The following is a 55,371-nucleotide window of genomic DNA, read 5'->3' as shown; positions in this document are numbered from 1 at the left end:
AAGCTGGCAACGAAAGGAATTCACTTGAGACGGTTTTGCGTCCTATCCGGACGGTCTGGAATTCTCAATAACCTTTTCCGGCGAAACGCTCAGGACGGGTTGCCGGAGTAGGGGCCACGCTCGCCGTGATAGCGCGGTTCGTCGCGCTCGCAATCAAAATTCCGCGCGATTTCGTCGGCGACCCGGCGGGCGATTTCGTTGGCTTGCCCGTTCGCCCGCGCATCCACATAGCCGACGACGCAGGCCTCCTCCGGCTCTCTCTGCGCGACCCTCGAAACCACGAGAATCTCGCCGCCCTGGCTATCTTCCGGCGTGCCGGTGTTCGGATCGACGTTTTCGATGAACCACCTCAGGATCGTCGCGAAGGGGCGTCCATCTTCAAGCCGCCACTCGATCGTGTCATTGACAGAGTTCCATTCCACGAAACTCTGCCAGTAATCTCGCCTCGGCCCGACGCCGGCGTGGCCAAACGTTACGGATTGCCGCAAGTCGCCTTCCGCGAAATGAACGACATAGGAGCCATATCCGGGGCATGTCATGGCTACAGACATGCCGTCAGATGAATTTCTGGCAGGACCGCAGGAATTTTCGAAATCGAGCGTCGTATATGAACTTGAAATATCCTGAGACGTTGCTTGAACATCCAGGAAGAACATTAAAAATAATGAACAAATTACTTTAATCACAACCTTCGGAGCAACGGATTTTTCTGCCATTTTCATTCTAGACTCTTCGTCAGAAGTGACGTTTCGACATTTCATTTGCAGGTTGACGAAGCGTTCGGCTGTAACGCTCAAAGGACAATCAGGATGACGCCCGCCGCCGCCAGGGCAACGGTCCACAGGAGATCGAGATTGATCCAGCCGCGCCGAAGGAAGGCAAGGCCGAGCCACTGATAGACGCTGAGCGCGATAACGCCCGTAACCGCAAGCATGGAAACCGTGTGGACCCCGACGGCGGCAAGCGAGATGCCGATCGATCCGGCCGCCGTCAGTTCCTGCGCGGGCGTTCCGGAAAGGCAAAGCGGGATCAGCACCGGCACCAGCATCAGCCCCGCACCGTGGGCGCTCGCCATGAGAAACGACCAGATGCCAAGACCTGCCATGCTCGTCTGCATGCCGAAGCGCACCTTGTGGAGGTGGCCGTAGACCTGGTGATAGACCGCCCAGGAGATCAGGACCAGGCCGCCTCCGACGCGGATCAGATCCGCATCGACAACGACGCCGAGCCCGACGACGAGCGCGACAACGACGATGATTGCCACGGAATGTCCGGCCGCGATCGGGATCAGGGACAGGACCACCACCCGCCGGCTTTTCCTGTGTTGGCCGAGGGCAACGGCGAAAAGCCAGCCCATGGCGGGGTTGAGCCCGTGAAAGGCACCCAGCCCCGCAAGGGTCAGCCAGGGCCAGAGCTGCGTCACCGCGCTGTCTCAGCCGCCGTCACCCCGCCTGCCTCACGGGTAGCAATAGGAATCCGACGAGCAGTCGCCGCCTTCCAGGCGCACCTGATGCGGGCGATGCCCCTTGGGCCACTCCACGAAAAACTTCGGATCGAATTCGATCCCGCCGTTTTCGCCGGCATCGAGCTTCACCATCCAGCCGTCAATGCCGTCCGGATAGAACTGCGGATCGATCGCGCCATAAAGCGAGTTCGTGAAATAGACCCGCCGCCCGTCGCGGCTGATCTCGACCATCTGGGGCCCGCCCGAAAGCGCCCCGTTGGAAGCGCCGGGATGGGCAGCCTTGGAGACGATGCCGCCGATGCGCACCTTCCCGGTCAGCTTCGGGTTGAAGGGATCGCTCACGTCATACTGGTGCATGTCGCCGGTGCCCCAGCAGGAGACGTAAAGGAACCGGTCATCCATCGAAAGGTCGATGTCGGTGACAAGCGGCGGCACCGCCTTGAAGCCTTTCAGGAGCGGGGGTAGCTGATCGGGGTCGGCCGGTTCGGCCGGAATGTCGATCACTTTCTTGATCGCCCATTTGTCGCCATCCCTGTACCAGGTCCAGATGGACGAGGAGAGGTCTTCAAGGCTTATGACCACGCCGACGAACCCGTAGGCCTTCGTCGGGTCGTGCGCCGGGCGCAGCTCGAAAACGAGCTGATACTTGTCGCCAAGGTCTATTTCCTGCAGGTGCTTGCGCTTGTGCAGGTCCCAGAAGTGCAGCCGGCGACCGTATTTCGCGCCGAGAAGCACTTCCGGGATCAGCCCCTCCTCAAAGGTTTTGGGCGTTCCCCATTCGCTGGTGACCATCGTGTCGTAGCCCAGGTGCCACCAGAAATCATAGGCAAGCTCCTGAGACCCGCGCTCGACCTCCCATCGCCCGCGCACCTCGAAAGTTTCATGATCCACGAGAAAGATGCCGCCGGGCGCTTCGCCTTGCGCGTTGCCCAGCGCGTTCACATAAATGCCCTCCGGCCCGCAATGGATCGTATGAAGGCGCGAATAGCCGGCCTTTTCGGCAATCTCTTCAGGCTCGATCACCTTGACGATCTTCGGATGTTTCGGATCGGGCTTGGTATCGAGAATATGCAAGCGCGACGAGCGAAGGCCCGGCACCACCAGATAGCGCCTTTCGGAATGCGGATGCGGCGCATTCGGACAAAGGCAGGAGCTGCAGGCGTTCCAACCGAAGTGATGCAACTCGTCGCCCACGCCCGGCATGTCCGTCTGCCCGACGATGCTGCCGTAGCTGCCCGAAGCGGGGTCGACATCGACGACCGCGATCGCATCGGGTTTCTTACGGTCAGGATCGAAGGCCGCCACATAGGCAAGCTTTTCCTGCGGCGCTTTCATGGCCATGCGGGGCGATGGATAGAAACTTGGATCAGGTGTCCACGTCGCCATTGTCTGCCTCCCTTGAGACGTTAGAGCGACCAAATTTGCGAAAGGCGTTTTCGGATTGATTTCGCCTCTTTTTCTTACGCAACGGAATATTATCACATGCCGACGCCCGTGTATCGGGTTGAAGGTTCTGCTTTTCCGCCGTTTGGCGAACGTTCAGCGCATCGCGCGCTCAAAGGTCGACCGTGGAGCTGCTTTTCTCTCCGCCCGGGGCGGCCGCCGCGCCGGGCAGGGCTTCCAAAGCGTATATTTCAGCGGGCTGGGAGAGGCCCTTCAGGGGAACGTCGCCAAGGGCGCGCGCCTCCGCGCAGTGTTCGATTTCCGCGAAAGTCCGCCGGCTTACGAGAATTTCACCGTCCTGGGCGTGATCGCTGAGGCGGGCTGCGAGGTTCACCGCATTACCGATCGGCGTGTAATCGTACCTGCCTTCCACGCCGATGATGCCCATCGTCGCATATCCGCTCGCCACGCCGATCCCGATCCCGAATTCCATGCCGAGTTTGGCCCATCTTTCAGACAGTCCCGCAAAGGCGGACTTGATGTCGAAAGCCATGTGAACCGCCCGCCCGTCCGGATCCTCGCAAGGGATCGGATCGTTGAAGAAAATCATGACGCCGTCGCCTGCGCGAAATCCGATGGTTCCGCCGTGCTTTACGGCGAGCCTCCCGACCTCCTCATGAAAGGAGCGCAGCACATCCATCAGGTCTTCGGGCTCCATGCTCTCCGTCATGGCGGAGAACCGGCGGATATCGCAAAAGACGCAGGCGATGTACCTGCGGTGGCTCTCCAGCATGCTTTCCTTGCCTTCCGCAAGCACGAGATCGGCAACTTCGGAGGGAAGAAACCGCTTGAGCCTCGCGAGCTTTTCGATCTGCCGGACCTGGCTGGAAACCCGGCTTTCGAGCGCCATGTTGACTTCCGCAAGTTCCTTTGCCTGAGCCTCGACCTTGCGCTTGAGAAAAATCAGCATCTGGTTGCGGTTCAGGAATGCGGCGGCAAGCAAGAGGACATACCCCGACGCAAGAATTGCCGGATCGTAATACGTGTAGAGCGTGCCGAGGATGACGATGAACGCCAGTATGCCCAACACGGACGGAAGTAGGATACCGTGGCGTTTTTTGTCCAACAGGAGCCCGGCGACGGCAGCCGCCGAAAAAAACCACATGAAGACCGCCTGAACATGCGGGTTGATGCCTATAACGGACAAGCCGAGAAGGGGTGCCGCAGTCTGGATGACTGCCGACCAGAAGCAGAACATCAGGGAAATCGCAGCTCCGCCATAAGCAAGAAGGCCGAAGCTGGCGGCATCTTTTTGCAGAGCATCCGCATTCGTCATGGTCACGGCAAACCTCCATGGACGAAGCAAGCGCAAAGGGTCGCGCAATTCATCATATCTGACAAGTTTCTTCGGGCCAAAACCCGACCTCATACGGCGGAACTACTTGGCGAATTCGCTTGACGGACGATCGACCTTTTACCATCGCATCGCGGCGACCTGCCGGAGCAGGCAGGCATGCGCCATGTGGCAAAGTCTCTCACGCCTTTGCCGCCCCCTTGGAACGATCTGAACCGCGGCACCGGTTCGACATACGCATGATCGCGGAAGGCACGAAATGCCAGAGGTAGAGGAGAAGCGATATGGCGAGGTTCGGGGTGGAAAGCGGCGCCAGGAAAGCAACTCCCTCCCCCTCATGGTAGCGCGGGTTGATCGCCAGAAAGTACCTCACATCCTCATGCGGGCTTTTGCGCCAGGCTGCGGCATCCTCTCCGCTTTCGCGGGTGATCCAGCGGTCGCGCAGGATCAGAGGCTCGCCCGGGTCGACGGGTTCGTCATCACTGGTGCGGGCAAGAAAAATGAGAAGCTTGCGCCAGCGCAGCGGTATCCTTCGCCCCGGATAGGGATAGCAACGCCAGAAATACCGGCTCATCATGTGAAAGCTCGACGGATGAACGGCGATGGTGAAAAGAACGACCGTCCTGAAGGGATGGCGCATCTTGTACCGGAAGGCCTCTTTCGCGCCGAACCACAATGTCATTCCCGATCCGCGATAGACGGGAAGCAACCCCGCCTCGGCACGTAAAACGGCGATGGTGCGCCTCATGAAGCGGCGTTCAAGCACATGCACGGCGCAATACCCGACGATATGCCCGCGCTCGTTCCGATAAAGCTGGATGCGGCTTCTCCTGGCATCTTCACGCACAAGCGCCGCGATGAATTCCTTCCGGTCGACACCGGAAAAGATCTCTTCGTGCACCAGGAACAACTGGTCGAACAACGCGTGCCGCTCCGCGGGCGGCAGGGTTTCAGGGTCGACGACCTCGGCTTCGATCAGCCTAAGCGGTCGCTGTTTTCGCGGCACCTGAAAGGTCGGCATAGAGCTTCCCGATTTCCTTCTCGTAGCGCTTGTCGACCACATGTCGTTTTACCTTCAGCGTTGGCGTCAAAATGCCGTCTTCGACCGTCCAGGGGGAAAGAACGAGATGGACGCCTCGCACTTTCGCATAGGCCGGCAGGTGAACCGTCAGGTCATCGATCTTGCCCAGGACGGCACGCCGCGCCGTCACATCGTCCGGGTTCTTCGGGTCGAGCCCGTTTTCCCGGCAAAACGCTGCCCATGCATCGGCGTTCAAGGTCGCCACCGCGGCAAGGCAGGGGCGGCGGTCACCGACGACGCAGACCTGCTCGAACAACGGATCGGCCCGGATCGTCGCCTCAATCTCCCCCGGCCCCACGTTCTTCCCGGTCGAAAGTACGATGAGATCCTTCAACCGCCCGACAATGTATACGCGGCCGTCGCGGATTTCGGCGACATCGCCCGTCTTCAACCAACCATCTGCCGTGATCGTTTCGCGCGTCGCATCCGGCGCCTTCCAGTATCCCTTCATGAGCGAAGGCGAGCGCACGAGAAGCTCGCCGCCCTCCCCGATCCTTACCTCAAGACCATCGAGCGGCCTGCCGACCGACCCGGGCAGATTGTCTTCCAACGTCGTAGCGGTGACCACGGGCGAGGCTTCCGTAAGGCCGTAGCCTTCCACGAGAGGCAGCCCCAGTCCGATGAGAAAATGACTGACGTCCTCCGTCAAAGGCGCACCGCCACTGACGGCGACCCGCAAGCGCCTTCCGAAAGCTTCAAGCACAGGCGCGGCAACGAGGCGGCGAAGCAAGGGCCACAACACGAACCGTTCAAAAACGCCCGGACGAGCCCCCCTTCCGTGACGCGCCTCGAACAGCCGCCAGCCGATATCCGCCGCGCGCGCCATGAACATTTTCTTCAGACCGCCCGGCGCCTTTTTGAGGATCCCGTCATGGATCCTTTCATAGAGCCTTGGTACCGCGATCAGGATCGTCGGACGAATGACGCGCAAATCTTCCCGCAAGGTCTCGATCGACCGCGCGTATGCCACCGTGGCCCCGCACATCACGGCCAGGTAATAGCCCATCGTCCGCTCGAACGTATGGGCAAGAGGCAGGAGCGACAGAAAGATATCGCTCCTGAGCGGGGGAATGAATTTCGTCACTGCTTCGGCGTTCCACAAAAGCGCCTCGTGCGTCAGCATCACGCCCTTGGGCCGGCCGGTGGTACCGGAGGTGTAGACAATCGTTGCGACATCGCCGCTTCCGCACGCCGGTGCGCCTTCGCTCGCAGGCACGTCGTCGCCCGCCTCGGCATACGCAACAACCTGCGGCCCGGAAGCTTGCTTTTTCCGGCCGGCATGCGCGCCGTCGCGAAGCCAGACGTGCTCGAGCGTATCGCAATGCTCAAGATGCGGCGCAATCGCAGCCCAGCGCTCTTCATTGTCCGTGAAAAGGAGCCGTGCGCCGGAATCCTTCAGAATGAAAGCGACCGCTTGCGGGCTGTCATGCGCATAGAGAGGCACTGTGATCAGGCCGCTTGTCATTGCCGCGATGTCGAAGACGACCCAGTCGGTGCCATTCGCCAACAGGACGGCCGCACGATCGCCACGCTTGAACCCGAGACGCTCGAGATGCGCGCGGAACCGGCCGACCCGCGCGGCCATTTCGGACCAGCTGAACTCCGTCCACCGCCCTCCCCGAAACTCGCGATAGGCGCAAGCTTGTGGACTTCGGCCCGCCCGCCGATGAAAAAGACCCGGAAGCGTGCCGGCGTCCCCGGCCCCAATGATATCGATCGTGTCCGTGGATTCCTGAGCCATCGCCGAAGTATGCGGCAAGCCCGCGCCGCGTCCTTGATCGAGCGCAACCGCCGGCTTGCCCGCCGCCTATTCGGTCCTGCCGGCGAGACTTTCCAAAAGTCCGGGATTGAGATTCAAATGCTTGCGCGCCTCCGCCAGCACGCTTTCGTCGAGCATCGGCGGATCAAGGTCGATGTCCTTGCCGAAGCACCTGACGATTTCCTTCATCGCGGCGATCCGCGCGTATTTCTTGTTGTTGGCCGGAATGAGATGCCAGGGCGCGACAACGGTCGACGTTTTCTCGAACATGTCGTCAATCGCCTCGGCATAATCGCTCCAGCGGCTCCGGTTCCTGAAATCCTCATAGGAGAGTTTCCAGCGCTTGAGCGGGTTCTTCACGCGTTCTTCCAGGCGGGCGAGTTGCTCCTCCGGCGTGATATGGAAGAAGAGCTTGACGACGCGGGTTCCGTAATCGACGAGCATCCGCTCGAAGTCATTGATTTCCCGATAGGCCGCCTTCCAGCGCTCCCTGGGCGTCAATTCCTCGACACGTTCCACAAGCACCCGCCCGTACCACGATCGGTCGAAGGCGGTGATCGCGCCAGAAGGCGGCAACCGTTCCATGAAACGCAGCAGATAGTGGCGTTCCAGGTAATAGCGGCGTGGCGCGCCGATTGGCCAGACCTTGAAGCTGCGCGGGTCAAGCGCCGCCGAAATCCTGCGGATCGTGCCACCTTTCCCGCCAGCATCCCACCCTTCCAGAACGATCACGCCGGACCGGCCGGAAAAGAGATAAGCCTGCTGGATCTGCGCAAGCCTGCGCTGCAGCTCGACAAGCTCCTTTTCGTAAGCGTCCTTGTCGAGGCGCAGGTTCATATCCGCGTCTTTCAGTCTTGGCGCCCTCTGCGAAGCTCGTTTTGTCATCCGCCAGCGTTCCGCTTCACCATGAACATGGCAAAAGACTACCTTGCAAAACAGCGTTTCAGCACCTCGTAGTTCTACTGCGGTGTACGCGTTTCCTGGCGCTATCCGGAAATGATCAAGGCTATGCCGCAAACCACGAGCAAGGCCCCGGCCCAGGCCTCGACACGCGGGCTTGCGCCGCTTATCAGCCATATCATCGGCAGGATCAGCACCGGCGAAAGCGAACCGAGCACGGCGGCGATGCCGGTATTGAAATTAGCCAGTGCATAAAGCAGTAGGCTGACGGCCACGACGTAACCCATCACGCCGGGCAGGATCGTCCATGCCACAAGCCTTGCATCCGGCTTCAGCAGGGGCTCAAAGGATTTCGCGGGCCAGAGCGCGATCAGCGATATCGCGAAGGCACCGCCGCCGGTGCGAAGGGCGGAAACGGCGAGCGGATCTGTGCCGGAACGCAAAACGGGTTTGAGTGCAATCAGGCCGATCGCGTGAAACGCCGCCGCCGCAAGGCCGAAAAGGATAACACCCGCCAGTGTTCCCTCCACGGGTTCCAGCTTCCTTTTGTCGGACCGTCCGTAAAGGATCGCCAGGCAAAGGCCGGCGAACGCGAGCCCGGCTCCCAGCAGAGCGGAAAGAGACAGCGTTTCGCCCAGGAGCCAGTATCCGAGGATTGCGGAAATCGGCGCATTCATCGCCATCAAAAGCTGGGTTCGCCTCGGGCCCCCGCGCCGCAGGCATGCCGCCATCGCCAGATTGCTCAAAAGCACGCCAAAGAGGACGCTGCCCGCAAAACCTGGCCAATGGCCCCAGTCGACCGTGGCCCATCCCCCCGCCACCGTGACGAGCGCGATCAGGATTGCCGAGGAACTGATGAGTTGAATGCGCGTGAACTCGAAGGAGCCGAGCCGCAAGGCCGGTACATGCGCGATAAGCCCGGCAGCCGCCCAGGTGAGAGAAGCGCCGAGTGCCGCGGAAAGAGCAAGGATCGCCATTTGCGTGTCGCCTCGTCGATGCTATCAATTGCGTAGCAGAAGCGATTACACTAGGCGAACGGATATTGCTACCGAATGCGTAGCAAAAGGAGTCACATGATCGCGATCCCCCTTCCCGGCCAGCCCGTGCGCGGCTCGAAATCGGGCGAGCCGATAATGGCCGTCTTCGACCTTCTGGGGCGGAACTGGGCCATGGGCATTCTCTGGACGCTCAACAAATACGGGCCGGACACCTTCCGCGGTCTGCAGGAACGCTGCGGCTCGGTTTCGCCGACCGTTCTCAACAAGCGGCTGAAGGAACTGCGCGAAGCCGGCCTCGTCGAACGCTCTGACGACGGCTACCGGGCAACGGCGATGGGAGAGGAGCTTTACGGGATGCTCTTGCCCTTGGGTGCATGGTCGCAGAAATGGGCGGAAGTGCTGGAGCGGAGGTGAGAGCGTGTTCGCCGCAGATACAACCGCCGCACGACAAAAGATTTCGCGCGAATATTGAAGCAGGCACAACACTGCCCAAAGCGCCGAGAGCCAGCCAACACCCGCATAAATATTATTTATGAACCTTCTTTATTCCAATATTATCTTGATATAGTAAGAATTTTTACTATAATTATGCTCGTTTTTAAGAAGGTATATACCCATGACTATTCGCATCTACGGTGACGTCGCTATCGACAATTACGAGTATGAATTCACAGAGGATTTCTCAAGTGAATATTGGAATAACTTAAAAACTGACAATGAAGGTTTCCCGTATCCGGCGCTAATCAACCGTACGCCGAACAGGTTCGTGGCTCGCCATTTCGGCGGCGCGTACTTGCTCGAACGCGGTATAGCAATGGCACTAACGGTGTGGGGTAAAGACTTCGAAAAAGACAAAAATCAGATAATTACGAACCTGAAACCATGGAAAACACATTTTAACAGCCTAAAAGGAATTCGCGAAAGACTTACAAAAGAACCAGGAAATTTCTTTAATTTTTTAAATATTTACTACCGTTTGACAAAAAATGAAGATGGATCTTATCGCATTAAAAATAATGGTTATTCCGGTTTTACATTGCCAAATTCCCGCAATATCAACTGCCAATTTATAAAACATTTAGATTATAAAGAAGAAATAAATATCTGCGACGGTATTTTACCTCATAATATTTTCTTATTTAACGATTGCGCCACAGAATTACGGAACCAAAATATTGATTCAATCAATAAACTCATCGGTAACGATGAAAATAATAATTCATGGATAATTATTAAAACGAATGACCTTCCTGTCGCGCATGCAAAGAATTTAGAAACAAGCAGTTCAGAATTACCGTTCTACAATACGATTTTTGCTCTTGAAACTGATAGAAAAATCTTCATTATCGACGCTCAGGATTTACGCCGGGCAGGCTTGCCAATCACACGCTCACTGTCCTGGGGACGACCGATTAAGGATATCGTTCAACATATCGAGAACAAGAAGATTAAATATCTTCCAAATTATTTTATAATAACATTTGACTATGACGCTTCTGCATTATTCCACTTAGATAATTCAGGAGATAACATTACTGTTAAAGAAGTTTCGTTACTATTCTCAGTAAATCGCAGCGAAGGTGAATTCCAGGCGGGTTTTGAAGGTTCCATGCCGGGTGCCCAGTCAATCTTCACAAGCGCCTTAACGGCTAGTATCTACCAAATCTTACAAGAAAATCAAAGCTTGAAACTCGATTCCGAGGAGGCCGAGTTTTTGCTTACATATTCTCTAATCGCGAAACAACGTGTTCTTAAATGTGGGTTTAGCCCAGTGAATACGAAAAACATGTTCGAAGCGATATCTCAAGAAAACGACATTAAAAGCCAATTTACCAATCTAACCTTTCATGAATCCGTTTTCGCCCTTCCAGCCCAAAAAAATACAAACAACGAGAAAAAAGAAGAGGAGAGATTAGCTGATTCAATTATGCCCCCAGACAAGCAGCCGGATGTATTTGATAACCCATACGTTCGCGGATATGGGGAAAACAAAAGATCTCAGTTACGGAAGGACCAAGAACGATATGGACTAACGTTCCTGAAATTCAAAAAGAATTGGCTCCAGGATCCGGAAAAGGAGCTATTCGATGTATTGTCGGCCGACTTTGAGAATGCAGACAAAGCTTATATCGATTATGTAAGGAGCGGAAAAATTAAGGACTCCTCGTTGCCACTTTGTAACATTGGCAAGATCAAAACGATTTCCCGAAAGGAAATAGAAAGCCTTAGAGCGATACGTCGGCTGATAAAATCCTATGTAGCTGACGGCCGTCGTGGTCCAACGCCCATAGGACTGGCGGTTTTCGGACCGCCAGGTGCCGGAAAAGGCTTCACGGTCAAAAGCGTTTTCGCAACATTTCAAGGCCGTGCGAAAGAGCTTACAACTGACAGCTCAATCGAATGCAACCTTGCCGGGCTGAGCAACCCTGAAGACATAACGCCGTTTTTTCACCAAGCGCGCGATTTCGGGTTAAGGGGAAAGGTTCCTGTGCTTTTCTTTGATGAATTCGATTGCTCCGTCGGTAATGAAAAACTGTTTTGGCTGAAACGCTTTTTAGCTCCTCTGCAAGATGGCGCATTTTCTTCCGGACACATGACGCATCCAATAGGCAAATCCATTTTTATATTCGCGGGCGGAACCACGCATTCGTTTGAAAAATTCAAGGAAGCAGCTGAAAGCGATCCTGCAACGAAGGGGACGGACTTCCTGAGCAGGCTTCAAGCCCATATCGATGTACAGGGCCTCGCCCCGCCGGAAGAAGAACACTTCAAGAATTGGGAACTGTTTAAAAAACCGGAAGCCCGGAAGTTTGCGATGAAGCGCGCTATCGTGCTCCGCGACCTGCTTTATCTGAGGGCGAAACATTTATTCAGCGGCGAGGAACAGGACGGTAAAGCCAACATCGACGAAAACGTAGCGGCCGCATTCATTCACGAGCAAGGCTATGTTCACGGCGTTCGCTCGATGGAAGCCGTCATCCGAATGAGCGCACTTGATGACACCGACAGGTTCTCCGCCGAATGCCTGCCGACCGCGCAACAACTCAAAATGCATGTGTCGGAAGATTTTCATGCGCACGCATTTGGAAAACCAATTCGTAGGGGAATCCTCGAGCGCTTCTGGTAGGCCAAAGCCCAAAATAATAGGCGGCGGCGCCGTCCCGGGAAACGGCCCGCCGCCCGTTCAATCAGATGGGCGAAGACGTTTGGATTTTGTCTGCCCGCTCTATATCCGATTGATTTCCACCGGCAACTTCCGTCACCGGATCAGTACATTTCCAGATTGTAAGAAGCTTTTATTCTCGCTTCTACTTGGTATTTTCTGCCTTTCCATGGCTTACGTCAATAGGCACCGCATCCAGGGGCACACGGTATTTACACCGGTCAGTCAACACGCTGCCAAAAAAGGTAAGGATACTGAATTCGCCCTCGTGGTGACGGGTGTGACAGCTCGAATGCATGGCCATGATCATCCTCCGGCCTTTGCCGAAGATGCTGGTCGCAAAGCGCTCACGCCGCCGGGCGTCATGCCACGGCAAGCCAACGATCCGCCACGAAGGCAAACGCCGTCATGTTCTGAAATCGAAAAGTCCTTTTTCCAAGGTGCCTTTGCGCGAGCGCCTTGCAAAATGGTTCAACCCGGGCATACCGCCTGAAATTTACTAATCAAGCAACTACGGAATATCAAATTGTCTTTAAATAAATATAAATCTATTCATTAATTTACAGAGAATAGAATGGTTGATATATTGTTAATTTACCACTGCCTCTTGGGCATATGCCTGAAGGGACAAGAATGTATCGAGTAAGTGGGAAGGGGTCATCCAATGTATCGCGTAAGATCGAATACCCTTGAGTGCTCTCGAAAAATTCCGAAAAACCAGAAGGCTGACGCTCCGAAGTCCGCGGCGAAGACAGCGGTGCGGAAGACCGGTCTGCTCGCATCTGCCGCTGGCCTCACTTTCGCAGTGACCTCTTTTGCCGCCCTTCCGGGTGCGGATGCGCAAACCTTCTTCCAGCGCATGAGCGCCGAGCGCTACGGCGTACCGGCCGAATGCTTCGACAGTTTCGGCTTCTTCCGGCTCACGGTCGAGAATGCGGAAATCTGCACCGATTTCGCCACCGCGGCAACAGCGGGAAGCCTGCCTTTGGCGGACGAGAGTGAATCGCGGGATATAAACGGGCGCGTCGTTTCCAACAACACGGGCGGAGGCTCCAGCGGAGGCTCCGGGGGCAGCAACGGTGGCTCCGGGGGTGGAAGCACCGGCGGGGGTGGCGGAAGCACCGGCGGAGGTGGAGGCGGTACTGGCGGCAGCGGTACAGGCGGCAGCGGTACGGACGGCAGCGGCACGGGCGGTGGAGATGGCGGCAACGGTGCCGGTACCGGAGGCGGAAGCGGCACCGGGTCGGGAGGCGGTTCGACCGGCGGCACCGGCGGGTCTGGCAGCACGTCTGGCACCGGCGGTGGTGATGGCGGGGGCGGTGACGGCGGACCCGGCGGTTCGGGCACGGGCGCCGGCGGTGGCGCAGGTGGCGGTGCGGGTGGCGCCTCAGGCGGGACAGGGGGCAACTAATCCGGCCTGCCCTGCGGCTGCGAGTGGAGCAGAACGGGCCTCGAAAAAAGCGGAAGGCGCCCGTTCAAGACGCCTCCCGTTTGACTTGGTCCGTTCTGTCAGCTGCGTAATCTGCGCGATCAGCGCAGGGCGGCCACGCTCGAGCCTGTTTCGGCGCCGGCCTTGCCCGCCAACGGCCCGCTCAACACCAGGCCCCAGGACGATTTGCGCCGCGGGTTCTGCATCTTCACCACCGTATAGCCTGATCGTTCCCAGGTTCTGAGCGATCCCCGGAGATTGTCGAGGAAATAGTCGCCCTCGCCCGTGCGCAGAACCAGTACGACATGATGTTCGGCACGGTCGGTCAAAACGGTGGCAAGCATCAGGTCGCGCGACGGCACGCCTGCCTCTATCAGCCGTTTCATCTTGAGAAGCGAGTAATCCTCGCAATCGCCCTGCCCCTTGCTCGGTAGCGTCCAGTATTCCTCGCGCCCGTAGAGTGCGGCATCCGTTGCCGAGCGCACGCTGCGATTTACGCTTGAGTTGATCTTGCGGGCAAGCTCGAGCTTCCTCGCGTCGCTGACCTGGCCGCCCCGGCTGGAGCAGGCCCAGCGATAGCGCCCGCATACAGCCGCGAAGCCCCTGGGCGCCTTGGCCGATTTCTGGATCTTGAGCACCTGCGCCGCATGTGCGGGCGCAGCGACAAGCTTTATTTCCTGAGGCGCCAGGACGCAAAAACCATAAATTGCCGCAGCGGCCACTGGGAGGCGGCCGAACCTTGCAGGAAAGCGCATTGGATAACTCCCCGATTTCGACAGGAGCGGGATAGCCACGCCTCAAGCCGAGAATCGGGCACAAAGGTAAAATCGGATTTTACAGGACGTTGTGAGGACGCTTCTTTTCGCAACGTGGCGAAATAGCCACAAATAATGCTCGAGTTGTTACGCATTCACTTCTTCACCTCAACTTCTGCGATAAAGCCTTTGCGCGTGAGGCCGGGTTAAAATTGCTTCTCCGGCCGTCTTGGGCGGCGGAATGCCTCAATTTCAACGAAATGCTTGCCGTAATTCCATATATGAGACATTCTCTCGTTTATGGAAAATCAATCGAGCTCGACAATCGACCTGCGTATTGCCGAACGTCTCAAGGCATTGCGCGGCGAGCGGGGTTGGTCACTGGATGAGTTGGCAAAGCGCGCCAACGTCAGCCGCGCCACGCTTTCGCGGCTTGAAAACGCCGAAGTGAGCGCAACGGCGAACGTTTTGGGAAAGCTTTGTGCGGCCTATGGGCTGCCGATGTCGCGGCTGATCCGCATGGTGGAAGAAGGTTTCGAGCCTCTGATGCGACGGAACGCCCAGCCTTTCTGGTCCGACCCGCAAACAGGCTTCGCAAGGCTCAGCGTTTCCCCGCCCGCCGCCTCGCTTGCGGGTGAAGTTCTGGCCTGCGCACTGCCCGCCGGCGTGCGTCTTGACTATGACGCGCCACCGCGATCCGGCCTTGAGCATCATCTCCTGCTCACCGAGGGCTGCCTTTCGGTGAGCATAGAAGACACGAGCTACGATCTCTCCTCGGGAGATTGCCTGCGGTATCGCCTTTCGGGGGCGAGCAGTTTTTCGACGCCGAAGGATCAGGGCGCGAAATACAACCTCTTCATCGTGTGAGGCATCATGCCGGAAAGACTTGCCGCCGAAATCTCCATATTGCAGGCGGACGGTGTTGAAGCCCGTCTTGGCGAACTCGCCGGTTTGATGCGCGACTGCGTTCATGCCGGTGCGAGCATAAATTTCGTCCTGCCGTTCTCGATGGCCGAAAGCCAGGCCTTCTGGCAATCAAGGGTCCTGCCGGAAGTGCGCGCAGGCACGCGTGCCGTGTTCGTCGCCGAGGTGGACGGAAGGATAGCCGGCACGGTTCAGCTCGACTGCGGCACCCCGCCGAACCAGCCCCACCGCGCCGAAGTCGCCAAGTTGATGGTTCATCCCGATTTCAGGGGGCAAGGGTTTGCGCGCGGCCTGATGGGCGCGCTCGAAGCCCACGCGCGTGATCTCGGCCGCTTTCTCATCACGCTCGACACGCGCAGCGGCGATGCGGCGGAGCCGCTTTACGCCTCGCTCGGTTATGAGACGGCCGGCATTATTCCCGATTTCTGCCGGGATACGGTGGAGGATCGTCTCGACCCCACGACGATCATGTACAAGCGGCTTTGAACCACCGCCCCTAACGCGAGGCGATCGCGGTTGCGGCACCCGCCATCATTCCCGCGCTGCAGCGGTTGGCGATGCGCATTGCGGCCGGACTTTTCAGGAGAAGGCGCAAGCGAGCTGCGAAGAACACCCAGGCCAGATCGATCGCAATCAGCACGACCACCATCGTCGCCGTCAGTTCCGCCCACCCCGTTACGGTCAGCGTAGCGACATCGATGATCGTCGGTAAAAGCGCCATGTAGAACACCATGATCTTCGGGTTGCCGAGCGTCACGGCAAGCCCCGCCGCGAACATTCTGGCCGCGCCGCGTTTCGCCGGGGTGTTGGATGCATCGACATCGGCCCGCGCGTTCCACATTCTCCAGGCAAGGTAAAGCAGATAGGCAACGCCTGCCCATTTGATCGCGACAAAGACCAGTTGGAACGACTGTGCAAGCGCTGAAAGCCCCCAGACCGCGAGCGAAAGCCAGATAGCTTCACCGATCCACATGGCGGTAAGGAACGGCAACACATTGCGCGCGCCGCGTGTCAGGACGCGGGCGACAAGGGCTGCGATGCTGGGACCGGGAGATCCGGCCGCGACAATCAGTGTCCCGGCGAAGATCAGCAGTGCCGCGATGTCCATGAACGTATCCAGACGCTAACGCCGGTCCGCATGAGCCGGCGCGCGGCACTATCCGGCAAGCCGGGAACGCGGTCAACGCCGAGATCCACCGATCAGGCGTCCGACGGCGGGCCAAGTTTGGCAATAGCGTTTTCGATGTCGCGGATGAGAGTTTCCGGATCCCAGGAGGGGGTATGTTCCTCGCCCCGTGCCGCGATGCGCGCATCCTGAGTCCATTTGTTCAACACGGCGCGTTTTTGCGCTTCGGACAATGTCGGATCGCGCAGCACTTCGTCCGGGTGGGCGTAAGGTGTCGTTTTTTCATCGGGTACCGGCGTTTGGCCGGGAACCTGAGGGAGCCTGTCGATCATATCGGAGTCTCCTTTTCTTTCGTTGCGTTTCAGCGCGCGATGGCCCGTCCGGATGGTCCGAACAGAAACCACAGTATGACGCCCAGCAGCGGCAGGACCAGAATCACGAGTATCCAGATCACCTTCGCGCCTGTCCCTGCGCCCGAGCCCAGCGTTTTGACGATCGCATAGATATCGACCGCCAGAACGAGCAGTCCCAGCAGACCGCTGACTTCAATGCCCATCGCGCGCCTTCTCCCTTTTTTCGCCAATGTAGTTGGGCGCGGGATTACTACGTGGATCGGCCTGGTCGCCCGCGCCGGAATGGCCAACACGTCCGAGGATCGACGCCTTTTCCCGTTCCATCTTCTTCACGGCGTAGTTGGAAAGCTTGATATCGCCGATCATCCTGTCCGACATGGGTTCCTCCTGTTATTTCGGTCTTCTCGAGCATAATACCCCAAACATGCAGAGAAATTAAATATACATTACATATAAATAAAAAACCAATCATCATAACCTGGAATATCGCATGGGCTTATTAAGCTAATTTAAGAGAGCACAAATTTCTATCTATTTCTAAAACTTTTCTCACCCATTATATATTCACATCTCTTTGCGTAATTTTGTGAGAATTACGCTAAATTCAATATTTTCCCGATAATTATACCATCCTGAGCTTCCGCTGCGGATATTGACTTCGCCGGCGAGCCGGGCTCCCATCCGCGCCGCATGCCTTGACAAGGTGAGGGAACGGAGCGAGCGGACCAGCCATGACGATCGAAACCTGGCTTCTTTTCATTGTCGTCACCATCGTACCGGTGATGAGCCCTGGCCCGTCGGCCATGCTGGCGCTCGGCAATTCCCTGCGGTTCGGTCATGCGGCGGCGCTATTTTCGGCCCTGGGCAATTCCATGGGGATGATGGTCGTCGGCGTGGTCGTCTCGTTCGGTCTGGCTGCGGTGGTCGCGGCATCCGCAACGGCATTTTTCGTTTTGAAACTGGTGGGCGGGGCCTATCTCTGTTACCTCGGATTGCGGCTCTGGCTCGGGAAGTCACCGCTTGCCGCCAGCGCGTCGGGTCCGGATCCCTCGCCCTCGCGACTGCGCCTCGTATCGGAGGCCTTCCTTGTTGCCGTGACAAACCCGAAGGCCATCTTCCTCATCTCCGCGCTCTTTCCTCCCTTTCTCTCCACCAAGTCGGCATTCCTGCCGCAGGTGGCCGCCCTTTCGCTCACCTATGGCGGCATCGTCTTCGCTAAGCACATGCTCATTTCCTTTGCCAGCGGTTGGCTGCGCCGTTACCTGCGGGATGCGCGCGCGATCAGGATCGTGCGCCGCGTCATCGGCTCGGTCATGATCGCATTCGGCGGCTCGCTGGCATTGTCCTCCCGCTGAATTCAGCGCCAACCATCGCTTCAAGGCCTAAACCGGGCTCGGTCTTCCAGCTCCCCTGCCCTTTGAAGCTCGAACGCGCGCAGCTTGAACGCCCGGATCCGGTTTTTGACAGTCCGCCCGCAGGCGACCGCGCACACCGCCTTACCCCCAGCCGCCTCTATGGCGTCCGCCGCCGCAAGCAGCGTGTTGCCGGTCGTGACGATGTCATCGACAAGGATCACCTTACGACCCCGAACTTCTCCCGTGACATCCAGCGCGTTGAAAATAAGAGACCTTTCCCTTGCGCCTGTTCCGGAAACCGGAGGCAGGTCGTAACCGAAGCGCAAGGCGGGGGCAATCAAATCACGATCTTCTAACGTTACGGCATCTTCAAGCAGTTCCAGCGTGCGGAATTTCGCCTTTCTGAGTGAATCCCGCGACGGCACGGGAACGAGCAGTGGCGTGCCGGACCGATGTTTTTCATAGACCTTGAGGATGGCGACCCCAAAGAGCTTTCGGGCCAAAATAACATTGGAAGCATTTATTCGCACAGCGCCCGCGGTCAATGGAAAGTCGCAATAACCGTTGATTTTCCGATGCTTAACCGCTCGGCAAAAATGAAACGCCGCCCAGAGCTCCGGCGTTCTGGGCGCAACTTTCAAATGCGCGAACTGTGAGTAATAGGCGCAAAGATAGTGTACCGTGAGCGTGGACCGAGCAAAGTCGGCCGGCGCCCGCCTGCTTGCCTCGATGGGCATCAATTCTTCTTGTCCTGAAGGAATGTGGTGGAAGTAAAATCGTTGAAAGCGCGTTATTTTTCCGTAATTGGCCTGTTAGACCGGCGTGAAGGCCGAACAAACCTGGATTCGTCTTCCCCGGACACTTTAACGCTACGATAACGGGCCAAGCGATATTTACTTCCAAAACCCGATGCGTCTTCGATGTCTCGATCGGTCGACGCATTTTTACCGGGCATGTTCTCACCCTCATTTCCAACCCCCAATTCGCGATTTGGCCTTGCCACGCGCATGAGGTTCGAGTATCCATTCTCGTACGTACCGTACGGTACAGTTCGCACTCGTTCCATAGCAGGCGAGTAATCGGGAGCGGCGTAATTGCTGGACCAGTCGACGAAATCACGCAAGACGGGGGAGATGAAGACGCATGGCGCCTTCACGCCGCGCCAGCGTGAGGTTCTGGCGGTTGCCCTCAAGCTTCTGGTGGAAGGCGGCGACAAGGCGCTGACGACGGCGGGTCTCGCACGTGCGGCGAATTGCTCCAAGGAAAGCCTTTACAAGTGGTTCGGCGACCGGGACGGCCTGCTCGCCGGCGTCGTCGCCTATCAGGCAAGCAAGGTGCGCATCGCCGACGATCTCGCCGCACAGGGCGCCGATGCCTTTCGCGGGCAGCTCGAAACCTTCGCCGAGGATCTTCTGACGGTTCTTGCCGGAGAAACTTCGCTTGCGCTCAACCGTCTGGCGATATCGCACGCCGGGCGCGACGGCGCGCCGCTCGGGCGATTGCTGCTTGAACGCGGCCGCCTACCGATCGGCCAGCGCGCGCGTGCCCTTCTCGAATTCGGCCACAGGCACCGCTATCTTGCGTTCGACGATGTGGAAGCCGCCTATCAGGCGCTTTACGGCCTCATCGTCGGCGATCTTCACGGCCGTCTCCTGCTCGGTGATCGATTGAGCGACGAGGAGACCGATTTTCCCGCCCGCGCCAGAGAGGCGGTGGGCCAGTTCTACCGGCTCTTCGGGGCCGGCGCGTAAACCAGCGACAACCAAGGAAGGAATGATCCGATGCGTGTTTATTACGATCGCGATGCCGATCTCAATCTGATCAAGTCGAAGAAGGTCGCCGTCATCGGCTATGGCTCCCAGGGCCGCGCCCATGCGCTGAACCTCAAGGATTCCGGCGTGCAGAACGTCGCCATCGCGCTGCGTCCCGGCTCCACGACGGCGCTGAAGGCTGAAGCCGACGGCTTTGAGGTCAAGACGGTTGCCGAAGCGGCCGCCTGGGCGGACGTCATGATGATGGCAACCCCCGACGAGCTGCAGGCCGACATCTACCGCGATCATATCGCCGACAATATCCGCGACGGCGCGGCGATCGCCTTCGCCCACGGCCTCAACGTTCACTTCGCGCTGATCGAGCCGAAGTCGACCGTCGACGTCATCATGATCGCGCCGAAGGGTCCGGGCCACACCGTGCGCGGCGAGTTCGAGCGTGGCGGCGGCGTGCCCTGCCTTGTCGCCGTTCATCAGGATGCTTCGGGCAATGCGCTCGACGTCGCTCTCGCCTATGCCTCCGGTGTCGGCGGCGGACGCTCCGGCATCATCGAGACCACCTTCCAGGAAGAGTGCGAGACCGACCTTTTCGGCGAGCAGGCCGTGCTTTGCGGCGGCCTCGTCGAGCTTATCCGCGCCGGTTTCGAAACGCTGGTGGAAGCCGGCTACGCGCCGGAAATGGCCTATTTCGAGTGCCTGCACGAAGTGAAGCTGATCGTCGATCTCATCTACGAGGGCGGCATCGCCAACATGAACTACTCCATCTCCAACACGGCGGAATGGGGTGAGTACATGTCCGGCCCGCGCGTGGTCACGTCCGAGACGAAGGCGGAGATGAAGCGCATCCTCACCGACATCCAGTCCGGCAAGTTCACCTCCGAGTGGATGCAGGAATGCAAGGCCGGCCAGGCCCGCTTCAAGGCGACCCGCCGTCTCAACGACGCTCACCAGATCGAGGAAGTCGGCGAGAAGCTGCGCGGCATGATGCCCTGGATCAAGAAGGGCGCACTGGTCGACAAGTCCAGGAACTGAGGCGCAGATGCCCTTCTTGATCCAGGGTTCTCCTTTTGCGCCTGCCCTGGGCAGGACGCGGGGGATCAAGAAGGGCGCGCTGGTCGACAAGTCCCGGAACTGATCCGGTCCATTGTTCTTGAATTTACCGAAACGGACGGCCCGCCCTTGGCGGGTCGTTTGCCATTCGAAACATCACTGTCCGGAAACGCTTGACCGGCAACAGCCCCTCGGTCCGGATCAGAAATTTTCCTCGATAAGCTGCGCGACCCGACGGTCGCGCGCGCCCTCGCTCTCCCCACCCATGACGACGACGATGACGCTCTTTCCCCCGCGCCGGGCGGAAGCGGCAAGGTTGAAGCCCGACAGGCGGATATAGCCCGTCTTCAAGCCGTCGACGCCGGCCACGCGGCCAAGCAGATTGTTGGTCGCCTTGAACGTCTTCCCGCCGTAGTTGAAAGAACGCGCACGGAAATAGCTCGCGTATTGGGGAAAGCGGCTTTTGAGCGCCCGCGCCAGCGTTGCCATGTCGCGCGCGGTCGTCACCTGCGCGGTATCCGGCAGGCCCGATGCATTGACGAAGCGCGTGCGTCGCATGCCTAGCGCCCGGGCCTTTTCCGTCATCTTGCGCGCGAACGCCCGTTCCGAGCCTGAGATATTCTCCGCGATCACCACGGCAACGTCATTGCCGGATTTGACGGCGATCGCCTGCGCGGCATCCTTCACGCTGATGGTCGAGCCCGCTTTCACGCCGATCTTTGCCGGAGGTTGCGAGGCGGCGTTGGCCGATACCCTGAGCGGGCTGTCGAGCGTCAGCTTGCCGGACGCAACCTCCTCGAACAGGAGATAGAGCGTCATCATCTTGGTAAGCGAAGCCGGGTAGCGCGGCGCATCGGCATCCACTTCATGCAGCACCTTGCCGGAGCGCGCATCGATGACGATTTCCGCGCGCGCCCGCGCCTCTGCCCTTGCCGGGACTGGGCTGAGCGAGAGCGTGTTGACGGCCGCCACCGCCGGGACTGTCGTGGCGGAAGACGGGACGCTCGCCGCTCCTTGCGGCGCCACACTCTGGCAGGCGGCAAGCGCGCCCAGGAACAGAGCGGTGACGAGACCCTTCAATTGTCTGCGGACGCTCAGCCGGCGCATGTGCAATTCCCCGCGGAACTCAAGACCGTTCCTTGCAGCCTACAGAAACCGCTTCGCGGCGCAATTACGGTTTCAGCCGGTAGCCGGTCCTGAAGATCCACCAGACGACGGCAAGGCAGATGACAAGGAAAACGAAGGTCATCGACAGGCTCACCGTTATGGCGACATCCGCCTGCCCGTAGAAGCTCCAGCGGAATCCGGAGATCAGATAGACGACGGGGTTGAACAGCGTCACCGTCTGCCAGAACTCGGGCAGCATCTTGATCGAATAGAAGCTGCCTCCCAGAAAGGCGAGCGGCGTCACCACCAGCAGAGGCACCAGTTGCAGTTTCTCGAAATTGTCGGCCCAGATGCCGATAATGAAACCGAGCAGCGAGAATGTGACGCTCGTCAGAATCAGGAATGCCAGCATCCAGACCGGATGGCGTATTTCGATGTCTACGAAGAAATGCGCCGTCGCCAGGATGATCAGCCCTATGATCAGCGATTTCGTGGCGGCTGCGCCCACGTATCCGATCACAATCTCCATGGCGGAAATCGGCGCAGACAGGATTTCGTAGACCGTGCCGACGAAGCGCGGGAAATAAATGCCGAAGGCCGCGTTGGAAACGCTTTGCATCAAAAGCGTCATCATCATCAGCCCCGGCACGATGAAGGCGCCGTAGGCCACGCCGTCGATCTCTTCGATGCGCGAACCGATCGCAGAGCCGAAAACGATGAAATAAAGCGCTGTCGAAAGGACGGGCGAAATCACGCTCTGGGCAACCGTGCGCCGCATGCGGTCCATTTCGAACAGGTAGATGGTCTGAATCGCGCGCAGGTTCATTTGCGTTCCCTGACAAGGCTTACGAAAATCTCTTCAAGCGAGCTTTGCTTCGTCTGAAGGTCGCGGAAGCGTATGCCGGCATCACCCAAGTCCTGCAGAAGCGAGGTGATGCCGGTCCGCTCCCCTTGCGTGTCGTAGTGGTAGACGATCTCGTATCCCTCCCCGCCAAGCTCCAGATCGTGGCCGTTCAGCGAGGCGGGAAGGCTGTCGAGCGGCTCGTGCAGATGCAGCGTCAGCTCCTTGCGGCCGAGCTTGCGCATCAGTTCCGCCTTCTCCTCCACCAGAATGATCTCGCCCTTGGAAATGACGCCCACCCGGTCGGCCATTTCCTCGGCTTCCTCAATGTAATGGGTGGTGAGGATGATGGTGACGCCCGTTTGCTGAAGAACGCGCACCACCTCCCACATGTCGCGGCGCAGCTCCACGTCGACGCCGGCCGTCGGCTCGTCGAGGAACAGGATCTGCGGCTCGTGCGCCAGCGCCTTGGCGATCAGGACACGCCGCTTCATGCCGCCCGAAAGCGTCATGATCATCGCGTCCTTCTTGTCCCAGAGGCTCAGATCCTTCAGCACCTTTTCCAGGTATTCCGGGTTCTTGCGCTTGCCGAAGAGCCCGCGCGAGAAGGAGATCGTCTGCCAGACGGTGACGAAGGCATCCGTCGTCAGTTCCTGCGGCACAAGGCCGATCAGCCCGCGCGCCGCGCGGTAATCCTTCAGGATGTCGTGCCCATCCACGCTCACGCTGCCCGCGCTCGGGTTCACGAGGCCGCAGATAATGCTGATCAAGGTCGTCTTGCCCGCCCCGTTCGGGCCAAGCAGAGCGAAAACCTCGCCCTTGTTGATCGCAAGATCCACCTGCTTCAGCGCCTGAAAGCCGCTGTCATAGGTCTTGGACAGGCCGGAAACGTTCAGAATTGGCTGCATGGGGCGCAATTGGATACTCGCACGGGCAGGAATTTCGGAAACACGGAAAAGGGCTGCAGCGGCTGAAAAACCTGAAGAGCCACGCCAATGAACCGCATCGGAACGAAGGCTCGCGGACATTGCCAGAACAGGGCCGCGATGAAAAGGGCGGATAACAGGATTGACGATGTGCGACACATGTCGCAATATCGCGACATCGGTTCCGAGAAATAGACTAACCGCGCCATGAAACCTTCCCCAAGCGAACTGCTTCTTCTCAAGTCCTTGTGGCGGGAAAAGGAACTGAGCGCACGCGAACTGCATGAGATGGTAGCCGGTGAACTCGGCTGGTCGGCATCCTCGACGCGCAAGACGCTCGATCGCATGGTCGCCAAGGGCCTCGTTTCCCGGCGGGATCTTCACGGCATCAACGTATATCGCGCCAAGGCCGAAAAGGTTCCGACCCTTGCAGCACTCACGCGCGACTTCATCAGCAATGTCCTCGGGCTGAAATCCCCCCCTCCCGTCTCGACGTTTTCCGGCAGCAACCTCCTGAGCGAGGAAGAACTTCGGGAACTGGAAGAGCTTCTGGCAAGGGATGACGACGCATGACAATGTTCGCCGCCTCACTGGCGTTCAGCCTGCTCTGGGGCGGCGTTCTTTGGGCAGTTGCCGCAGCACTGACGAAAGCCGTCCCGTCGATAAGGGCGAGCACGTCCTTCCATTTGGCTTTGATCGTCTCGCTGGTTGCGCCCGTCATTCTGATGGTTGCGGGCATTCGGCTGGAACTGCCCATCCTGACGGCGTTTGCGCCTTCGGCCGATATCCCGGACCTGCGGGGAAGCTTCGCTCCTTACGCGCCTGCCGAATTGCTTGCTGGTCCGGCAAAGCCGCGACCATCCTTTCAATGGCAACCCCTTGGCGCCGGCATTACCCTTGCGCTCTACCTTATCGGCACAGCGGTCCATTTGCTCCGTCTCGCCCGCACATGGCGGTGGCTTTCCGCAATCGCCGCGAACGCCATGCCTGATCCCGCGCTGCCTCGCAGCGTCTGGCCCTTGCGCATCACGGAAGCTCCGGTTCCCGCATTCGCCATTGCGGGCCAGCGACGCTCGATCGTCATCCCTGAAACGCTGGTTCACAGTACGTCACCGCAACAGCTTGCGATGGTCGTCGCCCATGAGGAGGCGCACCTGAAGGCGCGCGACCCCGAAGTGGCGGCGGCTCTTTCCCTCGTCGTGGCGATCTTCTGGTTCAATCCGTTTGTGCGCGGCCTCGCGGCGCGGTGGCGTCTGGCGGCGGAGCTTCGCGCCGATGCCGCAGCGCTGGCTGACGCGCCAAAAGACATGCGCATGGCCTATGCAAGAACCTTGCTTTCGGCCCTGCGCATACCGGCGGATCGGACACTGCCATGCCCGCCCGCCACTTTCTCAACTCTCCAATTCAGGACCGAAAAGATGAGAATGACAAGTATACTGGAGGGCCGGTTCCCTGCCCGCAAGAGCCGATATTCCGTTGCCTTTGCCGCTGTTCTTTCGCTCGCGCTGACCGGCGTCGGCGCCGCGTTTGCCACTTCTTCCCTGGCCGGCCCCGGCGCGGCCAGGATCGTGGAGGGCCGTCTGGCGGTGCCCTTCGGCATCATCCGAAAGGATGGAACATTCCACAAGGGCATCGATATCGCGGCACCCGCCGGCACGGCGATCCATGCTCCGGAAGATATGGTGGTGGTCGAGGCGAGCGACGTTTTCCGTGGCGAGCCGCGCTACGGCAAGGGCGTGGAACTGCGCTCCGTCGACGGGACGCGCCGCGCGTTCTTCACCCATCTTGCCGCCTATTCGGTGACACCCGGAGACCGCTTGAAAAAAGGCGATACCTTCGCCGCCGTCGGCATGAGCGGATCGACACAGAAGCATGCCCACCTTCATCTTGAGGCATTCGAGGGCAGCAGACGTGTCGACCCCGTCAGCCTCTGGCCGCAATTGCGCAACTGATGAGCGCCGGAAATGGTATCGTTCGCGGCCGGTGAACATACCGTTCCCCCCGCCCACCTGTATTTGGGACCATTCACGCCCTACATTGGCGTCAAGCGTAAACAAAGGGTCCAGATCCATGTCCATCCGCCCCGTCAAGCAGTTGAGCAGCGCCCAGCCCACGCTGGAGGGCGCCGGCGTTCATCTTCACCGCGCCTTCGGTTTCGGCGATCCCGATCTTGCCGATCCCTTCCTGCTGTTCGACGATTTTCGCAACGAACGCCCGCAGGACTACAAGGCGGGCTTCCCCTGGCATCCGCATCGCGGCATCGAGACGATCACCTATGTGCTCGCCGGCACTGTCGACCATGGCGACAGCCTCGGCAACGCCGGTTCGCTGGGTGCGGGCGACGTGCAGTGGATGACGGCCGGGCGCGGCATTCTTCACCAGGAGATGCCGAAGGGTGACGACAGGGGGCGCATGCACGGCTTCCAGCTCTGGGCGAACCTGCCTTCCTCGCTCAAGATGACCGAGCCGCGCTATCAGGACGTCAAGGGCGCCGATATTCCGGTCATCGTCGACGATGACGGCACGACGGTGCGTGTCGTCTGCGGCGACTTCTGGGGAAAGCGCGGGCCGGTCGACGGCATCGCCGCCGAGCCGCAATATCTCGACATCTTCGTGCCGGCCGGCAGGCGCAAGGCCTTTCCGGTCGACACCTATCGAAAGGCCTTCGCCTATATTTTCGAAGGGTCCGGCACCTTCCGCGATGCGTCGAAACCCTTCGGCGTGCTGACGGAAAAGGAGTTCGGGGGCGAGGAGCTGAACATCCGCGATGAAAGCGGCAACCGCACGCTCGTCGTATTCGACACGGGCGACGAGGTCGTCGTTCAGGCGGGCGACCATGGCATCCGCTTCCTGCTCGTCTCCGGCGCGCCGATCCGCGAACCGGTCGCCTGGCACGGGCCGATCGTCATGAACACGCGCGAGGAACTGATGCAGGCCTTCAACGAACTGAGGGCCGGCACGTTCATTCGCTAAACTGCCCGTAATGAAAGCAAAAAGCCCCAGAATTTCCGGGGCCTTTTTCATGGCTTGCTATCTATGCAAATCCCGCCTCAAACGGCGCGGAGCTCCTGATGCCCCGGCCGGTTCTGGCGGGCGAGCAGCTTGTTCAGCGCGGAAACATAGGCCCGCGCGGATGCGACGAGCGTGTCCGTATCGGCCCCCTTGCCGGTGGCCATGCGCCCGTCGGCCTCAAGGCGCACGGAGACTTCCGCCTGCGCGTCCGTGCCTTCCGTTACCGCGTGCACCTGGTAGAGTGATAACGTCGCGTCATGCGGCACGATATCCTTGATGGCATTGAAGGTCGCGTCCACCGGGCCGTCGCCGGTCGCCTCGCGGGTTTCGTGGCGTCCGTCGATATCCATCGTCAGGATCGCCTTTTGCGGCCCGCCCGTGCCGGCGATCACGGTCAGCGCGATCACCTTGATCTGCTCGCCCTGCGTCGCGATCTCGGTTTCGATCAGCGCCTCGATGTCCTCGTCGTAGACGTGCTTCTTGCGGTCGGCCAGTTCCTTGAAGCGGCGGAAAGCGTCCTGGAAGGCGTTGTCGCCGACCTCGTAGCCCAGCTCCTTCAGCTTGTCGCGGAAGGCGTGGCGGCCGGAGTGCTTGCCCATGACCAGCGACGTCGATTTCACGCCGACGTCCTCGGGCCGCATGATCTCGTAGGTCTCGGCGTTCTTCAGCATGCCGTCCTGGTGAATGCCGCTTTCGTGCGCAAACGCGTTCTTGCCGACGATGGCCTTGTTGTACTGCACGGGAAAGCCCGATACGGCGGAAACGAGCTTGGAGGCCCGCGTCAGATACTTCGGGTCGACGTTGCACGTATAGGGCAGAATGTCAGCGCGAGTGCGCACCGCCATGACGATCTCTTCAAGTGCTGCATTGCCCGCGCGCTCGCCAAGCCCGTTGATCGTGCATTCGATCTGCCGCGCCCCGCCCGCGACACCGGCCAGCGAATTGGCGACCGCCAGCCCCAGGTCGTCATGGCAGTGGACTGAAAAGATCGCCTTGTCGGCATCCGGTACGCGGTTTCGGATCGTCTCGAACATCGCGCGGTATTCTTCCGGCGTCGCATAGCCCACCGTATCCGGCAGGTTGATTGTCGTGGCGCCTGCCCTGATCGCCGCTTCCACGCACTGGCACAGATAGTCGATCGGGGTACGGGTTGCGTCCATCGCCGACCATTCCACGTCGTCGATCAGGTTGCGAGAGCGCGTCACCGTGTCGGTGATGATGTCGAGCACCTGCTCTTGCGTCTTGTTCATCTGGTGTTCCAGATGGATCGGCGAGGTGGAAACGAAGGTATGGATGCGCCCGCGTTCGGCATGGCGCACCGCCTCGCCGGCACGGTCGATATCGGCGTGGATCGCGCGCGCCAGCCCCGCGATGACGGAGCGCTTCGTGCGCCTGGCGATCTCGCAGACCGCCTCGAAATCGCCGTTGGAGGCGATCGGGAAACCCGCCTCGATGATATCGACGCCCATGTCATCGAGGATTTCGGCGACCTGCAGCTTCTCTTCCAGCGTCATGGATGCGCCGGGCGACTGTTCGCCGTCGCGCAAGGTGGTGTCGAAGATGCGGACTTCGTCGCTCGCGGTTACCGCGCCTTTGGTGCTTTCAGCGGTCATGGATCGTGTTTCCTGCCTGCTTGCGCCGCCGCCGGAGCCTCAATCATCCCTGGGCGATCGGGGCGGGGCGCGAAAATCTGTCGGGTGAAGCGTTATTCATCCCCTAAGCGCCCGTCCTCGACTATCGGGTCAGTCGACGCTCAGGGGCATCTAAGGAGGAGGTCGCCAAGTAGGAGGAGGTCGCGGCCAAGCGCGCGCGCACGGATCGCGTCAATTGCGTTCGTCCTGGAACCTGCAATGTGACCTTTCGCGATCATCACTCGTGCTCAAGTCCTCGGCTTGCTTGCGGCAAAAAGTCCCCCGATCGACGGGAAACGCTTTCAAAGATGTTCGACCGCAATACCTAGCAAAGCGTTAACGACAAGACTGGTAGCGCATCCGCCGCCCCCGTGCAAGTCTCGCGCGGCACGGCCGGGCAGTGATGCCTGGCCGGCCGGCACCGAGAGCGAGCGCCGCGCGCGAGCCGCGCTACAACTACGGAAATCACGTTGATGGAAACCCTGGTCATTTCCAGTCTTCGGGAGAGAATGCACGCAGAGATATAAGCATAACGGTATGGAAACTTTTAGCGTGCTTCCATTCAGGGTTGTAATCGGAAAAGAAATAAAGTCCATGCCGACCGACAAACTGTTGCTTCTTCAAAAGCTCCGTCACCTCCTCGGCCTGTTCGAAACGCGGCGCATAGCCGTCGCCAGCAAGGTCCTGGGAGTGGGCGAAGAGAATTTGCGGCAAACCATCACGGACCTGCAAAGTCATTTCGATGCGCAGTTGTTCCAGGAAAGCGGCGGAGAGTTTCTGCCGACCGCTGCCGGCGCGGCGGTTCATCGTTACCTGCTTGCCGCGATCGACGAAATGGAACGCAAGATCTCGGCGCATGTATCTTCGAGCAATCCGGAACGCGCGAAGCAGATACGCCTGATCGGTGCTCATGCCGCCAATCCTCTCACGCGCTCCGTGCTGCCGGATTTCGTCGAGCAGCTGTCGCAATCGACATCGTTCGATTTCCAGATCAAAGGGTTTGCATCGCAAGCTGACCTCATTCGCGCGTTGCGCGCGCGCGAGGTTCATTTCGCTGTCATGCTTCCGCCAAAGCGCGGCCATGTGGACAAGCCCAGCATCGGCATGGCGCCCTTCAGCCCGCAGCGCGCAGTGGTATGCATTTACGCCATGCGCTTTGCCATGATCAGCTTCCGCCAAACCGGACTCACAAGCCTCGGCGATCTTGTGGGACAGCGTGTGGCGACCGGCTTCGGACCGAACTCGCTCGTCGACGAATATCTCGATGCATTCCTGCGCGACCATGTGGGAGGACGCGAGAACATCTCACCCGTTCCGTGCGAAAATATCGCCGACGCCATGCAGCGCCTGCGCGCGCGCGAAATCGCCGCCACGCCCTTCCCCCTTGACGGAATCAAGATCACGTCGCTGGCGCGCGGGCTCGTGCGCCCGCTGGAGGGGATGCTTTCCCGCGCCACGGTCCAGAAGATAACCCACGATCATCCGGGCCTGCGCGTGCGCTGCACGGAACTCTTCGGCAATCGGAACGTGACGATGATCGAGACGCCGATCATCGTCTATGCGGCTCAGGACATGGCGGACCGGGAAGTCCATGCAATGATTGCGGCGGCCAAGGACTTTTTCAGATTCTACATAAAGCACCGTTACGGCAAGATGCCGCCCGCCGGCTTCTTCGACCCCAAGCCCCTCGGCCTGATGACGCATCCGGCCAGCGTGGCCCATTTCGGCCATTCGCAAGGTGGCGCGCTCCACTGACACCTTCGCGACCTGCGTCAGGTCTGCCGGACCGGCTTTCCGGTCCGGCGCCGCCGATCGCTCCGTCTCAAAGATAAAGCTCGCCTCTTGCCACGACGACCGCCTGCCCGCCGATGCGCACGCCGTTAAGCTTTCCGTTGTCCAGGTCGATTTCGAGATCGATGAGGGATGGGCGGCCCATGTAGTAACCCTGCTCGATGCGCACGAAATGCGTGCCGTCCAGAAGCTCGTCGAAATGGTGCACGACGCCGGCGAAAGCCGCCGCCGCCGCCCCCGTCGCCGGGTCTTCGGCAATGCCCATCGTCGGTGCGAACATGCGTGCGGAAAAGGCGGAATCATGCGCCGTCGTTTGCCGGCAATAGACATAGACGTCCTTGTGCACTTCGGCGCCGAAGGCCGCATCCCAATCCTGCAACTGCGGTTTGGCGCGCGACAGGGCGTCGAGGTTGGCGACGGGAACGAACGCGAAAGGCACGCCGGCGTCGAAGCAGGACGGAACGTGATTTTCGAACCCGATCTCATGCGGCGACAGGCCGAGGGCTGCGGCGATCGGCTCCTTCGAGCCGACGGGCATGCTGGGCACGGAAAGCTTCGGCACGTCGAATTCGGCGAAACCCGCCGCCCCGCCTTTCAGCACCACGCCGCATCGTACATTGCCGATATTCTCCTCCAGCACCACCACGGCGTCCGCATCCGCTTCCACTTCCCCGAAGCGCTCATGCGCCAGCAGGATCGCGGTGCCGACGGTCGGATGACCCGCGAAGGGAAGCTCGCGCGCCGGCGTGAAGATCCTCACCTTTGCCGAATGGGCGGGGTTATCCGCCGGGAGCACGAATACCGTCTCCGACAGGTTGAACTCCTTGGCGATCGCCTGCATGCGCTCGTCCGAAAGGCCCTCCCCGTCCAGCACGACGGCAAGCGGGTTTCCGGCAAGCGCACGGTTGGTGAAGACGTCGAGCAGGGCATATCGTCGGGCCATCGGCGAAACCTTCTATCTCGGGCAGCAAAATAGGGCCGCACTGTTGCATGGCAGCCGCCGCGATTCCAGTTTCAACAACGTTCGTAAATTCAAATTGCGAGCAGTCGGTCCGCAAGCGCCCGCGCATAGGGCGGCATTGCCAGCCCGTCCGTGTCGGACGATTTTGAAAGGACCACTGCCCCTTCCAGTTCGGGCCGTTCTTCTCTGGCGTTGTGTTCGTCGACCCGCGCCACGATTTCCTTGGCCGTATAGGGAAACTCGAAGACGCGGGAAATGGAGATCCTCGGCCCGTCGAAGAGGGCGAAGGTCGAATGCGTCAGCGCCTCCCCGGCGTCGAGCCCGGTTTCCTCTCCAAGCTCGCGGGAAATCGAACCCTCCACATCCAACTCGCCGTCCTCGCGCAGGTCGTCCGGGTCCAGATTGCCGCCGGGCGGATAGACCAGGCCCGCAGTCGCTGTGTAGGCGGCCATCTTGCCGAAAACAAGCTCCCCTCCCCGCGCACGGATGACGGCGGAGCCGAACAGGTTGCGGATGTTGGGGTCGGGGTAGTTCCAGTCGCGCCAGGCGAGAAACGCCGCGTAGGACGCTTCCACCATGGAGCCGGAAAACACGCCGTCGGCCATGTCGAAGCTTGCAAGCTTCATCACGCGCCCGTTCCAAAGGTGCGGATTGTCAGCCGTCAGCTTTCGCCAGTGCTGGTCGATCCTCTCCGCATTTTCGGCTTCGAAGCGCCACGCCTCACCCGTCAGGCGAACGGCGAGCTGTCTGACAGGCAGGAGGTCGATCAAGAATAAAGCTTTCGTGGTGTATTCCGGTAAAGCGCTTATGCCGTCATGGGATAGCGCCTGGCGATGGCAGGCGCAAGCACTTGCAACCTGTCGTAGGGCCGGCCGTCGATCAGCACGCGCTTCGTGCAGGTAAAGCCCGCCTTTTCCATGACGTGGCGCGAGGGTTCGTTCCCCGCGAGCACGAAGGCGATCAGATGCGTGTAATAGGTGTTTTCGAAAAACCAGTCGATCAGCTTCGGCGCCAGTTCGGAGGCATATCCCTGCCCCCAGTACTTCGTGCAAAGGCAGATCGAAAGGGCGATTTCCGAGGTCTGCTCAAAAACGAGGAAGCCTGCCCGGCCGACGAATTCGCCGTCCAGCGTTTCAACCTTCCACTGGCCGAAACCGTAGCGCTCCTGCTTGTGAATGAAATCGTCAAGCCGCTGGGCAGCCTGCGCATCCGACAGGATTTCGTCGCCCGGCACGAGGTGCCGGTTCACTTCCGGGTCAGCATGAAGGGCTTTCAAAAGGGGCAGATCCGACATCGAAAAACCGAGAACGCGCAATCTTTCCGTCTCGAAGATCGTCGGAGTGTCCATTTATTCCTCCTGCGGCTCCCGTGGAGCCGTTTCTTGAAATTTCCCGTCCGGTTACGGCCGTTTCCCGGCCTTGTTAGGGTTTTGTTTATTCATATTCGCAATCAGGCTCGTGATTCGCAGCCTTATACCGCTCACCGGCGTGTGATGCATAGTGAGTTAGACTAAAGTTTAATCGTGAGAAAATGATGACGCAATTCCATTGCCGTTCAATTTTTCAACCTCATCCTTATAAAAACGCTGCGGCAATTATATGAACATCGGCATTCAGATTGCTCACGCGTTCGTGAATTCGCGTGAAATCCCTTCGATATCAAAGTTTAACGGATCGATTCGCCGCCAATCCTTCAACTGCCCACGCAGGAATGTCTCCTGCCGCTTGGCATAGCGTCTGGTCTCCGTTTTTGCCCGTTCCACGGCCTCGCGCGGGGAAATTTCGCCGCGGGCGGCGCTTGCAAGCTCGCGCAGGCCGATGGCTTTCATCGCGGGCAGCAAGGGGTCGAGGCCGCGCGCGGCCAGCCTTGCCGCCTCCTCCGCCGCGCCTTCATGCATCATTTCCTCAAACCGCCGGTTGATTCGTTCGTGCAGCCACGCCCGGTCCGGGGCAAGCACGATCCGAATGCCGCTCCCCGGCGCGAGGATCGGCGCGGTTCTGGCTTCCTGCCAACTGGCCAGCGAACGACCCGTCGCCTCGAAGACCTCGAGCGCGCGCACGATCCGCTGCGTATCGCCGGGCTTCAGGCGTTTCGCCATCGCCGGGTCGCGTTCGCCAAGCAGCGCATGGAGCTCGCTGCTCTCACGCTTTTCGGCCTCGCCGCGCCAGTGGGCCCTCACCGCTTCGTCGACCGGCGGAACTTCGGACAAGCCTTCGGTAAGCGCCTTGAAGTAGAGCCCCGTGCCGCCGACGAGGATTGGCGTCCTGTCCATGGCGGTAACATCAGCGATAGCCCTTTCGGCATCGGCAAGCCACTGCGCGACCGAATAAGCGCGCGCGGCGTCCACATGTCCGTATAGCAGATGCGGCACACGCTTTTCCTCGTCCGCGGAAGGCCGCGCCGTGAGCACCCGCAGATCCTTGTAGACCTGCATGGAATCGGCGTTCACGATTGTGCCGTTCAGCCGTTCGGCCAGCCGCATCGCCAGGCCCGACTTGCCGCTTGCCGTCGGCCCCGCTATCAGGAGCGCGGAATAACGCAATCTCTCCCCCGTTCACGTTCGCGAGCCACCGCCAGTATGCCCCTGATCGCCACCGTCATTTCCGATCCCAAAGCAGCAGCAATTGACGATACGCTCGTCGCAAGGCTCCGGAACCACTTCTCAATAACCGGTGAGGCGCGCGTGCTCAATGAGCGTATCGCCCTTGACCTTGCGCTTGATGATGGCGGCACGCCTCCGCGCGAGCTTGCGGCAACAATGCGTGAGGCCGCCGCGGATCGCCCGGTCGACGTTTTCGTTCAGCAGGATGAAGCACGGCGAAAGCGGCTTCTCATCGCCGATATGGATTCCACCATGATCGGCCAGGAATGCATCGACGAGCTTGCTGCCGAGCTTGGCTTGAAGGACCGTATCGCGGCGATCACCGAGCGCGCCATGCGCGGCGAGATCGAGTTCGAGCCGGCTTTGCGCGAGCGTGTAGGCCTGCTCGCCGGGCTCGACGTTGCTGTGATAGCAAGCGTTATCGAAAACCGCATTACCCTGACGCCGGGCGCAAAAACGCTTGTCGCCACGATGCGCACGAACGGGGCCTATTGCGCGCTCGTCTCGGGCGGCTTCACCGCCTTCACATCGCACATTGCCGCGGAGATCGGCTTTGACGAAAACCAGGCCAACACCCTTTTGACCGAGGGCGGCAAGCTGACCGGCAAGGTGGCCGAGCCGATCCTCGGGCGGGACGCCAAGCGCGCGCGCCTGCAAGAGCTTGCCGACGAGAAAGGCCTTGCGATGTCCGAAACGCTCGCCGTCGGCGACGGAGCGAACGATCTGGCGATGATCGAGCTTGCCGGCCTCGGCGTTGCCTATCACGCCAAGCCCACGGTGGCCGAGCAGGCGGATGCGCGCATCGATCACGGCGATCTTTCAGCCCTTCTTTACCTGCAGGGTTATTCGGCCGGTGAATTTGTGGCTCAGGATTGAAAGCCGGCAAAAGCTTCAGCCTCGATACGCCGGCGAGCGGCATTCTACGCCGGGCAGCCCATTTCCGGCGCCCTCATCTCCCGTACGGTGTCTTTTGAGGCTTGGCATTGCCAATTAATTTAACGTGCTAAATTTAATGCACGCCTCTCAAAACCACAAATACTACCGGATTAGTTCGAATTATTCGTAAATTTGACAATGAATAAGCTTTCATCTCAGGAAATTGAAACACCGGCGCATTTCTATTTCGCAACAAACTAAATCCCTTCCGTTTTTCCTGTCTCGCAGCCGCCGCTTGCCGGGATTAAATTTGGAGACTGAGTTTGCAGGAGTATTCGGCCGTGTACGAGAAGTCTGGCCATTCAACCGGAAGAATCGATCCTGTGGATCAAACCGACCAGGGACGTCGGGAGTTTCTGGCACGGGCCGGCCGGTTTGCGGCCTTCACGCCGCCGGCGGTCACTCTGTTGCTTCACACGACGATGAACTCCCCGGCGATTGCCGGGTCCGGCGGCAAGCCGGGCTGGGGTTATGGCGACAAGAACCACGATCATTCGGGCCCGCCTGGCCTTTTCAAATAAAGTTGACCGTCGCTTTGCGAGCGAACCGGAAGTTCCCCGCTTCATTCCGCCCCGTTATCAAGCCGGTTTAAAAGCCGGCTTGAAGCCTCGCCGGCATCGCCATATTCCGCTGTCAGGCAATCGGCATCTTTCAGCAAATCGCACAATGCGGCAAAGCCCGCTTTCGAAAGCCGTTGGTCGGTGTTCACCGCCTCGCTCAAAAGCGCCGTCAGTGCGTCGGCCCGCGTGCAGGGCTCGATCGTGCAGGCCCGACCCAGCGTAAATCGCGGAAAGACGACCGCGCCTATTCCGGCCGCACCCGCAGACCAGTTGCGCGGGCGCAGATATTTCACCATCTTGCCGTCGGGGCGCAGATAGCCCGGTTCCGCCGGAAGTTCGCCATATGCAGGGCCGAGCACGCCGACCGCACCCGCTTTCACGGCAAAGGAGAAGGCCAATCCGCTGACCGATGGCTGCGAAGGGTCGATCAGCGCCACATCGTCGGCGATAACGGGAAGTCCTCCGGCATGAAGGCAGGCGGCAAGCGTCGTCTTGCCCCTGCCCGAGCCTCCCGCAATCAGGACGGCGGCTCCTCGATGGTCGAGGGCTGCGGCATGAAGCGCGAAAACGCCCGGCGTCCCGGCCAGGATGATGCGCAGCACCTGCTCCTTCAGGTGGACGGCAACGGCGCTTGCATCCTCAAGCCCGGTTTGCGTATCGCCCGGACGGTCCACCCGGTATCCCGCACCTTCCGGCAGCACTGACAGCGCGACATCGCCTTTGCTCGATGCCCCGCTCCGCATATGCCCCGCTAGCGCCTCCCAGGCGGAAAATGTCTCGTCGTCCGGAAAGTCCACAGCAAAGCGCATCCCGCCAACCTCGTAGACCGCGCCGGCGGAAACCTTTTGCCTTGGGGTCATGGAGCCGACGGGGTGTGCCGGCGCGTCCGCCCACTCGCCTTCCCCGCCATTCAGGAGACCCCGCGCCTTCCATTCGGCAAGACATGCGGCGATGAACCCTTCCGCCTCGCCGACATTTTGTCCCACGGCCTCGGCCAGATCCTTCACGATTTCCCTCCGCGCGCGGCCGGCGGAGAGAGCTTCCCAGAGCGCGCCGGAAAGCGGGTCGAGACGGTAAACCGCCTGCGCGGCTTCATCGAAAACGAGGCAATCGTTGCCCAGTCGGCAAAATTTCACGCTTTCCTTCGGGTGAAAGCCGTTGTCCGGGCCCTCGCTTCCTTCGCGTGGCGGGGCATTCGTCATTGCCGTATCATTCCCCGTGTCCCCCTCCAGATCGCAAGAAGCGTAGCAATCACGCGCCCGTCCAGGCGGCGAACGGCAGGGTTGCATTCGATCGCCAGTTGACGGCGATGGAAAAGCCGCGCGAGCACCCCCGCCTTCCGCCCGTTGACGGGAACACCCGCGAAGCGCTCCAGATTGAGAAAAAACACCTCACGGGCAAGCGCAAGCATCGGCGAGGCGAGGCGGCGGCGGACCGCATCCCAATCCACCGTCCCGCCCATGGCGGAAACCTCGCGGCAATCCAGCAACCTGCGAAGATCGACGATACCTGAGAACAGCCGGCGGTCGCGGATCATGTCGTGGGCAATAAGCTGGACGATCCATTCCTCATTGGAGGGAACGAAGAAGCGCAGCCGCCCCTGCCTCACCTCGCGCCTTGCGCCCGGCGCCTCATCCGCAAACAGGCGTTGGGGCCCGGGCGGCCTCATGTGCAGGTCAAGGGCTGCGGCATCCTTCGGGCGGAAGAACTTTCCCAGCGCATGCGGGCCGGCGGCATCCTCCAGCGCCGCATAGCCAAGTCGCCCGATCCGCGCCAGCGCCGCCGCCCTGTCCGCCTCCGTCACGAGCATGTCAAGATCGCTCATCATCCGGCAGCCGAGGCGCTTTGCGTCAAGCAGCATCAGAAGGGCCGTTCCCTTGATGAGCAGCGGTTCGACCCCGGCCTCGTTCAACGCCTCGATGCACTCTGTGGCCTGCGCGTGCAAGCTGCGGTTACGTTCCTCGTTACGTTCATGAAGAAACGCGAGATAGGAGCGCGCCTCCTCCGGCACATGTTGAAGCAGCCCGCCCTCCCGAAGCGAGGTGAAAAGCGCGGGCGCGACGAGATGGCGGTTCGCCACTTCTATGACGCCGCCCCACCCGTCATCCGGCGGCAGCGTGCCGTGAAAGGCCGCGATAAGCGCTTCAAATGCGCAGGCCCCGCTCGCCGGCATGACGCATTCCTCCCTCGGCGGCGCAAACATCAGCCCCGAAGGGCTATCTTGCCGCACGGGCGGCGCCAACCAAAGCAAAAGAATGCCGTAACGTTACTGATTTTTATGAATGTTTCCGCCCGGTACCACTCCGCGCCGGCTTGACAAGGCCGCTGCTTCGCATGCGCATACGTTCATTAGTGGAATTTCAGGCGAAATCCGCCTATGGCCACCTTTCGATGACAACCTCGCCGGAGCGCGGGTCCGTCACGCCAAGAGCGCTTTCCACGAAAGCGGAACCGCTTTCGTGATCAGAATTCGCTCCAGATTCAATGTCTTGCGGTCGGCTTACGGAGCCGGATTCAATGAGCATATCCTTATCGCGAAATCCGATTCGGATTTTGCGGGATATGCTCCAGATCGCCGCCAAGGCCTTCCAGCAAATCGCGCGACTTGTCGAGCGAGGCGATCATCGCCGGCCGCGCGGCGACAAGGGCATCCATGCTCTCTCACTCGCCAACGAGAACGAACTCCCGCTTGCCGGGCGGAAGGTTCAATCGTAGCCCGCGCACGCGGGATCCGGATCGGCTTGGCCGCATCGAGCATCCAACCGGGTCCTGGATTTGAGCGGAATAATCAGGATCAACGCGGGAACGTCCGAGCCAGTTTGTGCCTCCAGGATAGGCGCCGCGCACGATCACGTGACCTAGGGTCTGAGCCCTAATTTACTGAGACCGATTAAGGAAAATCACCCGCTTTTCCTGGCAAGACGCGCCCAGATCGCTCGTATGCATAACCTGTGCTAAAATACCGGAGAGGTCGTTCATGAAACCTTTCACGGCTATTATTGTATTCTCAGCACTTCTTTTCTCGCTGGCATTTGGCGAAGCGACGGCGGCGTCTGAAAGTATCCTCGACCGCGTGCGAGAGCGTGGCTACGTAAAATGCGCGATCGGCAATCGTCTCGTCGGCGATACGCGTATTGGCGAAACCGGATATGAGGGATTTTTCCCCGAATTCTGCCGGGTTGTGGCGCTTGCGCTCTTTGGCGACCGCAATGCGGTTGAAATGTCGCCGACGCTGATCCGTTACGGATTGCAGAGCGTCTCCGAAGGGGAAGTCGATATCTACGTGTCGAATGTCACATGGACCTTCTCCCGGGACATGTCCTTGAAGCTGACGCCCGCCGCTGTGCTTTACTATGACGGGCAAGGCTTCATGTCGCACCGGGGCACTGTTCAAGGCGCTCTTGCAGAGCTTTCCGACGCGACCGTTTGCGTATCCCGAGCCACCACGACGATAGGCAATCTTGAGGACTATATTGCGCTTCATGGCCTTTCCTGGCGCGTTGAAGCATTCGAATCTTCGCAAGGCCGCAACGATGCATTCTTCTCGCGGCGATGCGACCTGCTCACGACGGATCGGTTTGCGCTGGCGACTATGCGGTCCGCGGCGATGGATGACCCCCACAATTATGTCTTGCACGACGAGATCATCTCGAAGGAGCCGCTCGTCGCCTATGTCAGCACAATGGATATGATGTGGGGGAATGTCGTTCGCTGGGCGATCTTCGCCACCATCCTTGCCGAGGAAAAGGGCATCACAAGCGAGAATTATCGCGATCACCTGGAAAGTCGCGACCCGGTGGTACGTCGGCTCCTTGGCGTTGATGAGAGCCCCGGCAGCGAAGCGGTAGGCCTGTCGCCGTACTGGGCGCGCAATGTCATCTCGGGTGCGGGGAACTACGGCGAGATTTTCGGTCGCTATCTCGGCGAAGGCAGCGAAATGAAGATGAAACGCGGGGCCAACCGGCTCTGGAAGGATGGCGGCTTGTTGTACACCCCGCCCTTCCGTTAGCGGGCTCCTGCCGTGGCGTCCCCCGACATCGTGGAAACAAGGGTGCGACGGCGCATCTCGACCCTGTTATTCGCCATTTTTGCCGGCATCGCGGGTCTCGTGTTGATCGGACTGATCGTGATGAGCGTTCGCCTGTTCGAAATACGGTCCGAACTTTCGCAGTTGCGCGATAACGCTCTCCCTCGACTGGTAAAACTTGCCCAGCTTTCCCAGGAGGCCTCTGCGACCAGTTCAATCGCACCGGCGCTTAGCAGCAACCCCTCGCGAAGTGAATTCGATACATTACTTTCTCGCATCAATGACAAGGAGACCTCGCAGAAAACACTGATCGAGGAACTCGACGGACTATATGGGGATGAGGACCCCTCAAACACCCTCCGGAAAAATGGCGATCTCCTGACTGCCAATCTGGCAGCCCTGACTGATGTTGTGCGTGAACAGATCGCGATCAGCGAACGGCTCGAGGATCACGATATCTTCCTGCGCGGGCTGCTTGAGGTCCTGTCAGATGGTAAAGGCACGGGCGCGCAGCGGGAAGGGATAGCTCCCGATGGTAATGCGATCTTTTTGGCGCACGTGGGGGAAGCCGGAAGCAGGGCCATCCTTAAGACCCTGAATTTGCTCCTCGACCCTAACCGCGCCCGTCTATCGCATAACCAGGAGGAGATCGACTCGGATGTTCAAGTCCTGGTCGAGACACTTGCAGCCGGCGACAACTCGTTGTCAAAGAATGTCGACGAGCGGGTCGTCGCGGTTCGGAGGTTCGTCGAGTTCTGGTCCGGGCAGAAGGACAAAGTCTATGCCGATAAAGCATTGGCACTGGCGAACGAATTCAGGATCAAGGCTCTCGCTGAAGAGAATTCGTTTGTCGCCAACCGGCTGCTCAGCAGCGCCAGCAACACGTTCTGGCGCGCCAGCAATGAACTTGAGGCGCAAGTCGCGCGGGTAAACGACACCACGCGTCTCACCCTCGCCTCGATTTTTGTTGTGGCGCTTGCATTTGCTATCGGGAACTTTTTCATCTGGTATGTCCTGAAGCGCCGCGTATTCGGCAGGTTGGACCGAATTCGCGATGCGCTGCGCACATTCGCAGAAACCCGCGACCGGACATTTGCAGACCCGATCCCGGATGAAATCGGAGAAATCTCGACCTCGCTGAGGCATTACATGGCGGTGATAGACGATCGCGAGACCAAGCTTGCCGAAAAATCAGGCGCACTCGAACAACTCTCGAAGCAACTCGCCAAATATCTTTCGCCTCAGGTCTATGATTCGATTTTTTCCGGCAAGCAGGAAGTGAAGGTTGCAAGCAGCCGCAAAAAACTGACGATCTTTTTCTCGGATATCGCCCGCTTCACCGAAACAGCCGACCGGCTTGAGTCGGAGGAACTGACACAACTGCTCAACCAATACCTGACCGAGATGTCCCGCATCGCTCTCGATCACGGAGCCACGATCGACAAATATGTGGGCGACGCGATCCTGATCTTCTTCGGCGACCCCGAGACATCGGGCGTAAAGAACGACGCACTGGCCTGCGTCTTGATGGCGATCGCCATGCGCCGCCGGATGCGGGAACTTCAGGACGCATGGCGCGAAGCCGGCATTGAAAAGCCGCTGAAAGTGCGGATGGGCATCCACACGGGCTACTGCACCGTGGGCAATTTCGGCAGCGAAGACCGAATGGATTACACCATCATCGGCAGTGCCGTGAATATCGCCGCCCGGCTTGAAGAAATGGCGGAACCGGGCGAAATCCTGATCTCTTTCGAAACCTTCGCGCATGTCAGCGAAGCGATTTTCTGTGAGGAGCGAGGCATGGCGGAAGTGAGAGGCGTGGCCTATCCGGTAGCGACCTACCGGGTTGTCGACAGCTACGAGAATCTCGGCCGCGAACGCCGGCGTATTCAGGAAAATCATGCACATCTTCGCCTTGAACTGGATCTCGAGGCCATGAATGCAGATGATCGACGCCGGGCGGAGAGAAGTCTGAAGGGGGCATTGGAAAGCCTCTTGTCTCATAATAATTCGCCCGAACACAAAAGGACGCTAAGCTCGAAGGCATCTGAAACCGCCCGTGCCGTGCGGAAAAAGCGCAATCAGTAACTGGCTTGAACGCCTTTTCGCCGAAGGGATCTTCCGCTCGCCAGGAAATCGGCGCAGAACCGATATCTCGGGAATATCCTTGCCGCACAACCATCAGCCCAAAACAAAAACGCCGCTCCCTGCCCGGAAGCGGCGTTTTTGTTGGCCCGAAAGTTCAGGCGTTCAGTCTTCCACTCTCACCGGCACGAAGCGCAACTCGCCGCGTCCGTTGGCGAGCAGCAGCAGGGCGGATTTCCGGTCGTACTGCTTCAGCCGGTCGATCTGCTTGACCACGTCGGCGGGAGAGGAGACGGGCTCCTGCGCCACTTCCACGATCACGTCGCCGGCCTGCACACGCTTTTCCTCAGCCGAAGTGCCGGGCTCGACCTTGGTCACGAGCACGCCCTTCACGTCCTCGTTGATGTTGTGCTCCTTGCGCAGCTCGTCCGTCAGCTCCGAAAGCTCCATGCCGAGCACGGTGTCCTTTTCGGGCTCGTCCTGCTTCTTTCCGCCTTCCGCGCCGACTTCCTCGTCGAGGTTGGCTTCCTCAAGGCGGCCAAGCTCCACCATGACGGTAATTTCCTCGCCCTTGCGCAGGACGATGACCTCCACCTGCTTGCCGATGGCGGTATCGGCCACCATGCGCGGCAGGTCCCGCATCGCGGGCACGTCGCGCCCGTCGAAGCGCAGGATCACGTCTCCGGGCTCAAGGCCGGCGGCAGCCGCCGGTCCGCCTTCGGTGACGCCGGCGACCAGCGCGCCCTCGGCGGATTTCATGCCCAGGCTTTCGGCGATCTCGTCCGTCACCTGCTGGATGCGCACGCCGAGCCAGCCGCGCCGCGTCTCGCCGAATTCGCGAAGCTGGTCGATGACGCGCATCGCCGTTTGCGAGGGGATGGCGAAGCCGATGCCGATAGATCCGCCCGACGGCGAGATGATCGCCGTGTTGATGCCGATGACCTCGCCGTCCTGGTTGAACAGCGGCCCGCCCGAGTTGCCCCGGTTGATGGAGGCATCGGTCTGGATGTAGTTGTCGTAGGGGCCGGAGTTGATGTCGCGGTTACGTGCCGAAACGATGCCCGTCGTCACCGTGCCGCCGAGGCCGAAGGGGTTACCGATCGCCATCACCCAGTCGCCGACGCGCAAGCTCTCGGAATCGCCGAAGTCGACATCCGGCATCGGCCTTTCCGGCTCTATCTTCAGGACGGCGATATCGGTCTTCGGGTCGGTGCCGAGCACTTCCGCCGGCAGCTTCGTGCCGTCGTTGAAATTGACGGTCACCTCGTCGGCGCCGTCAATCACGTGGTTGTTCGTGACGATGATGCCCTTCGTTCCGTCGATGACGAAGCCCGAGCCGAGCGACTGCACGCGCCGCGGCTGGTCGCCGTTCTGGTTTTCGCGGTTGAAGAACTCGTCGAAGAATTCCTGGAAGGGAGAACCTTCGGGAACCTGCGGCAGGGGCACGGAGCGTCGCGCCGTCACCGTTTGCGCGGTGGAAATGTTGACCACCGCGTCGAGAAGCCTTTCGGCAAGGTCCGGCACGCTGTCCGGGCCGTGCGCAAGTGCTGGTGCCGGCGGCATGACGGCGAGGCTTGCCGTGATCACGCAGGCGACAGCCGCCGCCGCGAGGCGCCGCGGGAATCCTGCCGCCGGAAACGAGTTGGCCATGGGCCGCTCTCCTTCAGGTGCGCTCGGCGCGGTCTTCCACCACGCCTGCTTGTTTGTTTTTACCACACCGGCGACGCCCGCCGGGCATTGTCTTCATGATTGCCCGTTTCAGGCGTGGCCGAAACGCGCATTCGCGTCAAATCCGCCCTTGTCACCATGTTCGGGGCGCGTCATCCGCGCACCAACCATACGACGAAAACGCCGGCGGCGAGTGCGGCAATGCCTGCGGTCCTGAGAAGTTGATCGGGCATCTCCAGCGCCTGGCGCATGAAATTCTTCATCGCGCCGGGCGCTGCCGCGTAAAGCGCTCCTTCCAGCGCAAGAACCAGACCTACGGCCGAAAGGAGATCGCTCATTGTCCCCCGGCCAGGGCCGGTCCGCTCGCGCCGCCCGCGATCGGCGGCCCGCCGCCGTCATTGTCCTCAGGGCGGTTGCGGTAGATCTGCTCGCCCGTCGGGTTGTTGAAGAAGCGGAAGAACTTGGAGTTCGGCGAAAGCACCAGAGAGGTGTCGCTGCCGTTGCCGAGCCCGTCCTCATAGGCGCGCATGGAGCGGTAGAAGGCGAAGAACTCCGGGTCCTTGCTGAAGGCTTCGGCGAAGATGCGGTTCCTTTCCGCGTCGCCGTCACCGCGGATGATCTCGCCATCACGCTGTGCGTCGGCGCGGATGACGGTTGCCGTGCGGTCGGCGCGGGCACGCGTCCTGCGGGCCTGCTCCTCGCCTTGCGCGCGGATTTCCGTCGCCTCGCGCTGGCGTTCGGTCTGCATGCGGCGGAAGATCGCCTCGGAGTTCGCCTGCGGCAGGTCCGCGCGGCGGATCTTCACATCGATTACGTCGATGCCGATCGCATCCGCACTCGAGCTCACGTCGGCACGGATTTTCTCCATGAGGTTGGCCCGGTTGTCACGCACGATCTGCTCGAAGGTGGCCCGTCCCAGTTCCGCGCGTAGCGACGCCTGCAGGAAGGTGGAAAGGCGCTGGTTCGCCTCGTTGACATTGTTAACCGTCTGGTAGAACAGCACCGGGTTGGTGATGCGGTAACGCGCAAAGGCGTCGACCAGCAGGCGCTTCTTGTCAGCTGCGATCGCTTCCACCGGCGGCAGGTTCAGGTCCAGAATACGCTTGTCGATGAAGATCACGTTCTGGACCAGCGGCGTCTTGAAGTGCAGCCCGGGATCGCGGACAGCATCCTTGACGGCGCCGAACTGAAGCACCAGCGCCTGGCGCGTCGGGTCGACCACATAGGTCGCAAGATAGCCCAGCGCCGCCACTGCCGCGACGAGAATGCCGATTATTCCGAAGAGTCCGTTTTTCATCACTGGCTCCCTCCGCCGAGCGCGGAGCCCGCGTTCGTGTTCGGCCGGTTGCGAAGCTGGTCGAGCGGCAGGTACGGCACCACGCCCGAGCCCTGCGCCTCGTCGATGATCACCTTGGAATTGGCGCCGAGCACCTTTTCGATGGTTTCGAGGTAGAGGCGTTCGCGGGTCACGTCCGGCGCCTTGGCGTATTCCTCGTAGACCTTGACGAAACGCTGCGCCTGGCCGTTCGCCTCGGCGATCGTCTGGTCGCGATAGGCGTTCGCCGCTTCGGTGATGCGGGCGGCTTCACCGCGCGCTTCCGGCACGACGCGGTTGGCGTAGGCTTGGGCTTCGTTCTGGATGCGCTCCTGGTCGGCGCGCGCGGCCTGCACGTCGCGGAAGGCGTCGATCACCTGCTGCGGCGGGTCGACCTTCTGCATCTGCACCTGGGTAATCTCGATGCCCGCTCCATAACCGTCGAGGGCCGACTGCATCAGGTCCTGCACCGCGATCTGGATCGGCGCGCGATTTTCGGTTAGCACCGCATCGATGCGCGATTCGCCCACGACCTCGCGCATGGCGCTTTCAGCCACCGCCTTCACCGTGCCTTCCGGGTTCTGGATGTTGAACAGGAAGTTCGACACATCCTCCGGCGTGTTGCGGATGCGCCACTGGATCTTAAAGTCGACATCGACGATGTTCTCGTCGCCCGTCAGCATCAGGCTTTCTTCGGTCACGTCGCGCTGGCGCACGTTACCGCTGGTGACGAATTCCTCAAGGCCCACCGTCGTTTCGCGCAGGCGCAGGACTTCGGGCGTGAAGACCGTGCCCACCGGATAGGGCCAGTTGTAGTTCAGGCCTTCGCCTACCTGGTCCACCACCTTGCCGAAGACCAGTTCGACACCGACCTCGTTCGACTGGACGCGGTAAAAGCCGGTGCCGAGCCAGACCAGCAGGCCGACCGCAATCGCAAGGGCGATCCCCTTGCCGCCCAGGCTGCCGCCGCCGCCGGGCAGCACGGTTTTCAGCTTGTCCTGGCTGCGCCGGAGCAGCTCTTCCAGATCAGGCGGATTGCCGCCTCCGCCGCCACGCTGCGGGCCGCCGCCCCACGGGCCGCCGCCGCCGCCTCCACCAGGGTTGCCCCAAGGGCCGCCGCTTCCGCCGCCCTTCCAGCCTCCCCCGTTCTGGTTGCTCCAAGGCATCAAAACATCCTTTTTCGTGGGCCGTTCGTGAAGGGCGCACCCTTGATCGACAGCCGCCATTTAATCCTACGCCAGTCATCTTTGGCTTGTGTGGGGTTATAGGAAAGTTACCCGGCGCTTTCAACGCGCCTGAGGCCCCTCGCCGCGCCCGATTTCACGCCCCTTCCCCGCAAACTGCCGCATTGTCCGGTCCGTGAAGGCCACGTGGTGTTTGCATACCCCCACTTCAAGGCGACAAAACGCCGAAATCCTTATCCGAAAAGCCGTTCGGCATGCCAGGCGATATGATCTTCCATGAAGGTGGAGATGAAATAGTAGGAATGGTCGTATCCGCCTTGCAGGCGCAAGGTAAGGTCTATTCCCGCCTCCCGGCAGGCGGCGTCGAACGCCCAGGGCTTCAATTGCTCTTCCACAAAGCCGTCCGCCTGGCCCTGGTCGATCAGGATATCGCCGCGATACCCTCTGGATCGGGCCAGTTCGCAGGCGTCATGTTCCGCCCATTTGGCCCGGTCGTCGCCCAGATAGGCGCCAAGCGCCTTGTGCCCCCACGGGCAGTCGAGCGGGTTCGTTATCGGCGCGAAGGCGGAAAGGGAGCGGAAGATATCGGGATGGCGCATGGCAAGCGTCAGCGCGCCGTGCCCGCCCATGGAATGTCCCGTCACGCCGATGGCATCCGCATCCACCGGCAGGCTTTCGGCGAGGAGCTTCGGCAGTTCGCGCACCACATAGTCCTCCATGCGGAAATGCGCCGCCCACGGCTCTTGCGTCGCATTCACGTAGAAGCCCGCTCCCTGGCCGAGGTCATAGGCCTCGTCGTCGGCGACGCCTTCGCCGCGCGGGCTCGTGTCGGGGGCGACGAATATCATGCCATGGTCCGCCGCCGGACCCTGCGCGCCGCCTTTCACCGTCACGTTTTCCCAGGTGCAGGTCAGGCCTGAGAGATAGAAAAGCGCCGGGCAAAGCTCGCCTCTCAAAGCCTCTTCAGGCAGGAATACGGCGACATCCATGTCCGTGCCGGTTGAGGCGGAGCGGTGGCGGTAGACCCTTTGTTCGCCGCCGAAGGCCTTGGCGGAGGAAATCAGTTGCAGCGTCATGACATATGTCCCGGGCGTTCTTCTTGTAGTGAGCGCAGCATATCCACATGCGGAATGCCGTCTTCAAGGTATTCCGGCGACACGGGCTTGAAACCGTGTGCTGCGTAAAAACGGGCGGCCTGCGTCTGCGCGCTCAGGAATACGGGCCTGCCGGGATAAAGGCTTTCCGCCTTCTCAAGTCCCGCTTCCATCAGCCGCCGCCCAAGCCCCGTTCCCCGCCATGCCGGCGAAACCACGATCCGGCCGAGCTTCACGGGCTTCTCACTTTCGGGGCGGATCAGCCTGAGATAGGCCGCAACTGTCCCCTCACCGGCCCCCTCCCCGACACTGACGACGAGATGAAGCGCATCCGCATCGAGATCGTCGATTTCCTGATAGGCGCAGTCCTGCTCGACGATAAAAACGGCAACCCTCAACTGGTAAACCGCGTGTAGGCACCTCGGGCTGAAATCGTCGAGCGTCTTCCAGGAGAAATGAAGCGGTTCATCCCGCGTTTCATTCATAATTGGCGTATCTCCAGTAACGACGGAAATCTTTGGTGATCCACCCACCTCATCCCATTCCCGGCGTCGTCCCGGACTTGATCCGGGCCTGTCCCCGACAAGATCGGGGAACCTAATCCACGTCGCCAAACACCGTGAAATGGGGATTGGTTCGAGGCAGCGGCCTGCGTGGATCAAGATCGCCTGAGCTTGTTGAACCGTGATTGCCCCTCGATCAAGTCGGGGGCGACGGCGGAGATTGGATTCGACCTCCGCCCGAATGATTTCGAAGCTTTCCGAACCTCACCCGTTAGTCCTTCGGCGGGCTCAGGCGCGATATCTGCTCTTCCAGCCGCTCCAGCGCCTGTCCGGTGCGCTCGTGCAGGTCCTTGACCGATTTCAGGCTCGCCTGCAGCACGGCAAGCTCGCTTGAAAACGTCTCGTCCGCCGGCGCTTCGCCAAGGCCGTAGAGCAGCCATGTCGGGCTCACGGACAGGAAGCCGGCCAGCATGGTCAGCCGGTTGGCGCGCGGTTCGGTGCGCCCGCTTTCCCATCCGCTGACGGTCGCCGTCTTGACGCCGAGCCTGCGCGCAAGCTGGGCGGAGGAAAGGTTCGCCGCCTCACGGGCGTGGCGGATGCGTTCGCCGATCGACGATTTTTCGGGAACCGTCGACCAGATCGTCGCGGTATTGCTCATGGCCTCGTCTCCATCTGCCGGAGTTTGAGCGGGCGGCACGATCGCGAAAAAGCGTCGCGCCGCCTGATTGCGGGTTTTTCGCGAAACCTCAGAAAGTGACGACGGAGCGGATCGACTTGCCCTCATGCATGAGGTCGAAGGCGTTGTTGATCTCCTCCAGCGGCATCGTATGCGTGATCATGCAGTCGATCTCGATCTTGCCGTCCATGTACCAGTCCACGATCTTCGGCACATCGGTGCGCCCCCTTGCCCCGCCGAAGGCGGTGCCGCGCCAGGACCGGCCGGTAACGAGTTGGAAGGGCCGGGTGGAAATTTCCTCGCCCGCGCCCGCCACGCCGATGATGATGCTTTCGCCCCAGCCCTTGTGGCAACATTCCAGCGCCTGGCGCATCACTTGCGGCTTGCCGATGCATTCGAACGAATAATCCGCACCACCCCCGGTAAGATCGACCAGATAGGGCACGAGATCGCCTTCCACCTCGTTGGGGTTGACGAAATGCGTCATGCCGAGGCGTTCGGCCAGTTCCTTCTTGCCCGGGTTGATGTCGACGCCGACAATCTTGTCGGCCCCAACCATGCGCGCCCCCTGGATGACGTTGAGGCCAATGCCGCCAAGGCCGAAGACCACTACATTCGAGCCCGGCTCCACCTTGGCCGTGTTCACCACCGCGCCGATACCTGTCGTTACGCCGCAGCCGATGTAGCAGATCTTGTCGAAGGGCGCGTCCGGGTTCACCTTGGCCAGCGCGATTTCGGGCAGCACGGTGAAATTGGCGAAGGTGGAGGTGCCCATATAGTGCAGCACCCGCTCGCCATTGATGGAAAAGCGGCTCGTGCCGTCCGGCATCAGGCCCTGGCCCTGGGTTGAGCGTATCGCCTGGCAAAGGTTGGTCTTCGGGTTCAGGCAGTATTCGCAGTTACGGCACTCGGGCGTATAGAGCGGGATCACGTGGTCGCCCGGCTTCACCGATGTCACGCCCTTGCCGACCTCGCGCACCACGCCCGCCCCCTCGTGGCCGAGGATCGCGGGGAACAGCCCTTCCGGGTCGGCGCCCGACAGCGTGAAGGCGTCGGTATGGCAAACGCCGGTCGCCATGATCTCGACAAGGACCTCGAATTCCTTCGGCCCTTCCAGTTGCACGGTCTCGATCGTGAGCGGTGCTCCGGCCTTGTGCGCAACGGCGGCTCTGACATCCATTGGTGAAATCTCCCCTTCCGGCCGCAACTGGATACGCGGCCCGCTTTTCTTCATGCCGATCCTAGGACAGGCGGGTTTTCGATGAAAGTACGCGGGGCGACGTAAACGGGCTCACACGCGACGCCGGTACGTCACGAACGTCACATCGGTGCTGTCCTTCTCGCCGCGTTCGGGCCCTTCGCGGCCGGTTTCGCGCCAGCGTTCCACGTCGATATCGGGAAAATGCGTGTCGCCCTCCGGCATCGCGTGAACGCGGGTGATTTCCAGCCGGTCGGCAAGCGCGATGGTCGCCCGGTAGATCTCGCCACCGCCCATGATGATAATGCTGTCGGCACCCCTGTTTCGGGCGAGTTCTCGGGCAAGCTCCACCGCCGCCTCGACGGTTGCGACGACATTCGCCCCTTTCGCGTTGAACGAGGCATCGCGCGTGACGACGATGTTGGGCCGGTCGGGCAGCGGCTTTCCGATGGACTGGAAGGTCTTGCGGCCCATGATCACGGGCCGTCCGACGGTCAGCCGCTTGAACCGGCGCAAGTCGCTCGGCAGCCGCCAGGGCATGTCGTTGCCCGCACCGATCACCCCATTGTCGGCAACCGCCGCGATCAGCACGATCTCTGGTTCATCTGCCCTCGCCGTCACGCTTTCCCCGTCCGCCTCGTTCACTCGCCGTTTCCATTCAGGAAGGATAGTGCCACATCGGCGTGATCCGTGAACAAACCGTCGAGCTTCGCCGTTTCCACCGCAGCTTTCAGGAGGATATCGAAGCTTGCCGCCCATTCCGGCAGCCTGTCGGCACGGAATGTGTAGGCGTGGATCGCCAGGCCAAGGTCTTGCGCAATCGCCGCAAGTTCCAGCGCTTCCGCCTCTCCGTTCGCGTCCCTGTCGTCCAGCACATGGCCGATCCAGGGCCCGATCCCGTCGGCGACCCCGGCGATTTCTTCAAGTCCCTCCGCCGTCTTCAGATGGTCGAAATCGACTTCCGGCGCGAGGCCCCAGCGGTTTTCGCCGATGAGCTGGACAAGCCTACCCTCAAAGCCAAGCTCGTTGCGGATGCGCTTCACCTCGTTCCAGTCGAAGGATTGCAGGAAGAACGGGTCGTCCTTGTTCGAATAGCCGTTCTCGGCCAGCACCTTGAGCACGATCCGCGAAATGTCCTGCCCTTCGGCGCGGTGGAAAGCCGGGCTCTTGATTTCAGGATAAATGCCAGCCGTCCGGCCGGTGGAGGCGTTCAGCCCCTTGATCAGGTCCAACTCTTCCTGAAGCGTCGGAATCCGGAATGTCGTCGCGCCGCCGCGTGGATAGCGTCCTTCGAAGACAGGCCGCCCGTTTCGCTCGCGCTCCATGACGCTGAGACGTTTGATTTCTTCCAGCGTGAAGTCGATGGCGTAGTGATTGCCGTCTTCGCGCGCCCGGTCCGGGAAGACGCTTGCCACATCCGTCGTCGCATCCAGCGTGATGTCGTGCAGGACGATCGGCACACCGTCCTTCGTCAGCACCACGTCCTGCTCGATGAAGTCCGCACCGAAGGCGTGCGCCATCGCCTTTCCGGCCAGCGTGTGCTCCGGCAGATAGGCGGGCGCGCCGCGATGGGCGATCACGACCGGGCGGGTTTCTTCCGAATTGGCGGGCTGCAGCGGCCCAGCGGTGGCGGCGGCGAATGCGGCAATTGCGGCGAAGATCGTCGCGGGCCGTTTCGCCCGCGCGAATGACGACAGGACCATGGAACCTCACTTTTCTTTCAACCTATTGATTAAACGGAAACTTCCGCCTTGATATGCGGGTGCGGATCATAATCCTCAAGCGTGAAATCCTCGAAGCGGAAGGCGAAAAGGTCTTTCACATCCGGGTTGATGCGCATTGTTGGCAGGCGTCTGGGCTCGCGCGAAAGCTGCTCGCGCGCCTGGTCGAGGTGATTGAGATAAAGATGCGCATCGCCGAAGGTGTGAACGAAGTCGCCGGGCTCATAACCCGTCACCTGCGCGACCATCATCGTCAGGAGCGCGTAAGAGGCGATGTTGAAAGGCACGCCCAGGAAGACATCCGCCGATCTTTGGTAAAGCTGGCAGGAAAGCCTGCCGTCGGCGATGTAGAACTGGAACAGCGAGTGGCAGGGCGGCAACGCCATTTCGTCCACCAGCGCCGGGTTCCAGGCCGAGACGATCAGCCTGCGCGAATCCGGCGACTTGCGGATCATCTCGAGCAGATTGGCGATCTGGTCGATCGAGCGCCCGTCCGGCGCCGGCCATGAGCGCCACTGGTAGCCGTAGACCGGGCCGAGGTCGCCGTTCTCGTCGGCCCACTCGTCCCAGATGCGCACTCCGTGCTCTTTCAGGTAGGCGATGTTGGTATCGCCGGCGAGAAACCACAAAAGTTCGTGAACGATCGACTTCAGGTGCAGCTTCTTGGTCGTGACGAGGGGAAAGCCTTCGCTCAGGTCGAAACGCATCTGATGGCCGAAGACCGACCGCGTGCCCGTTCCCGTCCGGTCGGACTTATCCACGCCCTCTTCGAGTATGCGTATCATGAGGTCCAGATACTGCCGCAAGGTCAGGCTCCCTCGATTCGATTGACGCTAAAGGGTCGGCCCGGCGCGACCGGAATACAAGAGCGATAAATCCACGACGGAATTCTGAGTAACCTTTTTTCGCCCGTTCGGCGTCCAATTCGCCGTGTCAGGATTTTTCCTCGACGATCCGCGGCCACTCCTTTTCCGCCTTCTCGATGAAGCCCGGCACATCCTTGTGCCAGCGTTCCTGAATGGATTTGTCGTAGTTGAGGTAAAGTTTTCCGTCGATTATGTCCCAGTAATTCGGATCGCCCTTCGCCAGATAGCCCTGCGCGGTCGCCCAAGCGCAGTATCCACCGTAGGCGGGTGCGAATTCATCCGGCGATTGCCGGAACAAATCACGGTTTTCCTTGCTCGAAAAGCGCCAGATTGCGCCTTTGTACTCAAGAGAGATATCCGGAGATCCTGCGATAGGCTCGCCTTTCTTGAAGTAAGCAACCGGGTCGTATCCCCCAACAGCCACTCCCTCTACGAGACCGGTGTAGACGAGGCCGGTATCGGCGCCGTAAAAGACCCTGTAATAGCCGTAGCCGCCCGCCGCCGCACCGGCGAGGATCAAAATCGCGAGGCCGATCAATATGTTGCGCCTTGACGCATTTTTCATGTGGCGCTCCGGACCTTTCCCGCCTCGTGGATCGTCGATCCTACATATAATACCGATTGCGTTCACACGCATTCACAAGCAATCGAACCTTGCCCCTTTTCTAAACCTCTCCCAGCGCTTATATAAATCCTGCCGGTTCACGCCGGCTATGGCGATAAATGGTCAGTGAAATAAGCCTTTCGGACCCGGGGGCGGTACCCGGCGCCTCCACCCGAGCCCGTTTTTCGAGAGCGGGCTCCGGTGGGGGCGAAACAGGATCGACGAGGGTGTAAAGACTGTGCTTTCGCCCGGCATGGTTCCGCCGTTATCGGGCCGATTCAATAGTTGCTAATGACAACTATGCTATGGACAACGCTGTCGCCGCGTAATGCGGTGCCGGTAGTCCTTTAAGTCCTGTCGGGTAGCACCGTCAGGCGGGGTCCGGAGGCACCTGGCAACAGAAGCCTCCACTTCATTCCATGAAGTTTCGATCAAAAAACGGGGTGCAGCCGGCGAATTCGCTGCCCAAGCTTCCCTTTTGCCGATCGTCGCGGCATGGTGTGCACAAAGAGCAAGATTGCGAGCGGTTACCGTCGATGGCCGAAGACCTGATCCGATACGATATCGTCATCCAGGACGCGCTCAGGGGCGCGGTGAAGAAAATCCTCACGGAAGTTACCCGTACCGGCCTTCCCGGCGAGCATCATTTCTATATTGCCTTCGACACCAACGCGCCCGGCGTTCGAATTTCGAACCGGCTGCATGAACGCTATCCGCAGGAAATGACGATCGTCCTGCAACATCAGTTCTGGGACCTGGCCGTCACCGACCATTATTTCGAGGTGGGCCTTTCCTTCGGCGGTATTCCTGAACGCCTGGTGATCCCGTTTTCCGCCGTGAAAGGCTTTTTCGACCCTTCCGTCCAGTTCGCGCTGGAATTCGAGCCGGGCAAGACGGCAGAGGAACTTCCCGAGGAGCTGCGTGAAGCGATCGAGGAAGAAGCCAAAGCGGAAGAAACGCTCGAAAAGCTGGAAGCCATTACCGACAACCGGGAAACGCCTGCTAGCCAAGCAAACGCGCAGCTCAGGAAGGGCGAGGAAGAAACCGCGCCGCGGAAAGAGGGCGAAACGAAGAAGGACGCCGCCGATAACGGCGCGGACGTCGTTTCCCTCGACGCTTTCCGCAAGAAGACCTGAGCTGCATTCCTGGCAGCCAGTCGGACTGGGCGAAAATGACCGGCAAAATCATCAATCTCAGGCTGGCGCGAAAGGCCAAAACGCGCAGCGAAAAAGAAAAACGTGCTGAGGAAAACCGGCTGACTTTCGGCCGCAGCAAGGCTGAAAAAAAGCGCGACGCCGCCGAAAAATCGATCACGGAAAACAGGCTTGAAGGCCACCGTCGGAAAAATCCCGCGGATCAGGACGACCCATGAGCCTGAAAAAGCGCTCTCTCACGCTGCATGGCCACAGGACCAGCCTTGCCCTCGAGCCGGAGTTTTGGGCAGCTCTTGAAGAGATTGCCCTTTCAAGGGAGATGAGCCTCGCCGGCTTCATCGCAGCCGTTGACGATGCCCGCGACCCGGAAAGCGCGCTTTCCTCCGCCGTGCGCGTGAAAGTGCTGGATCACTATCGCAATGCGGCTCGGGCAGGCGCAAGCCGGGAAGCCTGAAGCCCGGTTAATCAGTTGCTTGGGGTTATCAGTTGCTTGGGAAGCCGATGATCCTTCCCCCCGGAAGCCGCTTGTAGTTCTCGGTGGGGTCGTTCGTACGCCCCACAGCCCCCGGCGTCACACGTGTGCGAACGGCCGGCCGGCTGGCGGAGGACGATGATGAAGTTTGCCGGCGGGAAACGGTGCCCGTTACGTCATTTTCAACCCGCGCAGGCGGCGCCGGAATGTTTCTTACCCCGGGAAGTTCGAATTCGGGATCGGAAATGACGCGCGTATCAAGCGGTGGCAAGTCCGGTTGTTGGGCGGGTGTGGCCTGCGTTTCGGGCGACGTTTCGCCGCTGCCCCGGCGCTCCTTCCGGATAATGGCCCGGATCTGATCCTCGAATGGCGTAACCTCGGGCTTTGCCGCGTCTCCCTCGGCTCCCGCCTCGGATGACCCGAACAAAGCTTCGTCCGCAACGGGCGTCTCGCCAGCCAGGTCATTCAAAATGATCGGCGCCAACACCTCGACCGGCTTGTCCTGGGGGCCGGGAACAGCCGCGCGCCGACTGTCATCGTCTACGGCTGTATCTCCGGCAGGCGGTGCGAGCTGCGTTTCGGATTGCTCCCCAACGTCGGAAGACGGAGCTGGAACACTGGTGCCATCCGGCGGCACAACGCCGTCGCTTTCCGCCGCATTCGCCGCCGCTTCCTCCGCCCGGCGCGCGGCTTCCTCCTCTTCGCGCAGCTGGCGTTCGCGTTCTTCCTTGAGACGCCTGAGTTCACGCACAAGCCGGTCCCGCTCCAGGATTTCGGCCTGCAGATCCTCCACGCGCTGCACCTCCTGTTCGAAGGCGCGCAGCGTAAGGAATGCTGTGAAGGGCGCGATATCGACACGCCGGCGAGGCTCGTCAAGCGGCCCGTCCAGCACGATGCCCACCTGCGGCTCGGCTCCCGTAACAGCATTTTCGCCCGGGTCGACCTTGAGAGAGAAATCGCCGCTCACGGTCTCCTTCGCCAGATCCACCTGCGCATTTCCGAAAAGCGCCGCCCGGCTGTTGTCGACGCTAACGTTGCGGATGCGCGCGACACCGCCGGCGATCACGAAACTGCCGTCGACGGCCTGATAGGGCAGCACCCCGACATCGAGATGACTTTCGAAGGCGTCCGAAATCTCGTCGTCCTCAAGATCCAGACCGGCGTCCGCCGCGCGAATGACAAGGCCGAACGCATCCGGATTGAGGCCCCGGATCTCGCCATTTTCCGCCTTGAATGTGCCACCGCCGGACAAGCTCGTCACGAGCCCATTTATCGAACGCCCCGCACCTTCGAAATCGGCGTTGACATCAAGAGCGCCGGTCGCGACTGGCCGCCCGTCGCGCCGCCATACGAGCGATGAAACATCCGCTCCCGAAATCCTCAGAGATCCGTTTACAGCAGCCTGACCGCGCGACCTTTTGATGGAAAGCGAACCACCCAGTTTGCCGCCGGCAAAACCCGCTTCATCCGCCTCAAGCAGAAGATCGCCGGGCTTCAGGCGCACCCTGCCGGAAGCATTGTCCACCGAAAGGCCGCGGCCCAGGGTCACGTGCTCGGCGCTCAGATCAAGCGA

The 55,371-nt window shown here is 60.3% G+C and carries 59 protein-coding genes and 1 other RNA gene (1 of these 60 running past the window's edge); 21 read left to right on the top strand and 39 right to left on the bottom strand.

What is annotated here, in order from left to right:
- Positions 1-89: 89 nt before the first annotated feature.
- The 8 genes from HPQ64_RS09475 to HPQ64_RS09440 form a co-directional block, all read right to left on the bottom strand.
- Positions 90-551 carry a hypothetical protein gene (locus HPQ64_RS09475; protein WP_172888098.1) on the bottom strand — a complete coding sequence of 154 codons (462 nt, stop codon included), beginning with the start codon at positions 549-551 and terminating at the stop codon, positions 90-92.
- 242 nt (positions 552-793) lie between these two features.
- Positions 794-1,423 (bottom strand): hypothetical protein, encoded by a 630-nt coding sequence (locus tag HPQ64_RS09470; RefSeq protein ID WP_172888097.1) that lies wholly within the window; start codon positions 1,421-1,423, stop codon positions 794-796.
- Between the two features lie 33 nt (positions 1,424-1,456).
- Complete coding sequence (locus HPQ64_RS09465; RefSeq protein ID WP_172888096.1) at positions 1,457-2,851, bottom strand: selenium-binding family protein; 1,395 nt, start codon at positions 2,849-2,851, stop codon at positions 1,457-1,459.
- Between the two features lie 169 nt (positions 2,852-3,020).
- Positions 3,021-4,184 (bottom strand): adenylate/guanylate cyclase domain-containing protein, encoded by a 1,164-nt coding sequence (locus HPQ64_RS09460; RefSeq protein ID WP_246270642.1) that lies wholly within the window; start codon positions 4,182-4,184, stop codon positions 3,021-3,023.
- A gap of 199 nt (positions 4,185-4,383) precedes the next feature.
- Entirely contained in the window at positions 4,384-5,223 is an 840-nt protein-coding gene (locus HPQ64_RS09455; protein WP_172888094.1) for a hypothetical protein, read from the bottom strand.
- Positions 5,183-7,024, bottom strand: coding sequence for an AMP-dependent synthetase/ligase (locus tag HPQ64_RS09450; RefSeq protein WP_172888093.1), 1,842 nt, complete (start codon positions 7,022-7,024; stop codon positions 5,183-5,185). Before HPQ64_RS09450 ends, HPQ64_RS09455 begins: the two co-directional genes overlap by 41 nt.
- A 66-nt stretch (positions 7,025-7,090) precedes the next feature.
- Positions 7,091-7,927 carry a polyphosphate kinase 2 family protein gene (locus HPQ64_RS09445; RefSeq protein ID WP_172888092.1) on the bottom strand — a complete coding sequence of 279 codons (837 nt, stop codon included), beginning with the start codon at positions 7,925-7,927 and terminating at the stop codon, positions 7,091-7,093.
- A gap of 101 nt (positions 7,928-8,028) precedes the next feature.
- Complete coding sequence (locus tag HPQ64_RS09440) at positions 8,029-8,919, bottom strand: DMT family transporter (RefSeq protein WP_172888091.1); 891 nt, start codon at positions 8,917-8,919, stop codon at positions 8,029-8,031.
- Between the two features lie 75 nt (positions 8,920-8,994).
- Between HPQ64_RS09440 and HPQ64_RS09435 the strand changes: the two genes are divergently transcribed.
- The 4 genes from HPQ64_RS09435 (at position 8,995) to HPQ64_RS20210 (ending at position 13,514) form a co-directional block, all read left to right on the top strand.
- The gene (locus HPQ64_RS09435) at positions 8,995-9,354 is read left to right on the top strand and encodes a winged helix-turn-helix transcriptional regulator (RefSeq protein ID WP_246270386.1); all 360 of its coding nucleotides are present in this window, start codon (positions 8,995-8,997) and stop codon (positions 9,352-9,354) included.
- 202 nt (positions 9,355-9,556) lie between these two features.
- Complete coding sequence (locus HPQ64_RS09430; protein WP_172888090.1) at positions 9,557-12,067, top strand: AAA family ATPase; 2,511 nt, start codon at positions 9,557-9,559, stop codon at positions 12,065-12,067.
- Between the two features lie 79 nt (positions 12,068-12,146).
- Entirely contained in the window at positions 12,147-12,596 is a 450-nt protein-coding gene (locus tag HPQ64_RS09425) for a hypothetical protein (protein ID WP_172888089.1), read from the top strand.
- Between the two features lie 264 nt (positions 12,597-12,860).
- Positions 12,861-13,514 (top strand): hypothetical protein, encoded by a 654-nt coding sequence (locus tag HPQ64_RS20210; RefSeq protein ID WP_210260139.1) that lies wholly within the window; start codon positions 12,861-12,863, stop codon positions 13,512-13,514.
- A 119-nt stretch (positions 13,515-13,633) separates the two neighbouring features.
- On the opposite strand, the gene HPQ64_RS09415 is transcribed toward HPQ64_RS20210, so the two are convergent.
- Positions 13,634-14,287, bottom strand: coding sequence for a transglutaminase-like cysteine peptidase (locus HPQ64_RS09415; protein ID WP_172888088.1), 654 nt, complete (start codon positions 14,285-14,287; stop codon positions 13,634-13,636).
- 300 nt (positions 14,288-14,587) lie between these two features.
- Between HPQ64_RS09415 and HPQ64_RS09410 the strand changes: the two genes are divergently transcribed.
- Both HPQ64_RS09410 and HPQ64_RS09405 read left to right on the top strand, forming a co-directional pair.
- The gene (locus tag HPQ64_RS09410) at positions 14,588-15,154 is read left to right on the top strand and encodes an XRE family transcriptional regulator (RefSeq protein WP_172888087.1); all 567 of its coding nucleotides are present in this window, start codon (positions 14,588-14,590) and stop codon (positions 15,152-15,154) included.
- Between the two features lie 6 nt (positions 15,155-15,160).
- The gene (locus HPQ64_RS09405; protein ID WP_172888086.1) at positions 15,161-15,697 is read left to right on the top strand and encodes a GNAT family N-acetyltransferase; all 537 of its coding nucleotides are present in this window, start codon (positions 15,161-15,163) and stop codon (positions 15,695-15,697) included.
- A gap of 10 nt (positions 15,698-15,707) precedes the next feature.
- On the opposite strand, the gene HPQ64_RS09400 is transcribed toward HPQ64_RS09405, so the two are convergent.
- The 4 genes from HPQ64_RS09400 to HPQ64_RS09385 all read right to left on the bottom strand — a co-directional run bounded on the left by HPQ64_RS09400 (position 15,708) and on the right by HPQ64_RS09385 (position 17,068).
- Positions 15,708-16,319 (bottom strand): LysE family translocator, encoded by a 612-nt coding sequence (locus HPQ64_RS09400; protein ID WP_172888085.1) that lies wholly within the window; start codon positions 16,317-16,319, stop codon positions 15,708-15,710.
- A 92-nt stretch (positions 16,320-16,411) separates the two neighbouring features.
- Positions 16,412-16,669 (bottom strand): hypothetical protein, encoded by a 258-nt coding sequence (locus HPQ64_RS09395; RefSeq protein ID WP_172888084.1) that lies wholly within the window; start codon positions 16,667-16,669, stop codon positions 16,412-16,414.
- A 29-nt stretch (positions 16,670-16,698) separates the two neighbouring features.
- On the bottom strand, positions 16,699-16,893 hold the full coding sequence (locus HPQ64_RS09390; RefSeq protein WP_172888083.1) for a PLDc N-terminal domain-containing protein: 195 nt from the start codon (positions 16,891-16,893) through the stop codon (positions 16,699-16,701).
- Complete coding sequence (locus HPQ64_RS09385) at positions 16,883-17,068, bottom strand: hypothetical protein (RefSeq protein ID WP_172888082.1); 186 nt, start codon at positions 17,066-17,068, stop codon at positions 16,883-16,885. Before HPQ64_RS09385 ends, HPQ64_RS09390 begins: the two co-directional genes overlap by 11 nt.
- Positions 17,069-17,421: 353 nt before the next feature.
- Between HPQ64_RS09385 and HPQ64_RS09380 the strand changes: the two genes are divergently transcribed.
- Positions 17,422-18,045, top strand: coding sequence for a LysE family translocator (locus tag HPQ64_RS09380; protein ID WP_172888081.1), 624 nt, complete (start codon positions 17,422-17,424; stop codon positions 18,043-18,045).
- 20 nt (positions 18,046-18,065) lie between these two features.
- Here HPQ64_RS09380 and HPQ64_RS09375 read toward each other — a convergent pair whose 3' ends face one another.
- Positions 18,066-18,782, bottom strand: coding sequence for a phosphoribosyltransferase (locus tag HPQ64_RS09375; protein WP_172888080.1), 717 nt, complete (start codon positions 18,780-18,782; stop codon positions 18,066-18,068).
- A gap of 396 nt (positions 18,783-19,178) precedes the next feature.
- Between HPQ64_RS09375 and HPQ64_RS09370 the strand changes: the two genes are divergently transcribed.
- Together HPQ64_RS09370 and ilvC are read left to right on the top strand one after the other, a co-directional pair.
- On the top strand, positions 19,179-19,796 hold the full coding sequence (locus HPQ64_RS09370; RefSeq protein WP_172888585.1) for a TetR/AcrR family transcriptional regulator C-terminal domain-containing protein: 618 nt from the start codon (positions 19,179-19,181) through the stop codon (positions 19,794-19,796).
- A gap of 30 nt (positions 19,797-19,826) precedes the next feature.
- Entirely contained in the window at positions 19,827-20,846 is a 1,020-nt protein-coding gene (ilvC, locus tag HPQ64_RS09365; RefSeq protein ID WP_172888079.1) for a ketol-acid reductoisomerase, read from the top strand.
- Positions 20,847-21,065: 219 nt separating this feature from the next.
- Here ilvC and HPQ64_RS09360 read toward each other — a convergent pair whose 3' ends face one another.
- The 3 genes from HPQ64_RS09360 to HPQ64_RS09350 form a co-directional block, all read right to left on the bottom strand.
- Positions 21,066-21,971, bottom strand: coding sequence for a D-alanyl-D-alanine carboxypeptidase family protein (locus HPQ64_RS09360; RefSeq protein ID WP_172888078.1), 906 nt, complete (start codon positions 21,969-21,971; stop codon positions 21,066-21,068).
- Between the two features lie 64 nt (positions 21,972-22,035).
- Complete coding sequence (locus HPQ64_RS09355; protein WP_172888077.1) at positions 22,036-22,797, bottom strand: ABC transporter permease; 762 nt, start codon at positions 22,795-22,797, stop codon at positions 22,036-22,038.
- Complete coding sequence (locus HPQ64_RS09350; RefSeq protein WP_172888076.1) at positions 22,794-23,720, bottom strand: ABC transporter ATP-binding protein; 927 nt, start codon at positions 23,718-23,720, stop codon at positions 22,794-22,796. The genes HPQ64_RS09355 and HPQ64_RS09350 overlap by 4 nt, the downstream gene beginning before the upstream one ends.
- Before the next feature lie 225 nt (positions 23,721-23,945).
- On the opposite strand from HPQ64_RS09350, the gene HPQ64_RS09345 reads away from it, so the two are divergent.
- The 3 genes from HPQ64_RS09345 to HPQ64_RS09335 all read left to right on the top strand — a co-directional run bounded on the left by HPQ64_RS09345 (position 23,946) and on the right by HPQ64_RS09335 (position 26,711).
- Entirely contained in the window at positions 23,946-24,311 is a 366-nt protein-coding gene (locus HPQ64_RS09345) for a BlaI/MecI/CopY family transcriptional regulator (protein WP_172888075.1), read from the top strand.
- Entirely contained in the window at positions 24,308-25,690 is a 1,383-nt protein-coding gene (locus HPQ64_RS09340; RefSeq protein ID WP_172888074.1) for a M23/M56 family metallopeptidase, read from the top strand. Before HPQ64_RS09345 ends, HPQ64_RS09340 begins: the two co-directional genes overlap by 4 nt.
- 118 nt (positions 25,691-25,808) lie before the next feature.
- Positions 25,809-26,711: a pirin family protein gene (locus HPQ64_RS09335; protein WP_172888073.1), complete on the top strand. Its 903-nt coding sequence runs from the start codon at positions 25,809-25,811 to the stop codon at positions 26,709-26,711.
- 77 nt (positions 26,712-26,788) lie between these two features.
- On the opposite strand, the gene HPQ64_RS09330 is transcribed toward HPQ64_RS09335, so the two are convergent.
- Together HPQ64_RS09330 and HPQ64_RS09325 are read right to left on the bottom strand one after the other, a co-directional pair.
- Entirely contained in the window at positions 26,789-28,363 is a 1,575-nt protein-coding gene (locus HPQ64_RS09330) for a 2-isopropylmalate synthase (protein WP_172888072.1), read from the bottom strand.
- A gap of 504 nt (positions 28,364-28,867) precedes the next feature.
- Positions 28,868-29,239, bottom strand: a complete 372-nt coding sequence (locus HPQ64_RS09325; RefSeq protein WP_172888071.1) for a hypothetical protein — start codon at positions 29,237-29,239, stop codon at positions 28,868-28,870.
- On the opposite strand from HPQ64_RS09325, the gene HPQ64_RS09320 reads away from it, so the two are divergent.
- On the top strand, positions 29,216-30,136 hold the full coding sequence (locus HPQ64_RS09320) for a type 2 periplasmic-binding domain-containing protein (RefSeq protein WP_172888070.1): 921 nt from the start codon (positions 29,216-29,218) through the stop codon (positions 30,134-30,136). The two genes, HPQ64_RS09325 and HPQ64_RS09320, sit on opposite strands and share 24 nt — an antisense overlap.
- A gap of 67 nt (positions 30,137-30,203) precedes the next feature.
- On the opposite strand, the gene HPQ64_RS09315 is transcribed toward HPQ64_RS09320, so the two are convergent.
- From HPQ64_RS09315 to miaA, 4 genes are all read right to left on the bottom strand, one after another.
- On the bottom strand, positions 30,204-31,115 hold the full coding sequence (locus HPQ64_RS09315; RefSeq protein WP_172888069.1) for a PhzF family phenazine biosynthesis protein: 912 nt from the start codon (positions 31,113-31,115) through the stop codon (positions 30,204-30,206).
- A gap of 89 nt (positions 31,116-31,204) precedes the next feature.
- Positions 31,205-31,903, bottom strand: coding sequence for an NUDIX domain-containing protein (locus HPQ64_RS09310; protein WP_172888068.1), 699 nt, complete (start codon positions 31,901-31,903; stop codon positions 31,205-31,207).
- Positions 31,904-31,938: 35 nt separating this feature from the next.
- On the bottom strand, positions 31,939-32,481 hold the full coding sequence (locus HPQ64_RS09305; protein ID WP_172888067.1) for a GNAT family N-acetyltransferase: 543 nt from the start codon (positions 32,479-32,481) through the stop codon (positions 31,939-31,941).
- Between the two features lie 273 nt (positions 32,482-32,754).
- Positions 32,755-33,675 carry a tRNA (adenosine(37)-N6)-dimethylallyltransferase MiaA gene (miaA, locus tag HPQ64_RS09300; RefSeq protein WP_172888066.1) on the bottom strand — a complete coding sequence of 307 codons (921 nt, stop codon included), beginning with the start codon at positions 33,673-33,675 and terminating at the stop codon, positions 32,755-32,757.
- A gap of 36 nt (positions 33,676-33,711) precedes the next feature.
- On the opposite strand from miaA, the gene serB reads away from it, so the two are divergent.
- Complete coding sequence (gene serB, locus HPQ64_RS09295) at positions 33,712-34,611, top strand: phosphoserine phosphatase SerB (RefSeq protein ID WP_172888065.1); 900 nt, start codon at positions 33,712-33,714, stop codon at positions 34,609-34,611.
- Between the two features lie 383 nt (positions 34,612-34,994).
- Positions 34,995-35,192 (top strand): hypothetical protein, encoded by a 198-nt coding sequence (locus tag HPQ64_RS09290; protein ID WP_172888064.1) that lies wholly within the window; start codon positions 34,995-34,997, stop codon positions 35,190-35,192.
- A 41-nt stretch (positions 35,193-35,233) separates the two neighbouring features.
- Here HPQ64_RS09290 and HPQ64_RS09285 read toward each other — a convergent pair whose 3' ends face one another.
- The 3 genes from HPQ64_RS09285 to HPQ64_RS20605 all read right to left on the bottom strand — a co-directional run bounded on the left by HPQ64_RS09285 (position 35,234) and on the right by HPQ64_RS20605 (position 37,886).
- Positions 35,234-36,433 carry a PqqD family peptide modification chaperone gene (locus tag HPQ64_RS09285; RefSeq protein WP_172888063.1) on the bottom strand — a complete coding sequence of 400 codons (1,200 nt, stop codon included), beginning with the start codon at positions 36,431-36,433 and terminating at the stop codon, positions 35,234-35,236.
- A complete protein-coding gene (locus HPQ64_RS09280; protein WP_172888062.1) occupies positions 36,430-37,404 on the bottom strand; it encodes a nucleotidyltransferase family protein in 975 nt (324 codons plus the stop codon). Before HPQ64_RS09280 ends, HPQ64_RS09285 begins: the two co-directional genes overlap by 4 nt.
- 356 nt (positions 37,405-37,760) lie before the next feature.
- A complete protein-coding gene (locus HPQ64_RS20605) occupies positions 37,761-37,886 on the bottom strand; it encodes a hypothetical protein (protein WP_281358261.1) in 126 nt (41 codons plus the stop codon).
- Between the two features lie 322 nt (positions 37,887-38,208).
- Here HPQ64_RS20605 and HPQ64_RS09275 point away from each other — a divergent pair, with 322 nt between their 5' ends.
- Together HPQ64_RS09275 and HPQ64_RS09270 are read left to right on the top strand one after the other, a co-directional pair.
- Positions 38,209-39,240, top strand: coding sequence for a type 2 periplasmic-binding domain-containing protein (locus HPQ64_RS09275; protein ID WP_172888061.1), 1,032 nt, complete (start codon positions 38,209-38,211; stop codon positions 39,238-39,240).
- Positions 39,241-39,282: 42 nt separating this feature from the next.
- Entirely contained in the window at positions 39,283-41,346 is a 2,064-nt protein-coding gene (locus tag HPQ64_RS09270) for an adenylate/guanylate cyclase domain-containing protein (protein ID WP_343035958.1), read from the top strand.
- Positions 41,347-41,508: 162 nt separating this feature from the next.
- On the opposite strand, the gene HPQ64_RS09265 is transcribed toward HPQ64_RS09270, so the two are convergent.
- From HPQ64_RS09265 to HPQ64_RS09210, 12 genes are all read right to left on the bottom strand, one after another.
- Positions 41,509-42,993, bottom strand: coding sequence for a DegQ family serine endoprotease (locus HPQ64_RS09265; protein WP_172888060.1), 1,485 nt, complete (start codon positions 42,991-42,993; stop codon positions 41,509-41,511).
- A 170-nt stretch (positions 42,994-43,163) separates the two neighbouring features.
- The gene (locus HPQ64_RS09260) at positions 43,164-43,349 is read right to left on the bottom strand and encodes a DUF2065 domain-containing protein (protein WP_172888059.1); all 186 of its coding nucleotides are present in this window, start codon (positions 43,347-43,349) and stop codon (positions 43,164-43,166) included.
- Positions 43,346-44,308: a protease modulator HflC gene (gene hflC / locus HPQ64_RS09255; RefSeq protein ID WP_172888058.1), complete on the bottom strand. Its 963-nt coding sequence runs from the start codon at positions 44,306-44,308 to the stop codon at positions 43,346-43,348. The genes HPQ64_RS09260 and hflC overlap by 4 nt, the downstream gene beginning before the upstream one ends.
- Positions 44,308-45,492: an FtsH protease activity modulator HflK gene (hflK, locus tag HPQ64_RS09250; protein ID WP_172888057.1), complete on the bottom strand. Its 1,185-nt coding sequence runs from the start codon at positions 45,490-45,492 to the stop codon at positions 44,308-44,310. The genes hflC and hflK overlap by 1 nt, the downstream gene beginning before the upstream one ends.
- Before the next feature lie 251 nt (positions 45,493-45,743).
- Positions 45,744-46,580 carry an S-formylglutathione hydrolase gene (gene fghA / locus HPQ64_RS09245; protein ID WP_210260235.1) on the bottom strand — a complete coding sequence of 279 codons (837 nt, stop codon included), beginning with the start codon at positions 46,578-46,580 and terminating at the stop codon, positions 45,744-45,746.
- Between the two features lie 2 nt (positions 46,581-46,582).
- Positions 46,583-47,089 carry a GNAT family N-acetyltransferase gene (locus HPQ64_RS09240; RefSeq protein WP_172888055.1) on the bottom strand — a complete coding sequence of 169 codons (507 nt, stop codon included), beginning with the start codon at positions 47,087-47,089 and terminating at the stop codon, positions 46,583-46,585.
- Positions 47,090-47,378: 289 nt separating this feature from the next.
- Entirely contained in the window at positions 47,379-47,765 is a 387-nt protein-coding gene (locus tag HPQ64_RS09235; RefSeq protein WP_172888054.1) for a helix-turn-helix domain-containing protein, read from the bottom strand.
- Between the two features lie 88 nt (positions 47,766-47,853).
- Positions 47,854-48,963, bottom strand: coding sequence for an S-(hydroxymethyl)glutathione dehydrogenase/class III alcohol dehydrogenase (locus HPQ64_RS09230; protein WP_172888053.1), 1,110 nt, complete (start codon positions 48,961-48,963; stop codon positions 47,854-47,856).
- 111 nt (positions 48,964-49,074) lie between these two features.
- The gene (locus HPQ64_RS09225; RefSeq protein WP_343035957.1) at positions 49,075-49,626 is read right to left on the bottom strand and encodes a dihydrofolate reductase; all 552 of its coding nucleotides are present in this window, start codon (positions 49,624-49,626) and stop codon (positions 49,075-49,077) included.
- Positions 49,623-50,684 carry a glycerophosphodiester phosphodiesterase gene (glpQ, locus tag HPQ64_RS09220; RefSeq protein ID WP_172888051.1) on the bottom strand — a complete coding sequence of 354 codons (1,062 nt, stop codon included), beginning with the start codon at positions 50,682-50,684 and terminating at the stop codon, positions 49,623-49,625. Before glpQ ends, HPQ64_RS09225 begins: the two co-directional genes overlap by 4 nt.
- Positions 50,685-50,713: 29 nt before the next feature.
- Positions 50,714-51,508, bottom strand: a complete 795-nt coding sequence (locus HPQ64_RS09215; RefSeq protein ID WP_172888050.1) for a thymidylate synthase — start codon at positions 51,506-51,508, stop codon at positions 50,714-50,716.
- A gap of 127 nt (positions 51,509-51,635) precedes the next feature.
- Positions 51,636-52,133, bottom strand: a complete 498-nt coding sequence (locus HPQ64_RS09210; protein ID WP_172888049.1) for a YHS domain-containing (seleno)protein — start codon at positions 52,131-52,133, stop codon at positions 51,636-51,638.
- Positions 52,134-52,225: 92 nt separating this feature from the next.
- On the opposite strand from HPQ64_RS09210, the gene ssrA reads away from it, so the two are divergent.
- From ssrA to HPQ64_RS09190, 4 genes are all read left to right on the top strand, one after another.
- Positions 52,226-52,584, top strand: a transfer-messenger RNA (tmRNA) gene (gene ssrA, locus HPQ64_RS09205).
- A gap of 124 nt (positions 52,585-52,708) precedes the next feature.
- Entirely contained in the window at positions 52,709-53,308 is a 600-nt protein-coding gene (locus HPQ64_RS09200; protein WP_172888048.1) for an SspB family protein, read from the top strand.
- A 35-nt stretch (positions 53,309-53,343) separates the two neighbouring features.
- Positions 53,344-53,544: a DUF4169 family protein gene (locus HPQ64_RS09195; protein WP_172888047.1), complete on the top strand. Its 201-nt coding sequence runs from the start codon at positions 53,344-53,346 to the stop codon at positions 53,542-53,544.
- Positions 53,541-53,780, top strand: a complete 240-nt coding sequence (locus HPQ64_RS09190; protein WP_172888046.1) for a ribbon-helix-helix domain-containing protein — start codon at positions 53,541-53,543, stop codon at positions 53,778-53,780. Before HPQ64_RS09195 ends, HPQ64_RS09190 begins: the two co-directional genes overlap by 4 nt.
- Before the next feature lie 28 nt (positions 53,781-53,808).
- Here HPQ64_RS09190 and HPQ64_RS09185 read toward each other — a convergent pair whose 3' ends face one another.
- On the bottom strand, positions 53,809-55,371 hold the final stretch of the coding sequence (locus HPQ64_RS09185; RefSeq protein WP_172888045.1) for an AsmA family protein. 2,568 nt of this gene lie beyond the right edge of the window; the window shows 1,563 of its 4,131 coding nt (coding positions 2,569-4,131); its start codon lies off the right edge, out of view; the stop codon is at positions 53,809-53,811.

Origin of the sequence: Hongsoonwoonella zoysiae (assembly GCF_013266695.1) — a bacterium.
Taxonomy (GTDB): Bacteria; Pseudomonadota; Alphaproteobacteria; order Rhizobiales; family Stappiaceae; genus Hongsoonwoonella; species Hongsoonwoonella zoysiae.
The sequence above is the reverse complement of the archived record's forward strand: the minus strand, read 5'-3'. Positions and strand labels throughout refer to the sequence as shown.

Bases quoted from the DNA above. Each gene is read 5' to 3' on its own strand.
- HPQ64_RS09475 (WP_172888098.1), bottom strand. From the start codon at position 551: ATGTCTGTAGCCATGACATGCCCCGGATATGGCTCCTATGTCGTTCAT.
- HPQ64_RS09465 (WP_172888096.1), bottom strand. From the start codon at position 2,851: ATGGCGACGTGGACACCTGATCCAAGTTTCTATCCATCGCCCCGCATG.
- HPQ64_RS09460 (WP_246270642.1), bottom strand. From the start codon at position 4,184: ATGACGAATGCGGATGCTCTGCAAAAAGATGCCGCCAGCTTCGGCCTT.
- HPQ64_RS09455 (WP_172888094.1), bottom strand. From the start codon at position 5,223: ATGCCGACCTTTCAGGTGCCGCGAAAACAGCGACCGCTTAGGCTGATC.
- HPQ64_RS09450 (WP_172888093.1), bottom strand. From the start codon at position 7,024: ATGGCTCAGGAATCCACGGACACGATCGATATCATTGGGGCCGGGGAC.
- HPQ64_RS09445 (WP_172888092.1), bottom strand. From the start codon at position 7,927: ATGACAAAACGAGCTTCGCAGAGGGCGCCAAGACTGAAAGACGCGGAT.
- HPQ64_RS09440 (WP_172888091.1), bottom strand. From the start codon at position 8,919: ATGGCGATCCTTGCTCTTTCCGCGGCACTCGGCGCTTCTCTCACCTGG.
- HPQ64_RS09435 (WP_246270386.1), top strand. From the start codon at position 8,995: ATGCGTAGCAAAAGGAGTCACATGATCGCGATCCCCCTTCCCGGCCAG.
- HPQ64_RS09430 (WP_172888090.1), top strand. From the start codon at position 9,557: ATGACTATTCGCATCTACGGTGACGTCGCTATCGACAATTACGAGTAT.
- HPQ64_RS09415 (WP_172888088.1), bottom strand. From the start codon at position 14,287: ATGCGCTTTCCTGCAAGGTTCGGCCGCCTCCCAGTGGCCGCTGCGGCA.
- HPQ64_RS09410 (WP_172888087.1), top strand. From the start codon at position 14,588: ATGGAAAATCAATCGAGCTCGACAATCGACCTGCGTATTGCCGAACGT.
- HPQ64_RS09405 (WP_172888086.1), top strand. From the start codon at position 15,161: ATGCCGGAAAGACTTGCCGCCGAAATCTCCATATTGCAGGCGGACGGT.
- HPQ64_RS09400 (WP_172888085.1), bottom strand. From the start codon at position 16,319: ATGGACATCGCGGCACTGCTGATCTTCGCCGGGACACTGATTGTCGCG.
- HPQ64_RS09395 (WP_172888084.1), bottom strand. From the start codon at position 16,669: ATGATCGACAGGCTCCCTCAGGTTCCCGGCCAAACGCCGGTACCCGAT.
- HPQ64_RS09390 (WP_172888083.1), bottom strand. From the start codon at position 16,893: ATGGGCATTGAAGTCAGCGGTCTGCTGGGACTGCTCGTTCTGGCGGTC.
- HPQ64_RS09385 (WP_172888082.1), bottom strand. From the start codon at position 17,068: ATGTCGGACAGGATGATCGGCGATATCAAGCTTTCCAACTACGCCGTG.
- HPQ64_RS09380 (WP_172888081.1), top strand. From the start codon at position 17,422: ATGACGATCGAAACCTGGCTTCTTTTCATTGTCGTCACCATCGTACCG.
- HPQ64_RS09375 (WP_172888080.1), bottom strand. From the start codon at position 18,782: ATGCCCATCGAGGCAAGCAGGCGGGCGCCGGCCGACTTTGCTCGGTCC.
- HPQ64_RS09370 (WP_172888585.1), top strand. From the start codon at position 19,179: ATGAAGACGCATGGCGCCTTCACGCCGCGCCAGCGTGAGGTTCTGGCG.
- ilvC (WP_172888079.1), top strand. From the start codon at position 19,827: ATGCGTGTTTATTACGATCGCGATGCCGATCTCAATCTGATCAAGTCG.
- HPQ64_RS09360 (WP_172888078.1), bottom strand. From the start codon at position 21,971: ATGCGCCGGCTGAGCGTCCGCAGACAATTGAAGGGTCTCGTCACCGCT.
- HPQ64_RS09355 (WP_172888077.1), bottom strand. From the start codon at position 22,797: ATGAACCTGCGCGCGATTCAGACCATCTACCTGTTCGAAATGGACCGC.
- HPQ64_RS09350 (WP_172888076.1), bottom strand. From the start codon at position 23,720: ATGCAGCCAATTCTGAACGTTTCCGGCCTGTCCAAGACCTATGACAGC.
- HPQ64_RS09345 (WP_172888075.1), top strand. From the start codon at position 23,946: ATGAAACCTTCCCCAAGCGAACTGCTTCTTCTCAAGTCCTTGTGGCGG.
- HPQ64_RS09340 (WP_172888074.1), top strand. From the start codon at position 24,308: ATGACAATGTTCGCCGCCTCACTGGCGTTCAGCCTGCTCTGGGGCGGC.
- HPQ64_RS09335 (WP_172888073.1), top strand. From the start codon at position 25,809: ATGTCCATCCGCCCCGTCAAGCAGTTGAGCAGCGCCCAGCCCACGCTG.
- HPQ64_RS09330 (WP_172888072.1), bottom strand. From the start codon at position 28,363: ATGACCGCTGAAAGCACCAAAGGCGCGGTAACCGCGAGCGACGAAGTC.
- HPQ64_RS09320 (WP_172888070.1), top strand. From the start codon at position 29,216: ATGGAACGCAAGATCTCGGCGCATGTATCTTCGAGCAATCCGGAACGC.
- HPQ64_RS09325 (WP_172888071.1), bottom strand. From the start codon at position 29,239: ATGCGCCGAGATCTTGCGTTCCATTTCGTCGATCGCGGCAAGCAGGTA.
- HPQ64_RS09315 (WP_172888069.1), bottom strand. From the start codon at position 31,115: ATGGCCCGACGATATGCCCTGCTCGACGTCTTCACCAACCGTGCGCTT.
- HPQ64_RS09305 (WP_172888067.1), bottom strand. From the start codon at position 32,481: ATGGACACTCCGACGATCTTCGAGACGGAAAGATTGCGCGTTCTCGGT.
- serB (WP_172888065.1), top strand. From the start codon at position 33,712: ATGCCCCTGATCGCCACCGTCATTTCCGATCCCAAAGCAGCAGCAATT.
- HPQ64_RS09285 (WP_172888063.1), bottom strand. From the start codon at position 36,433: ATGACGAATGCCCCGCCACGCGAAGGAAGCGAGGGCCCGGACAACGGC.
- HPQ64_RS09280 (WP_172888062.1), bottom strand. From the start codon at position 37,404: ATGCCGGCGAGCGGGGCCTGCGCATTTGAAGCGCTTATCGCGGCCTTT.
- HPQ64_RS20605 (WP_281358261.1), bottom strand. From the start codon at position 37,886: ATGGATGCCCTTGTCGCCGCGCGGCCGGCGATGATCGCCTCGCTCGAC.
- HPQ64_RS09275 (WP_172888061.1), top strand. From the start codon at position 38,209: ATGAAACCTTTCACGGCTATTATTGTATTCTCAGCACTTCTTTTCTCG.
- HPQ64_RS09265 (WP_172888060.1), bottom strand. From the start codon at position 42,993: ATGGCCAACTCGTTTCCGGCGGCAGGATTCCCGCGGCGCCTCGCGGCG.
- HPQ64_RS09260 (WP_172888059.1), bottom strand. From the start codon at position 43,349: ATGAGCGATCTCCTTTCGGCCGTAGGTCTGGTTCTTGCGCTGGAAGGA.
- hflC (WP_172888058.1), bottom strand. From the start codon at position 44,308: ATGAAAAACGGACTCTTCGGAATAATCGGCATTCTCGTCGCGGCAGTG.
- hflK (WP_172888057.1), bottom strand. From the start codon at position 45,492: ATGCCTTGGAGCAACCAGAACGGGGGAGGCTGGAAGGGCGGCGGAAGC.
- HPQ64_RS09240 (WP_172888055.1), bottom strand. From the start codon at position 47,089: ATGAATGAAACGCGGGATGAACCGCTTCATTTCTCCTGGAAGACGCTC.
- HPQ64_RS09235 (WP_172888054.1), bottom strand. From the start codon at position 47,765: ATGAGCAATACCGCGACGATCTGGTCGACGGTTCCCGAAAAATCGTCG.
- HPQ64_RS09230 (WP_172888053.1), bottom strand. From the start codon at position 48,963: ATGGATGTCAGAGCCGCCGTTGCGCACAAGGCCGGAGCACCGCTCACG.
- glpQ (WP_172888051.1), bottom strand. From the start codon at position 50,684: ATGGTCCTGTCGTCATTCGCGCGGGCGAAACGGCCCGCGACGATCTTC.
- HPQ64_RS09210 (WP_172888049.1), bottom strand. From the start codon at position 52,133: ATGAAAAATGCGTCAAGGCGCAACATATTGATCGGCCTCGCGATTTTG.
- HPQ64_RS09200 (WP_172888048.1), top strand. From the start codon at position 52,709: ATGGCCGAAGACCTGATCCGATACGATATCGTCATCCAGGACGCGCTC.
- HPQ64_RS09195 (WP_172888047.1), top strand. From the start codon at position 53,344: ATGACCGGCAAAATCATCAATCTCAGGCTGGCGCGAAAGGCCAAAACG.
- HPQ64_RS09190 (WP_172888046.1), top strand. From the start codon at position 53,541: ATGAGCCTGAAAAAGCGCTCTCTCACGCTGCATGGCCACAGGACCAGC.